Annotated in this window: 39 protein-coding genes; 31 read left to right on the plus strand and 8 right to left on the minus strand. The window is 36.4% G+C overall.

The genetic code is table 11. The features are described from left to right. The first annotated feature begins 295 nt into the window (after positions 1 to 295). Positions 296 to 856: an outer membrane beta-barrel protein gene (locus tag PVK71_RS18450; protein ID WP_274420561.1), complete on the plus strand. Its 561-nt coding sequence runs from the start codon at positions 296 to 298 to the stop codon at positions 854 to 856. 133 nt (positions 857 to 989) lie between these two features. Here PVK71_RS18450 and PVK71_RS18455 read toward each other — a convergent pair whose 3' ends face one another. Both PVK71_RS18455 and PVK71_RS18460 read right to left on the minus strand, forming a co-directional pair. Further along, positions 990 to 2,084, minus strand: coding sequence for an ATP-binding protein (locus PVK71_RS18455; RefSeq protein ID WP_274420563.1), 1,095 nt, complete (start codon positions 2,082 to 2,084; stop codon positions 990 to 992). A 227-nt stretch (positions 2,085 to 2,311) separates the two neighbouring features. Continuing rightward, a complete protein-coding gene (locus PVK71_RS18460) occupies positions 2,312 to 3,001 on the minus strand; it encodes a response regulator transcription factor (protein ID WP_274420565.1) in 690 nt (229 codons plus the stop codon). A 264-nt stretch (positions 3,002 to 3,265) separates the two neighbouring features. Here PVK71_RS18460 and PVK71_RS18465 point away from each other — a divergent pair, with 264 nt between their 5' ends. The 3 genes from PVK71_RS18465 to PVK71_RS18475 all read left to right on the plus strand — a co-directional run bounded on the left by PVK71_RS18465 (position 3,266) and on the right by PVK71_RS18475 (position 5,724). Next, entirely contained in the window at positions 3,266 to 3,817 is a 552-nt protein-coding gene (locus tag PVK71_RS18465) for a hypothetical protein (protein ID WP_274420567.1), read from the plus strand. A 59-nt stretch (positions 3,818 to 3,876) separates the two neighbouring features. Then, positions 3,877 to 4,491 carry a hypothetical protein gene (locus PVK71_RS18470; RefSeq protein WP_274420569.1) on the plus strand — a complete coding sequence of 205 codons (615 nt, stop codon included), beginning with the start codon at positions 3,877 to 3,879 and terminating at the stop codon, positions 4,489 to 4,491. Between the two features lie 207 nt (positions 4,492 to 4,698). Continuing rightward, entirely contained in the window at positions 4,699 to 5,724 is a 1,026-nt protein-coding gene (locus tag PVK71_RS18475; RefSeq protein WP_274420571.1) for a GGDEF domain-containing protein, read from the plus strand. Here PVK71_RS18475 and PVK71_RS18480 read toward each other — a convergent pair. Further along, positions 5,714 to 6,658 carry an endonuclease/exonuclease/phosphatase family protein gene (locus tag PVK71_RS18480; RefSeq protein ID WP_274420573.1) on the minus strand — a complete coding sequence of 315 codons (945 nt, stop codon included), beginning with the start codon at positions 6,656 to 6,658 and terminating at the stop codon, positions 5,714 to 5,716. The genes PVK71_RS18475 and PVK71_RS18480 overlap by 11 nt on opposite strands. A gap of 194 nt (positions 6,659 to 6,852) precedes the next feature. On the opposite strand from PVK71_RS18480, the gene PVK71_RS18485 reads away from it, so the two are divergent. The 21 genes from PVK71_RS18485 (at position 6,853) to PVK71_RS18585 (ending at position 25,591) form a co-directional block, all read left to right on the plus strand. Beyond that, positions 6,853 to 8,481, plus strand: a complete 1,629-nt coding sequence (locus PVK71_RS18485; protein ID WP_274420575.1) for a phosphoethanolamine transferase — start codon at positions 6,853 to 6,855, stop codon at positions 8,479 to 8,481. Positions 8,482 to 8,582: 101 nt separating this feature from the next. Then, on the plus strand, positions 8,583 to 9,269 hold the full coding sequence (locus PVK71_RS18490) for a response regulator transcription factor (RefSeq protein WP_274420577.1): 687 nt from the start codon (positions 8,583 to 8,585) through the stop codon (positions 9,267 to 9,269). Continuing rightward, entirely contained in the window at positions 9,257 to 10,678 is a 1,422-nt protein-coding gene (locus PVK71_RS18495) for a sensor histidine kinase (protein WP_274420580.1), read from the plus strand. The genes PVK71_RS18490 and PVK71_RS18495 overlap by 13 nt, the downstream gene beginning before the upstream one ends. 205 nt (positions 10,679 to 10,883) lie before the next feature. Next, complete coding sequence (locus tag PVK71_RS18500) at positions 10,884 to 12,026, plus strand: ABC transporter substrate-binding protein (RefSeq protein ID WP_274420582.1); 1,143 nt, start codon at positions 10,884 to 10,886, stop codon at positions 12,024 to 12,026. 233 nt (positions 12,027 to 12,259) lie between these two features. Further along, on the plus strand, positions 12,260 to 13,150 hold the full coding sequence (locus PVK71_RS18505; protein ID WP_274420584.1) for a transcriptional regulator: 891 nt from the start codon (positions 12,260 to 12,262) through the stop codon (positions 13,148 to 13,150). Beyond that, positions 13,140 to 13,568: a response regulator transcription factor gene (locus PVK71_RS18510; protein ID WP_274420586.1), complete on the plus strand. Its 429-nt coding sequence runs from the start codon at positions 13,140 to 13,142 to the stop codon at positions 13,566 to 13,568. Before PVK71_RS18505 ends, PVK71_RS18510 begins: the two co-directional genes overlap by 11 nt. Further along, positions 13,561 to 13,881, plus strand: coding sequence for an Hpt domain-containing protein (locus PVK71_RS18515; RefSeq protein WP_274420587.1), 321 nt, complete (start codon positions 13,561 to 13,563; stop codon positions 13,879 to 13,881). The genes PVK71_RS18510 and PVK71_RS18515 overlap by 8 nt, the downstream gene beginning before the upstream one ends. 402 nt (positions 13,882 to 14,283) lie before the next feature. After that, positions 14,284 to 14,493 (plus strand): Flp family type IVb pilin, encoded by a 210-nt coding sequence (locus PVK71_RS18520; RefSeq protein ID WP_274420589.1) that lies wholly within the window; start codon positions 14,284 to 14,286, stop codon positions 14,491 to 14,493. A 9-nt stretch (positions 14,494 to 14,502) separates the two neighbouring features. Then, complete coding sequence (locus tag PVK71_RS18525) at positions 14,503 to 14,940, plus strand: A24 family peptidase (RefSeq protein ID WP_274421886.1); 438 nt, start codon at positions 14,503 to 14,505, stop codon at positions 14,938 to 14,940. Positions 14,941 to 14,948: 8 nt separating this feature from the next. Next, entirely contained in the window at positions 14,949 to 15,740 is a 792-nt protein-coding gene (gene cpaB / locus PVK71_RS18530; protein WP_274420591.1) for a Flp pilus assembly protein CpaB, read from the plus strand. 10 nt (positions 15,741 to 15,750) lie between these two features. Further along, the gene (locus tag PVK71_RS18535; protein ID WP_274420593.1) at positions 15,751 to 17,079 is read left to right on the plus strand and encodes a type II and III secretion system protein family protein; all 1,329 of its coding nucleotides are present in this window, start codon (positions 15,751 to 15,753) and stop codon (positions 17,077 to 17,079) included. Further along, on the plus strand, positions 17,076 to 17,585 hold the full coding sequence (locus PVK71_RS18540; RefSeq protein WP_274420595.1) for a hypothetical protein: 510 nt from the start codon (positions 17,076 to 17,078) through the stop codon (positions 17,583 to 17,585). Before PVK71_RS18535 ends, PVK71_RS18540 begins: the two co-directional genes overlap by 4 nt. A 1-nt stretch (position 17,586) precedes the next feature. Beyond that, positions 17,587 to 18,822: an AAA family ATPase gene (locus PVK71_RS18545; RefSeq protein WP_274420597.1), complete on the plus strand. Its 1,236-nt coding sequence runs from the start codon at positions 17,587 to 17,589 to the stop codon at positions 18,820 to 18,822. Then, positions 18,809 to 20,095 (plus strand): CpaF family protein, encoded by a 1,287-nt coding sequence (locus PVK71_RS18550; RefSeq protein WP_274420599.1) that lies wholly within the window; start codon positions 18,809 to 18,811, stop codon positions 20,093 to 20,095. Before PVK71_RS18545 ends, PVK71_RS18550 begins: the two co-directional genes overlap by 14 nt. Beyond that, positions 20,092 to 21,003, plus strand: coding sequence for a type II secretion system F family protein (locus PVK71_RS18555; RefSeq protein ID WP_274420601.1), 912 nt, complete (start codon positions 20,092 to 20,094; stop codon positions 21,001 to 21,003). The genes PVK71_RS18550 and PVK71_RS18555 overlap by 4 nt, the downstream gene beginning before the upstream one ends. Beyond that, complete coding sequence (locus PVK71_RS18560) at positions 21,003 to 21,878, plus strand: type II secretion system F family protein (RefSeq protein ID WP_274420632.1); 876 nt, start codon at positions 21,003 to 21,005, stop codon at positions 21,876 to 21,878. Before PVK71_RS18555 ends, PVK71_RS18560 begins: the two co-directional genes overlap by 1 nt. Next, the gene (locus tag PVK71_RS18565; protein ID WP_274420603.1) at positions 21,868 to 22,587 is read left to right on the plus strand and encodes a hypothetical protein; all 720 of its coding nucleotides are present in this window, start codon (positions 21,868 to 21,870) and stop codon (positions 22,585 to 22,587) included. The genes PVK71_RS18560 and PVK71_RS18565 overlap by 11 nt, the downstream gene beginning before the upstream one ends. 24 nt (positions 22,588 to 22,611) lie before the next feature. Next, positions 22,612 to 23,103 carry a TadE family protein gene (locus PVK71_RS18570; protein ID WP_443111736.1) on the plus strand — a complete coding sequence of 164 codons (492 nt, stop codon included), beginning with the start codon at positions 22,612 to 22,614 and terminating at the stop codon, positions 23,101 to 23,103. Continuing rightward, positions 23,087 to 23,626, plus strand: coding sequence for a tight adherence pilus pseudopilin TadF (gene tadF / locus PVK71_RS18575; protein WP_274420636.1), 540 nt, complete (start codon positions 23,087 to 23,089; stop codon positions 23,624 to 23,626). Before PVK71_RS18570 ends, tadF begins: the two co-directional genes overlap by 17 nt. A gap of 4 nt (positions 23,627 to 23,630) precedes the next feature. Next, positions 23,631 to 24,908: a TadE/TadG family type IV pilus assembly protein gene (locus PVK71_RS18580; RefSeq protein ID WP_274420604.1), complete on the plus strand. Its 1,278-nt coding sequence runs from the start codon at positions 23,631 to 23,633 to the stop codon at positions 24,906 to 24,908. Positions 24,909 to 24,949: 41 nt separating this feature from the next. Further along, positions 24,950 to 25,591 carry an OmpA family protein gene (locus PVK71_RS18585; protein WP_274420606.1) on the plus strand — a complete coding sequence of 214 codons (642 nt, stop codon included), beginning with the start codon at positions 24,950 to 24,952 and terminating at the stop codon, positions 25,589 to 25,591. A 71-nt stretch (positions 25,592 to 25,662) separates the two neighbouring features. On the opposite strand, the gene PVK71_RS18590 is transcribed toward PVK71_RS18585, so the two are convergent. Beyond that, positions 25,663 to 27,888 (minus strand): ATP-binding response regulator, encoded by a 2,226-nt coding sequence (locus tag PVK71_RS18590; RefSeq protein ID WP_274420608.1) that lies wholly within the window; start codon positions 27,886 to 27,888, stop codon positions 25,663 to 25,665. Positions 27,889 to 28,408: 520 nt separating this feature from the next. Between PVK71_RS18590 and PVK71_RS18595 the strand changes: the two genes are divergently transcribed. The 5 genes from PVK71_RS18595 (at position 28,409) to PVK71_RS18615 (ending at position 34,748) form a co-directional block, all read left to right on the plus strand. Further along, on the plus strand, positions 28,409 to 29,263 hold the full coding sequence (locus tag PVK71_RS18595) for an MIP/aquaporin family protein (protein ID WP_274420610.1): 855 nt from the start codon (positions 28,409 to 28,411) through the stop codon (positions 29,261 to 29,263). Between the two features lie 71 nt (positions 29,264 to 29,334). Then, a complete protein-coding gene (gene glpK / locus PVK71_RS18600; protein ID WP_274420613.1) occupies positions 29,335 to 30,849 on the plus strand; it encodes a glycerol kinase GlpK in 1,515 nt (504 codons plus the stop codon). A 189-nt stretch (positions 30,850 to 31,038) separates the two neighbouring features. Then, positions 31,039 to 31,806 (plus strand): DeoR/GlpR family transcriptional regulator, encoded by a 768-nt coding sequence (locus tag PVK71_RS18605; protein WP_045104299.1) that lies wholly within the window; start codon positions 31,039 to 31,041, stop codon positions 31,804 to 31,806. A 182-nt stretch (positions 31,807 to 31,988) separates the two neighbouring features. Next, the gene (glpD, locus tag PVK71_RS18610; protein ID WP_274420616.1) at positions 31,989 to 33,536 is read left to right on the plus strand and encodes a glycerol-3-phosphate dehydrogenase; all 1,548 of its coding nucleotides are present in this window, start codon (positions 31,989 to 31,991) and stop codon (positions 33,534 to 33,536) included. Positions 33,537 to 33,659: 123 nt separating this feature from the next. Then, entirely contained in the window at positions 33,660 to 34,748 is a 1,089-nt protein-coding gene (locus PVK71_RS18615) for a choloylglycine hydrolase family protein (RefSeq protein ID WP_274420618.1), read from the plus strand. 22 nt (positions 34,749 to 34,770) lie between these two features. Here PVK71_RS18615 and PVK71_RS18620 read toward each other — a convergent pair whose 3' ends face one another. From PVK71_RS18620 to glpA, 4 genes are all read right to left on the minus strand, one after another. Beyond that, positions 34,771 to 36,471, minus strand: coding sequence for a GGDEF domain-containing protein (locus tag PVK71_RS18620; protein ID WP_274420620.1), 1,701 nt, complete (start codon positions 36,469 to 36,471; stop codon positions 34,771 to 34,773). Between the two features lie 223 nt (positions 36,472 to 36,694). Beyond that, positions 36,695 to 37,966 carry an anaerobic glycerol-3-phosphate dehydrogenase subunit GlpC gene (glpC, locus tag PVK71_RS18625; RefSeq protein WP_274420622.1) on the minus strand — a complete coding sequence of 424 codons (1,272 nt, stop codon included), beginning with the start codon at positions 37,964 to 37,966 and terminating at the stop codon, positions 36,695 to 36,697. Further along, complete coding sequence (glpB, locus tag PVK71_RS18630) at positions 37,963 to 39,333, minus strand: glycerol-3-phosphate dehydrogenase subunit GlpB (RefSeq protein WP_274420624.1); 1,371 nt, start codon at positions 39,331 to 39,333, stop codon at positions 37,963 to 37,965. The genes glpC and glpB overlap by 4 nt, the downstream gene beginning before the upstream one ends. Beyond that, positions 39,330 to 40,997 carry an anaerobic glycerol-3-phosphate dehydrogenase subunit A gene (glpA, locus tag PVK71_RS18635; protein WP_274420626.1) on the minus strand — a complete coding sequence of 556 codons (1,668 nt, stop codon included), beginning with the start codon at positions 40,995 to 40,997 and terminating at the stop codon, positions 39,330 to 39,332. The genes glpB and glpA overlap by 4 nt, the downstream gene beginning before the upstream one ends. Positions 40,998 to 41,291: 294 nt before the next feature. On the opposite strand from glpA, the gene PVK71_RS18640 reads away from it, so the two are divergent. Next, the coding region (locus tag PVK71_RS18640; RefSeq protein WP_274420628.1) for an FAD-dependent oxidoreductase at positions 41,292 to 43,298 on the plus strand (2,007 nt) is incomplete at its 3' end.

Below are 43,298 nucleotides of genomic sequence, written 5' to 3' on the forward strand. Positions count from 1 at the left end.
GTAGCTTAATGGAAGTAGATAATGAGAAAGTGTGTGTAGTGAATTTATTGTCTTCATTAATTAGGTATTCCATTGTAAAACTCACTGGCTATGTATATGAATATAAGGTGAGTAATATAACTGAATTAATATTTTTGTTTGTAAGCAAAAGTAAGAGAAACTAATAATTTAAAAGTTGATATTCAATTAGATTAGCACTTACAAATGGCTTACATCCCCTTACTGAACGAATATTTCATCATGGTATCTTTATTATATCCCCAACATGTTACTCTAATTTAATAATGGTATTACAATGAAAAAAATCTTAGTTGTTTCTTTAATGGCAGCATCACTAAATGTTGCACATGCGGCAAGTTCTGATTATTCAGGTCTTTACGTTGGTGCTGATTATGTTCAATCTGATATGCTAGATATTCTTGCAGTGACGAGTCTTTTAGGCCCTCAAACATCAAATACTGAGAGCACAGGTTACAGTGTTCAAGTTGGTTATACTTCGCGTTTAACTGAAAATCTGTATCTAAACTCTGAATTTTCTTATGCTGATCTTGGTAGTGCAAAAGTATCAGGTCAAGGTTTATTAGGTCCTTATACTGGTGAAGTATCAGCGACATCATATGGTGTGAATTTAATGCCTAAGTATCATTTTGGTGGTTTCTATGTTGGTGTTATTGGTGGGTTGAACAACCTGTCTGCTGATGTGGCAATTTCATCGACAAAGAGTTCTGTTGATGAGTGGAAACTATTAACGGGTGCTGAAATCGGTTATTCATTTCAACAAGTAGGTATTAATTTAGGTTACAAATCTATTGATGATATCTCAGCGGTTTATTTAGGTATGGATTACACATTCTAAGCTAAATTATTATTTTACCATTAACACTATGCCTTCTGAAATTTCAGAATATTACCTCTAATATTTGTGTTAATTAGTATTATTTATAAGTTTAAAGAGAGCCTCGGCTCTCTTTTTTATGTTTAGGGTAATATCAATCTAAATTCGATGACTTAGGAATGATGACGGTAAAGTTTGCTCCATTCATATCGCTGAGTGTGATATCTATCGCCCACTCTAATCGCGTGATTGCAGCATGAGTAATGGCTAATCCTAGTCCAAATCCACCAGTTTTACTGTTTCTGCTTTTATCTAATCGAGCAAACGGCATAAAGATTTCTTTTCGCTTTGATTCAGGAATTCCAGAACCATCATCTTCAACAGACAATTCAAGATGGGTATCATGATCAATTAAGCTTATTTTGACGGAAGTATGGGTATATTTAATGGCATTTTTAATTAAATTGTCGACCACTAGTCTTGCCATTGTACTATCACACCGAACAACAATATCCTCTGAAATTTGAGTTGAAACAGTAAGGTTATGATGAGGGTGAGCGGCAAGTCGTGATGGAATGAAAGTGCTTAGATTAAGGTTTGAACGATGAGTTTCATAGAAAGATGACTCCATCGAAGTCAGTTTAGATAACATAATAATACTGGTAGTCAGATTATTAATATCTTCAATATATAGATCAATGTCATCATGTAAAGCAGCCTCAGTGGGTTGGCTTTTCATGCGTAGAAGATCGTTCACCAATTGAATTCTACTGAGAGGGGTACGAACTTCATGTGGAATGGCTTGAGCAAAGATTTGGCTTTGGATAACACGGCTTTCAATCTCATTGGCCATTTTATTAAAGCTTTTTGCTAGATGGCCTACTGGTGCAGGAAGTTTTTCATTTGCTCTTTCTGCCAGCTTTCCATCCCCAAACTTCATTTGGACTTGCTGAAAATTGTAGGTTTGTTTTTGTAATTGTCGCAGTGGTAAGTAGATTGCTATACAAAGAACGAAAATAACACAACTGGTGAGGGCTAAAATAAAAAGAACCGTTGGGTTTTGGTACCAAGGAACATCATGAGAAAAGAACTCTGCATGCTCTCTAAATACAAAATGGTTATTCGTATTGGGAATAGGGAAGACGGCAATATATAAATTGTTATCGTTTAAGTAGACAGGAACCGAATCAATAGTAAATATTTTATCGCAGTTATCACAAGGCGATGAACCATCCCATTGAGACAGCAATTATATAAAAAGTTTCTTTCTGTGTAGTCTCTAATTCTTTATATAGTGAATTATCACTTCCTTTTTGTTCGATGTATTGTTCTAAAAAATAACGACCATCTCTTAAAAACATCTCAACATCGTACTTTCTAATGTAACTTTCACTAAAAATAAAAAAGAGATATAAGGTAGCAATTAATGAAACAGTAAGGCCAAAATATAGCCTCGTAAACATAGAAGGCAGGGATTTAAAGGGAAACAAGCATATATCCTTTATTGCGGATGGTTCGAATCAGGTTGTTTGGTGAGTGGTGTGAAATGAGTTTTTTTCGTAATCCTGACACTCGCATATCAATAGAGCGGTCATTGAAACCATAATCAATACCTCTGAACACTTTACAGCACTCTTCTCGAGTGACGACTTGACCGACATTGTCGATAAGTACATGTAATATTTCAAATTCAGCGCTAGTGAGTTGTAGGTCAGCTTGCTTATACCAGGCGGTTTGAGTTTGAGTATCTATAGTAATGTCTGCGCTTGGAGTTTCTGTTTGTACTGATTCAGCGGAAAGGCGAGAGCGTCTAAGTAAGGCTTCAATACGAGCGAGTAATACATGGCCTCGAATTGGTTTAGTAACGTAATCATCAGCCCCAAACTTAAATAAACTGACTTCACTCATTTCGTCATCAGAGGCGGTAAGAATTAAGATCATGCCATTATAAAATAATCTAGCTTCACGGCAAATATCAGCACCACTCATTCCCGGCAGCATAAGATCTAATAATATTAAATCAGGTTGATATTCTTTTATTGCATCGATTGCAGCTAAGCCATCTTCAACAATGTAAGAATGGTATTGCTCAGCTTCTAAATACATTTGGGTAAGGCGACCAATTTCAGGATCATCTTCAATAATAAGTATTTTACCTTTGCTCAAATGATTAACCTCGCCAATAAATTCCGGGCAATTATATATATTGAGTATAGAAAATAAAGTCCTTTTTTATTAGGGACTAATTTTTTAATAAACTATCATCCTGTATTTTGGCTCACATTTGAAATGAGTATATCAATATAAATGCCCTTACAAAACTTACAATTCAATTCTCGATTAAGATAATTAAACCTCTTAGTATGCACAGTATTAGCGGCAAAGCAGTTTGAGTTTAATTCGATTATTAAATAAAATATAAGGTTATCTATGCTTAATATAAAAAAATCGTTGTGTGTGTTGACGTTAATGTCTACTTCGATGATGGTTAATGCGAATGATGTTGTAAAAAATGATATAAGAGAAGAAGTTCAGACTTGGATTGATATTGAGGTTGCTCAAAAAAAGAGTACGATTCAAAAAATGGTTTTTTCGTGTGACTTCTATGTCGCGTCACCAAAGTTTAAAACTCCAGATGGTGGAACTACAGGTATTGGTGGTTATCTGTTTTATAAAAATGGTAATCAGTTAGATAGTTTAGTACAGCCAAGTAGCAATGAAACCATGCCTGCATTGCAGTCTTGTATTAAGCTTAACTTTACCGTAACCGATGAAGATGGCGCACAACTCTTGATGGAAGCAATTGAAAGTGTATTTGATCAAGATCAGATGTTTTCAGATTCCTTTGAAAAGCAGGTTAAGAGAACAACAAAAGGCTGGGAGTTAATAACAGGTGACTTCTTCGAAGATTTATCTGGTTATATTATCAAAACAGATAAAGCGGGTAAGATTACTCAAATACGATATTCGTTAAACCTGTAATTTTCTTGCAGCACATATGAATTTAAAAAGACATGAATAAAGTAAATTACGGAGAGCATATGATTCGATTGATAAGCGCTATTTTATTAGTGACCCCCTCTTTTTTCTCATTAGCTGACAGTAACATAGTAAATAACCTATCTTATGTTGGTATAGGTTATAAACAAGCTCGTTTGGATGCAGAAGCGATGTCACCATATTTGGATGGCAAGTATGTTAATGATGAAGCGAAATCTTATGGTGGTTTATATATAAATTTAGGCTTTAACGTCACAGAGCAGTTTTTTGTTGATGGTTATGCCGATTTTATAACTCGATTCAGTTCAGAAGTTGATACATGGCGAGTGGGTGGTGGCTACAATATCTTGGTACAAGATCGTGTTTCCTTTCCTGTTTCTTGTGGCATTGTTAATTATCGTGCAGACAGTGATTACTCTTCTTCTTTTAGTGACAATGCAGGGTATTGCAAAGCTGGAGTTAGAGGGCAAGTTGCTAGCCATTGGCTTATTGATGCTTCGTATCAGCATGAAGCGTTTGATGTGAGTAAAGATACGATTAATATTACTAATGTTTTTCAGTTCGGCAGTGTATTTGGTTTAGTCGCTGGTTTTGAATTCTCTGAGCGTAAAGAGAGTGAACGATCATTTAACCTTGGTGTTCAGTTCTCTATGTAGACTTATACTCACTTCGTCTATTCATAAATAAGATAACTCTTTTAAGTTAAGGGTTATCTTTTTTGCGTTTATAATTAAAGATGATTGTCTTAGTTGAGAATGTAAGCTTGAAAGCTGGTGACTAAGGTATTGAAAAACATCAAGCATAATGTAGACTGCGCGAGTATTACAATGAGGTGACTAAAAAGGTTGGTGTAAGTTAATAAAATGATGAACTCAAATGATGTAATGAGAAAGCAGGTTCTAAAAGGACTTTGTACTGGTTTAGCCATTGTTGCCCTTCCATTAGCGGTAGGTAATGCTTTTTATTTTGATAATAAGTCTTATCTATTGGCTTTCATTGAGTGTTTGTATTTTATTGTCGCCTTGTATTCTCTTTATGATATTCGTAATGATAAAAACATCGCTTTTCATACATATATTCATGTATTTATTATTACCTTCATTATGTTTTTTGGCGAAATAGCTAAGCCGATCGATGAAGGGGTATATATTTGGTCAACTGCCGCTCCAATTCTATTCTATTTACTGCTTGGTTGCTCTAATGCTTTTATCTATTCAATCTTGTTTTTATTTATTCAGATTGGTTCATTATTATTTGAAATTGCTTTGCATGATAAAAATCAATTCTTTGTATCTGTACTTAACTTTATTTGCACTTATTTAGTTATAACAGCGATTAGCCGTAAATTTGAAATAGAGAGAGAAGCTGCTCAAGATTATATTCAATATTTAGGTGCTTATGATCCGTTAACGGGGGCATTAAGTAGAAACTCTTTAATCAAAGAAATGAATGAACATAGTGAACGTTATAGCTCATTTGTGATGTTCAATATTGATGACTTTAGCCATTACACAAAAAAGTATGGCTATCAAGAAAGCGATAAGATGATTAAAGAGATGGTTGAGCGATTGTTTAATACAGTAGGCAAAGAATGCTTATATCACCTAGGCTCAGGTCGATTTGTGATGCTTATTTCTACGCATTATATGGCAGAAGCTAGCTATCATGAACACCAACAGATTAACGATGTGTTGACGTCTATTTCAACCCTCCCTTTCTTAATTAGAAACCAAAGTGAGTTTATGACACTCAGTGCTGGTATTACAGAAATTACTAGGTTTTCCACTATCGAATCTATCTGGTCTGATGCTGAAGACAATGCTACCTTAGCTCAACTCAATGGTGTTGGTTGCGTATTTAAAAACAATAAGTTGTTCATTAAATCTTAGTATTTTGGCTTAAATAAGTCACTACCGCACTATGATCAGAGCCTGAAAACTGAGGCAATACTTCACGCTTACAGATAAATAGCGATGGTTCCTCAGAATTTCTTATCCAAAAATGGTCAATGGCGATCCGTGCAAAAGTGGGGATAGGAATGCCTTTGATCTCTCTTGGCCAACTCTGAATAGGGGCTGTTTGGTATTCTTTGTAAGCGTGTTTAAAGCGTTGTGTGTTTGCAGATAAATTGAAATCACCAATAATTAAGGTATCAGCATAAGGGGGGTAATCTGCTAGGCGTTCTAAACTACCGATGAGTGCATTTCTTTCATGCCAAAGTTGCTTGGTTCTTGGTGATGGTGGGTGAGCGGTATATAAACTCACAGGACGATGTTCGCTGCTTTGCCATATACCGCTTATCATATAATGACCTGCTGGTGTGTTTTGTGCTCTTAAATTCAATGGCTGTTTACTGATGACCATTTGCCCGCTTGGATAGCCTAAACCAGGCGTTCCTCCAAATTGATATGGGTATTGTTCTATTAACTCCATAAGTCGATCACCATGCCACGGTGCTGTTTCTTGAAGTACCACAAGATCAATATCATTACTCTTTAAATAGTCTAAAAAAGGAGTGAGATCAGGGTTGGTGTAATACAGATTATATTGAACTATCACAAGAGGGTTGTGGCACTTTTGGTTTGAGTAATTCGCTTGTGGGGACTGATAGAACCAAGTAAAGAATAAGCTCAAAGCTAAGAAAGAATAAAAGTAATAGCGGCGCAATAATAAAACAATAAAAAGAAAGGCGTAACCAAAAGCAATGATACTTGGTATTCCTAAAATGTTTTCTAACCACCAAATAGCGGGTACATAAGAGAGTGAAATCCACAGCAGGCTAGGTAAAATCAATAGTGCAATCCAAAGTCCTTTTTTATGCATTTAATCTCCATTTACTACTTTTATGATCAAGACTGTTTAACTTGCCTTAGTTGTTTAGTATGGATGATAAATTAGAGAGTTGCGTAAATTATTCATTCAAATTAATAATGAAAAACAGTAAATCATAAGTTTATCTTCAGTGAATCTTAAGTTTGATATGTAACACTCGTCTCATTCTTAAGGAGCCTGAAGGTATGTTTGTGCTGTCCAATCTGATTTCAAAACTTAAAAACCAAAAAATAGCCATGAACATGGTGTCACTAATTACTTTGGTGTCATTGTATTTTGCCGTGGTATTTAATTACCCAATTAATGAAAAAATTTACCAACTTTCTCAAGGTAACGGTCTTTTTCTGTTTCTAACACCAGCGATTCTTACCTGTGCTTTTATTATTATTTTCTCAATAATTGCAGTGCCTTACTTGTTCAAAGGTATTGTGATTATTTTGACTCTCACCTCTTCGATGGCGTTTTATGCGGCATTGCAATACAACACCATGTTTGATTATGCGATGATCGAGAATATCTTTGAAACTAATGTCGGTGAAGCTTCATCCTATTTAAGCTCGGCATCTATAGGTTACTTTATTGTTTTTGGTGTACTTCCATCATTGTTTTTATTAAAAGTAAAAGTGATCCGCAATGCTTCATGGAGCAAAGAGTTATTTCATCGCGCAGCATTAATGAGTGTTGCGATTGTGGGTTTACTGCTGATTTCTGTGTTCTATTTTAAAGATTATGCCTCGATTGGCCGTAATAATTCGTATCTAAATAAAATGATTAACCCTGCTGATGCCTTCAATACGGTTAAGTACATTAATAATGAATATCTAACTGCACCTTTGGACTACATCACAATCGGTGAAGATGCAGAAGTTATTCCAGCGAAAAACGGTAAACCGACACTAATGGTCGTGTTAGTAGGTGAAACCGCACGTGCGCAAAACAGTGCTTATAATGGTTATGAAAGAGAGACCAATCCATACACTAAAGATCTTGGTTTGATTGCTTTTCAAAATGTCTCTTCATGCGGAACAGCAACAGCTCACTCTTTGCCATGTATGTTCTCTAATATGGTGCGTACTAATTACAATAGAGACCGTGCCAATAATCAAGATGATGTATTAGATGTGTTGACTCATGCGGGTGTTAAATCAGTATGGATTGATAATGACGGTGGTGATAAAGCGGTTGCCAAGAACATTGAAAAAGAGATGATTCCGGGTGACTCTTCTTCTGACTTATGCGACGGTTCAAGTTGTTATGATGAAGTATTATTGCAAGGTTTAGATGAGCGAATTCAAAATACGACGGGTGACCAGCTGTATGCACTGCATATGATAGGAAGTCATGGACCAACGTATTGGAAGCGTTATCCTGAGGATATGGCGGTATTTACCCCTGCATGTAATCGTAGTGATATTGAAAATTGCAGTGATGAAGAGATCACCAATGTGTATGACAATACCTTAGTTTATACCGATTACGTGATTGCGCAGATGATTGCAAAGCTAAAAACTTACTCTGATAAATATAACGTTGTGATGCTATACATTTCAGATCACGGTGAATCATTAGGTGAGAATGGGTTATATCTTCATGGTGCGCCTTATATGATTGCGCCAAAAGAACAAACTCACGTGCCTTTCTATATTTGGATGAGTGATGATTATGCAAACCAAAAAGGGATAGATAAAGCCAGTGTTATCAGTAAAGCGGCAGCGGGTGGTTATTCTCATGATAACTTGTTCCATACCTTACTGGGCTTATATGGCGTGAAGACTAGTGCTAAAGACAATAGCTTAGATATTATGGCGAACTAGTTACTTTTTAGTTCATCATATTAAGAAATGGGTTAATCATGAGAATGGTTAGCCCATTTTTGCTACTATGATTATATAAAATAATAAAGTGGTACAGAACAATGAAAATATTGCTAATAGAAGACTCTGAACATTTACGTCGTAGTTTAGTGGTGGGGCTGAGTAACCTTGGTTTTACCATTGATGAAACTGGTGACGGCTCAAAAGGGCTTTCGATGGCTATTACCAATGAGTATGACTTTATTATTTTGGATTTAATGCTTCCTAATGTTGATGGTATCACGCTATTAAAAAGCATTCGTAAAATGGGTAATGACGTAAAGGTGATTATCTTATCAGCAAAATCACAACCAGAGGACCGTGTTGAAGGTTTAATGTCAGGCGCTGATGATTATTTAGTTAAGCCGTTTTCGTTTGATGAACTGCATGCTCGTATCTTAACCGTAGCCCGTCGAGGGGTGGTTAAAAACAGCGATGATGATGTTCGATTAGGTGATTTTAAGCTCGATCTGGCAAAAAAAGAGTTAGAGTTCTCGAAACAGTTAATAGAGCTTACTAAAAATGAATATAAAATTATTGAATGCTTATTCCTATCAAAAAATCAGGTAATGACGACGGAAAATATCAGTGACTACGTTATTGGTTCATTTGATTCATTATCGAAAAATACCATTGAATCGCACCTCTCTTCTATTCGAAGAAAAGTCAAAGCGGCAGGTGGAGAATTGCCGATTAAGAACAAAAGAGGCTTTGGTTACTATTTGGAAAGACGCTCATGTACTCAATAAAAGATAGGTTAGTTAATGCGTTAACCGTGATCATTGGTATTATTTTATTAGTGGTTTTTTTATCTTTAGATTTTATTCTCGATGCATGGGTTGATCAGCAATTTGATGACGCTTTAGTTGAGAAATCAAATTACTTTAAATCTTTAGTTGAAGTGGAAAGTGATGGTATTGAGTTTGAATACCACAAAGGTTTTATGCCTCAGTTTGAGCGAAAAGAGGATGCGCAATATTTTCAAATTTGGTTAGGTGAGAGCACTTTTGCAAAGTCGAAATCTCTTAACTACTTTGATGATGTTGACCTTGATTATCAAGATGTCCCTACTCATGAGAGCCGTATTTTTGATATAAAACTTCCTGATGGCAGCATGGGTAAAGCTATTTCTTCGCGCTTTCAGCCACAGTTGTCATCTGATGTTGCTCCTACAGACGTTACTTATATTGAAACCATGTACCTAACATTGGCAATTTCTAATCAACGAGTGAGTAACATATTATTGATTGCTGATTTATCGTTGTTATTTGTGTTTATAACGGCAATTTTCGGGGTGAGATTTGTTGTAATTAAAGTTGTCGATAAAGAACTAGATTCACTTTATTTATTAAATAAAGAGATTTCAGAGCTTGATGAAAATGCGAAGAAGATAAAAAAGAACCCTAAAGAAAGTAAAGAAATAGCCCCTATTCGTAAAGAGCTAAATCGTTATATCGAATTGAACATTCAAGGTATGGCTAATGAAAAACGCCTTTCTTCCGATATTGCCCATGAGTTGAAAACGCCAATAGCAGAACTCATTAGTTTGAGTGAAATGAACATTCGTTTTCCTGATGATGTTCGCATTTCAGCTACTTACAAAGAAGATGTGCTATCGATTTCGAATAATATGAAAAATATAGTAAATCAATTAATGGCATTAAGCCAACGTGCATCAGGAAATTATGGGATTGAGAAGAAAGAAGTGGATGTTCGACTCTTGACTGAGGAGATTTGTGCAGAATTACAGTTTAAGCATCCTACAATGGGAGAGAGAGTTGCTTTCTCTTCATCATTAGCCTCTCCGATGATTCATGTTGACCGTTTTAGCTTGGAAACCGTGATTAAAAATTTATTGGATAACGCTCTTTTTTATAGTGTAGAAGAGTCCATTGTGTCTGCGAGCATTGAAAAAGAGGGTGATGGAAGCATTGTGATTAAGATTAAAAACATATCTTCTAATCCATTAACTCAAGATGATCTTAATAACATATTCAAAGCGTTATATCAGGTAGATAAATCAAGAACCCACACTGATAGGCATGGGTTGGGCTTAGCTATTGTAAAGAATATAGCTCAATTAAATGGTTATGATTTATCGGTTGATTATCAAGAGAGTAGAGAGATTACATTTACGGTTGTGATACCGCAGGCATAATGCCTGTTGAGATAGTCGTGCGATTACCTTTTATTTAATAAAAACAGCAATAAGTAACCATCAAAGTCATCAGGTAGTCAGGAAAGAAACCACTGATATTTTTGATTATTAAATATAACCACAAAGCTCTGAATAATCATAATTTATACACTATAATCGGGACGAACATAATAAAAATACTCTTTAATGGATAAAGGAAATACAGATGAAAAAGTGGTTGTTATTGCTAAATAGCCTAATACTTTCTTTTAGCGTTCATGCTGCAGATACATGGAAAGAGATAGAACAAAAGGCCAAAGGCCAAACCGTTTACTTTCATGCGTGGGGGGGAAGCCAAGAAATTAATAATTACCTTCGTTGGGCAGATAAAGAGCTACAGCGAAATTATGGTGTGACACTAAAACACGTAAAAGTGGGTGATATTGCAGAAAGTACGTCACGTTTATTAGCTGAAAAAACCGCAGGGAAAAACGACGGTGGCAGTGTCGATATGGTTTGGATTAATGGTGAAAACTTTAAATCCATGAAGAACAATCAACTGCTGTTTGGTCCATTTGTCAATCAGCTACCAAGCTGGGAGTTTGTGGATAAAACCTTACCTGTAGACAGTGACTTTTCTGAGCCGACGTTAGGCTTGGAAGCGCCGTGGGGTGTGGGTCAACTTGTATTTATTCACGACAAGCAGACATTAAGTAATCCGCCACAATCTTTTGCTGAATTGCTTAGTTACAGCAAGGCCTTTCCAAATAGAATTACTTATCCTAAGCCGCCAGAGTTCCATGGTACAAGTTTCTTAAAAGCATTATTGATTGAACTTACAAATAACAATCCTCAGTTAATGAAGCCAGTTGAGCAAGCAAACTTTGCCGAGATCACTCAGCCATTATGGATCTATTTGGATGAGTTGCATCAAACTGCGTGGCGTAAAGGGAAGCAGTTTCCATCAGGTACAGCGCAATCACTACAGCTATTAGATGACGGTCAAATTGATCTTGCGGTTACGTTTAACCCAAATGAAGTCTTTTCTGCACAAGCAAGTGGTAAGTTAGCCGACACCACAGAAGCTTATGCCATGGAAGCCGGTGCGTTATCAAATATTCACTTTCTCGCTATTCCGTGGAATGCATCAGCAAAAGAGGGCGCTCAAGTCGCAATTAACTTTTTATTGAGTCCTGAAGCTCAGTCTCGTAAAGGTGATTTAAGTGTTTGGGGTGACCCATCTGTGCTGTCGTCACAGTATTTAACGGGCTCAGCGAAGAATACGAAGCTATTTAAATCATTAGCTGAGCCGCACCCAAGCTGGCAGGTGGCATTAGAGAAAGAGTGGCTAGTTCGTTATGGCAAATAAAATATAGCTACGTAAAAAAAGGCAGAGGGAGTGATTGTTTATACTTAATTATCCCTCCCTTTTTTATAAAATAAGTTATTGATGAATCTTAAAAATGTGACGCAAAAGTCAATGAAAGATCTATAGACTCATATTGCTTGTAGGCATTTTAATTTAGAGCGCAATTCAAAGTGCCATGTGAGTTGAAAGATAAAGACTTACCGTGCGGCAAGGTAGAGGAATAGTTGAATTTTATGAACCGTTTATTTGAGCAGATTTTAAAAAAATATCGAATAAGAAGTGGAATTACTCAAGAGTTCATGGTCGATTTATTAAGTAATAACTCTCCTAAGTTACATAAACTAGATAATGTGACTTTTAGCCGCTGGGAGAGGGGGATAACGATACCTCCATTTCGAAAACAAATTGAAGTATATCAATTGCTTGAAGTTGATCCTATCGATGAACTTATTGAATTAGGTATTGAATTGCCAGTAATTGATAGCAATGAATATTTTGTAACCGATCAGTATATGGGATCTATTGATGAGTTTTCGTTATATCTACTTGATCGAAATAATATTTCAGACATAGATTTATTTCTCAGTGATATTCAAATTATCGTAACAAATGATTTGTATTTAAAACGACTTATAGAGGCATTTCAGATAACAGAAATGAAAGCGTTTATTTCGATGCTAATTGAATGCTTTAATACGCAAATTTATTTGTGCAAATATGGAACAAGATTGATAGCTCATTCTATTACACTTTATGTTACTTCTGATTTCATGGTAGATGTTATGGGTGACAATATCGATATATTAAATATGAAATCGTATTCAGGAAGTCACCCATTTGCTATCTCGTTTCATAGTTCAACTTTGCCGACTTTAGAATTTATTCTTGGAAATATATTAAATGAATTCATGAGCATACCAACTCTTGATGTGAAGTTATACTTATCCTCAATAGAAAAAAATACACATAAGCTCTTTACAAAGTTAAAGGCGAAAGTTAAGTACAATGAACCTTATAATAGAGAAAACCAAAAAACGTCAGAGCTCTCTAAGATTGATGTAAGTATTTCAAAAGAAGCAATGTATCTGATTACTACGTTTAGAAGGAAGTATCATGAAGAATAAAATAAATGTGATTTTGGTGGATGATATTAAATTTTCAAGGAAGGTCATTTCTTTCATAATAAACAAAAATTTTGGTGATAAAGTTAATATATTAGATGCGAATAATAGCAATGACGTGCAGAGCATTCTTAATAAAAACATTACAATTAATGGCATAATTTCTGACATTATGATGCCTAATGGTGATGGGTTAGAGTTAATACATATGTTATCTGGACATAATCATAAAATACCTATGATTATTGTGTCGTCAGTCAACAAAAAAAATATTGAGAAAGCGCTGAACAAGGCAGAATCCAGTGGTGTTAATATTCTTAATGCCTTTAAAAAACCAATCCTTGCTGAAGACATCGTTATATCTATTGAGAGCTTTATGCAGCAGGAGGTTAATAACCAGCAGGTTGATTATTATGTATAGCCACCTTAGAGCATTTAATGCTGAAGACTTTGCGGTGGGAACAAGTACTATTAATGGTACAGATGATGCTCAGTTCTTTAAAGTAATGCTTAAAGAGCAGCTTGAACATGAGATAAGAGGTATCGATAAAGAGGGAATAAAAGAAACGATTCATGCTATTAAAGGTATATCCAGCTATGGTGGCTTGAACCGATTGTATGAAATATGCAATAAATTAGAGCATTATCATCAAGTAATTAGAGTGAATTCTCTGAAAGTAATGCTAGAAAAAGAATATATGAAAATTGTAAACAACAAAGATTTTATGAATTAATATTCCCAGTCCCAGTCCCAGTCCCAGTCCCAGTCCCAGTCCCAGTCCTAGCTCCATCAAATCAAAACAAGCGTTGCTTCCCCTTTTTTATAAACCTCTATTTGTGATTTTTATGTTTTCTCTATGGAATAAGTTGATGATATTTTAATTATCAGTATCTCACATTTGAGATTCATTATTTTTGGAGGTAATATGTTTAATTTTCAATAGCTTGTAGTGATATAGGCATTTTATTTTTTTTTGAAAATGAAAATGCCTTATTCATGTTGGCGATGGATTATTATTCTAATTTCCAGTTTCTTGATGAGCCTAAATAAATAGGGCCATCATTAAATATAAACATCAGAGAATACAATAAAATCGATTATTCTTTGTCTAAAAAATTAATAATAAGGTATAAACATGCTAACTAAGCTTGTAGTTAAGTCTCAAATCGCATTCGAAAATTTTAAAAATGACCAACGTGGTGTTACAGCTATTGAATACGCAATTATCGGTGTATCAATCTCTGCTATCGTTTTATTAATGTTCAACGGTACTTTAAAAGATGCTTTAGTCGGTGCAATGACGACTGTTTCAGATAATATCTCAACTGCAAATATTAAAGAATAATAATTACTAATGATGAGTAATTTGTTATTTAAATGGTGGCTTTTATTAGCCACCATTTCTTGTTTTATTTGTTATAAAGATATATCAGTTCGAGTTATTTCAAATCGAATGTGCATGATGGTTTTAGCATTATGTTGTGTTATTTGTATTCTTATTAATAACTACAATGCAGTTCAATATTCGATTCTTATATTTATTATTGGCTTTATTCTGTTCTTAATGAACATTATAGCAGCGGGTGATATTAAACTTGCATCTGCTTTTGCTGTTGCAGTAAATCCAAAGTACCAATTATTAGTGATTACTATTATTTTATTGCTTGGTGGTGTTATTGCCTTTAGTCAATTGCTTTGGGGGAAATATCGAAGTAATGAAAATCTAAACGGCGTACCTTACGGAGTCCCTATTTGTGTTGGCTACCTATTTGGTATCGCAGCATCAATTTGAGGTGAATAATGAAAACTAAATTAATAATTTTACTAGCTGTCGTAACCATATTTTTTGGCCTATACGGTTTAGTAAATAGCTTATCCCTATCTCCCCCTCCTCTTAAAGAGATTATGCCTAATAAAGTGGTAAAGCTTAAGCTTTGGCGACTTAAAAAAGATGTAGTTTCAGGTGAGGAAATTGACCAACGCACATTAGCATTAGGTCTTGTTTCTGAGTCTAAAGCAAATGAACTTGGCTTTGATGAAAATGTATCAATTGACACCAAACCAGGAGTCGTCTTCAGAAATGCCCTTTCTGAAGGGAGCTACATATCAATGAATGATGTAATTACACCCGATCAAGATGGTTACATTAATTATGTTATTGCCCCAGAACGAATTCCTTTTCCTATTTCTGTAGATCCTTCTTCTGTTATTGGCGGTGTGATCAGTGCGAACTCTTTTGTTGATATTTTGGCCTTGGCATCTCCTCAACAAAGTAAATACAACTCTAAAAACTCCTTGAGACAAGGCGTATCTATAACACCAATTTTTAATCGAGTTAAGGTGCTACAAGTTAAAGAGTCAGTGTTAGAAAATTCACGAGATTCAGACCAAACTCAAACGGTGACTTTAATTCTTGAATTGACCCGAGAACAAGCTGCCAAAATGATCGTGGCAAAAAAGATTGCTGATATCGAAGTGTATAAATCTGTTGGTGATTATGATCCTAGCGAGTTACATGCGGATGCCGGAGATATTCTATCCGACTTTAATGCTATCACTGAATATCGTGCAAATGATGTGACGATTAAATAGGACAAATGATATGTGGATTAAATGCTACAAAATAATTGCGGTGATAGGTCTACTTAGCTTGTCCTTTATGAGCTTTGCTGCGGGCATATTGAATCTATCAGAAGGCGATGCAGAAACGATCACTGTACAACAAGATATTTCCTCTGTTTTTTTATCAGATCCAAAAATTGCAGATTATCAAGTTATTGATAAACGAAAAGTAGTGATCTACGGAAAAAAAATGGGCAATAGCTCAGCGCTTATCTTCGGAGAGAATGGTAATACATTAGCAAGTAAAAAAATCATTGTTAATAAAAGCTTAAGTACTATTCAGCAATATATTTCGGTTAAATATCCTGGCAGTGATGTTGATATTTTAAATGTTGGCGAGCAAGTAGTATTAAGCGGAACTGCACCAACAGAGCAAGAAAAAGATGACATTAACGATGTTGTTGGTCAACTATTAAAAAAAGAGAGTTCAGACTTTACGTTTGAGCAGCATATGGAAGACGATGATTATGAAATGCAATTTATGGAACGTCATCGTTATGATGGAATTTTAAATAATATTGAAGTAACAACAACCAAACAAGTTAACGTTAAAATTTCAATTGCGGAAGTTTCGCAATCATTTTTAGAACAAGTAGGCATCCAATATGGTACTGCAGGAGGTGGCGCAGGCGTATTTGTACAGCCATTAACTAACTTTAGTTCATCCGATATAATGTCAGTGATTACCGCAATCGGTAATGATTCAGTGGGACAAATATTAGCGGAACCTAACCTATCTGTTATTTCTGGCGAAAGTGCGAGTTTTTTAGTTGGTGGTGAATTACCTGTTGTTACCACGATTGATAATACCCCAAGTGTTAGTTACAAAGAATTTGGTGTTCGATTGGAATTAATGGCCAAGGTAAAAAAAGATGACAAGATCACGTTATCATTAGTTCCTGAAGTCAGTTCTTTAGATACTCAATATGCAAATGATAATTATAATTTACCCGCATTAAAAACTCGTCGAGCACGTACTACCGTAGAACTCGGTGATGGTCAGAGCTTTGTGTTAGGTGGTTTGTTGAACTCTGAAGATAAGGAAGATCTGCAAAAAATTCCTTTAATTGGTGATATTCCTATTCTTGGGGCTCTGTTCCGTAATTCTAAAACCCAGAGAAATAAAACAGAGTTGATCATTGTGGCCACTGTCAACTTAGTTCAACCAATTCATCCATCTCAAGTACAACTACCAATGATGAGAAAAACAACCACATTAAGCCGATTTTTTGGTTTAGAAAGTTCTTATTCTAAAGCCAGTGATAAATGGGCTACTGAGTTATTAGCAACTGGAGGATTTGAAAAATGATCAATTGGAAGGCGTTAATATTCTTACCTATCTTATTTATGTGTGGTTGTGCCGATCAAGTGAGTGAGCGTCACGGTACAGATATCGATGTATTTCCCGTAACTTTCTCTATTCAATTGGTGAAATCAAATAAGGCAGAAGCAAAACTATCGGCATTTATTGATATACATGAAAGTGAAATGAAAAATCATGGTGTAGATATTCAATGGTTTAATAATAAAGGTAAAAAATGGGCAAATGAACTTGATAAAGAGCTTATTTCGAGTGGCATAGATAAAAAAGTCATTGTGATTCATCAAGGTAAGAAAGCAACCTCTCACTTTGATATGAAGGTGTCATTCATTGCTCCTAAAGTGGTTGTTTCACATTGCGAATATGCAACACATTACAACATCGGAACCAAGACCGATGGTTGCTTTACTGACAATGCACGTTGGTCTTCAATGGTTAACCCACAAAAAATGCTGCTAGATACCACTAATTTAGTCCCAAAGGTTGGTGAGTAATATGTTTGATCTTACAAAATCAATCAGTCTGCCTGTTAAAGAAGAAAAAACAATATCATTAGTTTTATTTTATCAGACAGAAGAATACAAAGAGTTAATGGAAGAGGTCTTTCGTTTTGAGGGCGTTACTGCTCCTGTAGTCTTTAAATACAGTGATGATGAAATCCGTAATAATGCTCGTGATTTTAGTGATCATATTATTATGATCGAACTGAATGAGACTTTTGATGTAACTTATGAAATAGAGTTAATCAGTCATCTACTACCGACGAGTGCCTCTGTTATCGTCATTGGTTCTGAGAACTCAATTTCAACGATCCGAACGTTGAGAACAATGGGTTATTACTATTTATTCTGGCCTATCAATAAGTTGGAATTAATAGATTTTATTCGCGGTGTTAATGAAGATATTTCGAGAAATAGTAAGCTTAAAAAGAGCCGTCAAGCTAAGAGAGTTGCGATTTGGGGGACAAAAGGGGGAGTTGGAACTTCATTTATTGCCGCTCAATTAAGTAAAGAACTGTCTGAAAAACGCAGTAGCTCTTGTTTGGTTGTTGATCATAATTTTAGTGCTGGCAACTTAGATATTATGATCGGAATTAAACAATTTAAAAGACGTCTACTTTCACCTGGAATGTTAAGTTCGAATCTGGATGTTGATTTTGCAACCAGCATGGCGACTAAAATCAACGATAAACTCTCTTTGTTAGCGATAGAATCTGAACATTTATCAACGAGTGACATGCAAGGCTATGTTGAGGTACTTACCAATCAATTAGCTCAAGATACCAACTTCATTATTGAAGATTTATCTGGTTTTGCGAGTGAAAGACTCGACTTTCTAGCACAAGATATTGAAAAACAGCTTGATGTCCTTGTTTTAGTGATAGAACAGTCAGTATCTAGCTTGAGAGAAGCATCATTGGTATTGAATGCTGTTAATGAAAAAAAACTGGCAGTACGTGTCATTGTGATAGTGAATCAAATAAAACCTGAAAAGTACTCAACGGTTGATTTGGATGGAATTGAAAAATATATCGATAAAAAACTTGATGTTCTTTGCCCATTTGAACCCAAACTAGGTTCTATTCTTTTACGTGGTGAAAGTGTTCATTCAAAAAGTCTTCCTATAAGCCGAAGTCTTAGTCACTTAACCTCATTGTTACTTGGTGAAACACCTAAGAAATTAAGTCTATTTCAACGCTTAACGAAGAGAATCTATCATGAATCAAAATAAATTAATTTATATTGAAATTAGAAAACAGATCTTTGAAGCGTTGGAAGCAGATGCAGTAAATTCACTTTCTAAAGAGCAGTTAAGTCAACAATTAAGCAGTGCTGTAGATATGTTGCTTGCTCGTCAAGAGTGGCATGTAAGCTCTGTTGTTCGCTCTGAGTTTGTTTCAAATCTTGTTAATGAATTGCAAGGTCTTGGACCTTTACAAGTATTGATGGATGATGAAAGTATCAGTGACATCATGATCAACGGCCACGATAGTATTTTTATCGAAAGAAATGGTTTAGTTGAAGTTGCTCCGGTGAGTTTCATTGATGAAGAGCAGTTAATTCATATTGCCAAGCGTATTGCCTCGCAAGTAGGTCGTCGAGTCGATGATTCGTCTCCAACGTGTGATGCCCGTTTACAAGATGGTAGTCGTGTAAACATAGTGATCCCGCCTATTGCAATTGATGGTACATCAATGTCGATCCGTAAGTTTAAAAAAGGCAGTATTGGTTTAGATAAACTAACAGAATTTGGTGCCATGAGCCCTGAAATGGCGCAGATCTTAATGATTGCATCTCGCTGTCGTCTTAATATTTTGATTTCAGGAGGCACAGGTTCTGGTAAAACAACCATGCTAAATGCCTTGTCTCAATATATCTCAGAAAAAGAACGTATCATTACGATTGAAGATGCTGCCGAGCTTAAGATGCTTCAACCTCATGTTGTGCGCTTAGAAACTCGAAATGCAGGTATTGAAGGAACTGGTGCGGTAACGCAGAAAGATCTGGTAATTAACGCCTTACGTATGCGTCCAGATCGCATCATTGTTGGTGAGTGCCGTGGCAGTGAAGCGTTTCAGATGCTTCAAGCGATGAATACGGGCCATGATGGGTCAATGTCAACGCTCCATGCCAATACACCACGTGATGCAATTGCTCGTGTAGAAGCGATGGTTATGATGGGAAGCAGCAGTCTTCCGTTAGAGGCTATTCGTCGTACCATTGTCAGCGCTGTAGATTTGGTTATTCAAATTAGCCGCTTACATGACGGTAGCCGAAAAGTAATGAGTATAACAGAGGTGGTAGGTCTTGAAGGCAGTAGCGTTGTATTAGAAGAACTTTATAAATTCACCCCCACTGGCCAGCATGGAGATGGTGGGAAAATTATGGGTCGCTTTGAAACTGAAGGTTTAATGCAACGTTCTGTCCTTGTTCAAAAAGCGAGATTTTTTGGGTTGGAAGATCAGTTGAACTCGGCATTTAATCAACTGGAACAAATGGCATGATATATTGGCTGTCATTAATATTTGGTGGGTTAATTACATTATATTTGATTTATTCTCATTCCAAATCTAGCCATGAATACCTTAATCAAACTTCTATAGCACTTACTGACGAAGATCGCCAAGCCGTTAAGCTAGGCGTGTTATCTGATGAGAGTTTTAATAAAAAATTATTACGTTTATTTACAAGAACATATAGTCATATTGATTCTCATGCGATGGTAAAAATTGTCGTATATTGTTTATTGCTAGTTGCTGCGGGTATTTATGTTAATCAGACATTTATACAAACTAACCCACTGATTGTAATCTTCATTACTGAAGTCCTTGGTATTTCTTTTGGTATTGTATGGCTAAGTAATCGTGAAAAAAGTCGATTTGAAGAATCCTTTCCTGACGCTCTAAATATGCTTTCAAGTGCGGTGAGTTCGGGTGAAAGTATTATGCATGGGATTATTTTTGTTGGAAATTCTCTTGAAGGAAAAGTAGGTCAAGAATTTAAACGAATGGGAGAACAGCTGCAACTGGGCGAAACGGCAGATTCCGTTTTTCGTAAATCTTGTATAAAGTTCCCTTATCCATCATTTCAGTTTTTTGTTATCACGTTACGTACCAGTATGCAGCGTGGTGGTCAATTAAAAGAAGTAATGACGCGTCTTAATCGCTTGATGTTTGGTGCAAGAGCAATAGAGAAAAAGAAATATGCATTAACTTCGGAAGCAAGAGCTTCAGCAAAAATTGTTGCTGCCATTCCATTTATCTTTTTGTTTATGTTGCAATATCTTAGCCCTGAGAACTATGAATTTGTCATGTTTAACCCGGCAGGCAAACCCATTCTTTACTATGTATTGATTAGTGAATCCATTGGGATATTTATTATTTGGCTATTAATGAAAGGGGTACGCTCGTGATGGTATCTCCAGCATTATTATTTTCAGGAATTGTGTCTCTTGGTTGCTTAATTGTATTTTGGTTATTAAGTCAAAAACTGCAACAGAAAAAAGCAATGCGAAAATACCTTTCAAGCAGTGAATCACTGAATAAAAGCATAAATGTATTAGATAAAGTAGACCAGCTTTTACCAAGTGCAGTAACGACAAATAATGACGAGGTTGAACGTAAGTTTTATTCTGCTGGTTTCTATGATTTTAAATTTTCACACATTTATATGCCGATAAAATATGCCGCCGTTATTATTGGTTGTAGCAGTATTTATTGGTCATTAAATGGAGGTTCAGATCAAAAAACAATCATAGCATTCATGTGTATGTGGTTAGTGTTTTGTATTTCAGTACCTGATGGAATATTGAACTATCGTATCAAAGCCATGCAAGATAAGTTATCGAATCAATTACCCTATTTATTAGATCTTCTTGCTATGTGTGTTCATACCGGGATGACGCTTGAGTCATCATTAACGTATTTAGCAAAAGAGATGCAAGGTTTTGATAAAGATTTAGCGCACATGGTAAGTCGAACGAATGACCGAGCCCGTATTGTCGGTTTAGCGGTTGCGTTAGATGAGCTATATGTACGAGTTCCAACGAATGAAATGCGAAGTTTTGTAATGACATTAAAGCAAAGTCTTCACTACGGAAGCTCAATTTATAGTGTGTTAAATACACTTGCTGGTGATATTCGTCAGGTGCGTTTACTTGCGCTTGAAGAAAAGGTGGGTAAATTAGCGGCGAAAATGTCAGTACCCTTGATTCTATTTATCATGATCCCAGTGGTCATTCTAATCGCGGCTCCAGGAATAATGAGGATGATGACAGGTGCATATTAAAAATATATTGATACTCGGTTTGCTTTTAAGTTTGACGGGGTGTGCAACAAAACCAACGGTAGATACTAAAGCGGTACAAGAAAAAATTTTAGTAAATACTAAAAATTATCCAGATTTGATCGCTTTCTATAAAGAGCAATTAAAAAGTAAACCAGACCCAGAAGTTAGAGAAAAATTAGCGCAAACTTATTTGAACGATGGAGACCCTGAATCGGCATTATTTACTATTCAGGCAAATGATGAAGATCCTCGAACCGTTCAATCTTATTTAATTGAAGCGAATGCTCAATTAGATTCAGGAAAAGTTGTAGACGCACTAGAAATAGCAAAAAAAGTATATTGGTTTAATAAAGATAATGCAGAGATAGAGAATTTACTTGGTGTTATTTATGGTACTAAAAAAGATGTTATTCAGGCTCGATATTATTTTAATTTAGCAAGAAAGCATTTATATAGCGATATTAAAATAAAAAACAATTTAGCCATGCTCGATATTATAGAAGGGAAATATGACCAAGCTAATAATCGTTTATTACATGTTTATATGAGTGATCAAAGTAATCATCGAATTGAATCAAACTTAATGCTCGCTATGGCTAAGTCGGGTGACTTATCACTAATGAAAGAAGTGTTATCGCCTAAGTATACAGAAAGTGAAATCAAACAGAGGTATAACGCTTTACGTGGAATATCACGTCAAGAAGAGTAAGAAAAACCGCTTGAGAATAAAAAAATGATAAGACGAAATAAAAATAAAGGGATCGCCAGCATTGAGTTTACGCTGGGATTCATGGGGTTCTGGTTAATATGCATGGGATGGGTTGAGATGAGTTACATGTCTTATGTCTCTGCTATTAGTGATCTCGTTGTTTCTGAATCAGCACGAGTTGCTAAGACCTCGGAGTCTGATTATATGGACGCCTTTCACAACGCAGTAGACAAGAACGAATCCATTTGGGGAGATGTGATTGACCCTAATAAATTCACATTATCTATTGAATATCTAGATAAAGTGGCTGATTTAGAAGGAACTAAAGATCCATGCGTAGTTCCTGATGATGAAACAACAGCAGAGTGTGGTGTTGCTAAAGACAGTGCGATTGCTATTTATCATCTTGATTATCGCTTTTCGTCTATTTTTAATTACTTTGTTGATACAGACAGTCTTTTTAGTCGTGAAGTTATTGTTATTCAGGAGTACGAGCGTGATGCCTTTGGGATTTAAACAACGAGGAAATTTCTCTGTTGAATTTGCAGTAGTTGGTGTAGCTCTGAGTCTCATATTTGTATTCAGTGCTGATGTCATTATCAAGTTAGCAATAAAAGGTAAATTGGACAGATTGTCATACTCATTAGTAAACGTATTAAAAGAACGAACACAATTGTATGACGAAGATTATGTACTCGAGAAACAAGAAGCAGATTCTATATTTACTATTGCTAAAAACTCGATGGCTCGTGTGCAAAATAGCTATAAGAGTGATAATTTTGGTGCCGTAGTTGAAGAGTTAACATTTCATGGGATAAATCAACCAAATTCTCCGACACGATATAATCTTGGTTCTTATACGTGTTCGTTACCTAAAACGATTGATAAATTTCAAGACCTATCAGTGGTAACAACATGGACAAGACAAGCAACGTTGTATCGAATTACCTTGTGCTATAAGACAACTAACATGTTTGGTTCTTTGGTAGATAAGAAATTTACTGATGTGAACTCATCATCCATCATCATAGGAAGGTAGTTCGATGAAATTAAAAAAACACCAACAAGGTCATGCCGCAATCTTGTTTGCCATGATGATCCCTGTACTGTTTGGCATATTTGCTCTAGCAAGTGATGGGGCAAGAGCGCTGCAAACTAAAGCAAGAATCGAAGATGCGGCAGAGGTAGCTGTACTTGCTATATCAGCCCATAACGATACAGCACAAGATGAGAATGGGAATGGTACAGCAAGCAGATATAACAATACCTTAGCTAAAAAGTATGTGAATGCTTATATTAATGACGTAGATAGCGTGAAGGAAGTAAAAGTATATAAGCGTACCTGTGAGCACATTGCCGATTGCAAAGAAGGGGTTGAAAATGGAAAACCACGTTTCTTTGAACATGAAATTGAAGTAACAACGACTCAAAAATCTTGGTTTCCAGGACAAGGTGTAATCGTTGGTATGGGAGAAACCTTTGACACCTATGGTGATTCACGAGCGCGAAAATATCAGAGTGAGGCTGTAGATGTGATGTTTGCAGCGGATTACTCTGGCTCAATGGATAGACAATGGAGTGGAAGTTATAACAAGAAGTACGTAGACCTACGTAATATTATTAATGATATATCTGAGGAATTACAAAAGTTTAATGACTTACAGAAAAGCGATCATAATAATACCATGGGGATCGTTGGTTACTCCGAATATGCTAACTCTGAATATGCTAACGGAGGAGGTGCTCTTTGTTTTTTAATGCAGCAGCAAGGAGGGTATCGCTATCCTTCAGTATCGGACACTCTAAGGGATATATTTATACCTAAAACTCAAAGTAATTGCACTAATTACAACTGGAAAGGTAATTTTCATGAAATGCGTTTAACTGAAAAATTCGTTGATTTCAATCGAGAACTATCTACTTTTAGGCCTAAAGGAGGTACCGCATCATATTCTGGGATCATTCGTGGAGCACAATTACTTAAAGAAGGCAGTAATACTCGTCGATTATTAATTGTTTTATCTGATGGTGAAGACGGGGGGCCAAACCATGATAGCCCTAATGTTAAAAGTTTTTCTAATTCACTCGTTAATGGAGGTATGTGCGACAAGATTAGAGAGGGTTTAGAAGCAGATAAAACGCCTGATGGCCGTGATATTAAAGCTCAAATTGTTGCGATTGGTTTTGATTATAACGCAAGTGCCAATCAAGCTTTAAAAAATTGTGTTGGTGCTGATAATTTGTATAAAGCCGAAAATGCCGATGAAATTAAAGATAAAATTCTTGAGTTAATCAGTGAAGAAGTCGGGCATTTAAAATAAATAGGTAGCACATTGTGCGTAAAAAAGTAGAGAACAAAATTATGAACAAATCTTTTGCAGTAATAGTATTGGCTACCTGTTTGTCATTTAATGTGCAGGCGCAAGTTAAAGAATCCGTAAACCAATCAATAATGCTTTATTGTGGTTCATCCAATGCAGAATATCAAAAAGAGGTCATTGTTGGTGAAGGGGTAAGAGTATCGCTAAATCAAGGTGGATTTTCTCAAATACAGCAGATTGAAGGTGTAAAGCCTGAAACCGCTTTTATCCGTAGTCAGTTTAATCGGATGGCAATCGATGAGCAGTGTACAGAGTTTTTATTAAGCCATTCATCTTCAAAAGTTACCAAAGGAGATACTCTGCTAGCTCGTGTTTACTTTAATTTTGATAAATCAGCCTTAACCAAGCGTTCTGAATACGTATTGGATCAAATGTTTGGTCGTATAAAAAATGAAAGTGATGGATTAAAAGTCATAGGCCATACTGACTCTCAAGGCAGTAAAAAGTATAATTATGCATTAGGCTTAAAACGTTCGGATATGGTTCTGAAATACTTAGTAGATCATGGTGCCGATCCAAAGCAATATACAGTGGCTTCAAAAGGCGAACTTGAACCAGTAGATAGTAATAAAACGCAGGCTGGTCGAGATAAAAACCGCAGAGTTGAAATTAAGAAAATTTAGTATAATTGATACTGTCTATGTGTGAAATTAAGCTGAATGGATATAATATTCATTCAGCTTAATCGTTTCTATTATGATTGTTCATCTTCAAATATCCTCGCTACAATATCATCTAACTTACTATTTTCAATAGGTTTAACTAAATACCCATCACAATGCTGTTTGATTTCAATTTCTTCATTTAGCATGCCTTGGGCAGTAATTGCGATTACCGGAATATGTTGCATATCTTCTTTACTTTTAATTATTTGAGAGAGTTCAATCCCATTCATGACGGGCATCTTTATATCTGTAAAAATAGCATCTGGGAGTTGTGAGCATTGGGCAAGCTTATCTAATAAATCCTGCCCGTTAATGCCTTCTATAATTTTGAATTTATAAGGTTCCAGCTTTCTTTTTAATACTTCGCGATTAAATTGAATATCATCAACAATGGCAATGCGTTTTAGAGGCGGGATTTTAGCAAGTTGTCGTTCGGAAACTTGTTTTTTTGTTATAATTCTAGACTGATCTATCTCAATGTTTTTTAAGGTAACATAAATTGAAGTGCCGATATTTATTTTGCTTTTTATTGATATTTCACCGTTCATGTCTTCAATGATTTTTTTTGTTATAAATAGACCTAAGCCTGTTCCATGCTCATTATCTTTATTATACATCTGCTCAAATGGTTCAAAAACACGATTAATATCTTGTTCATGTATCCCTCTGCCATTATCTGTAAATTCAAGGATTACGTCAGTTGATGATGTCGATGTCTTTATATAACTTACATTAATAATAATTTGCCCACCAATATCTGTGAATTTGATGGCATTACTTAGTAGGTTCATTACTATTTTGGTTAAACGATTCTTATCAATTTTTATGTTACTAAATTGGTGGTTTTTAAATTCAATGCTAATGTCTTTTAATTGTGATTGATTCTTAACTATATTAATTGTGTTAGTGATGATAGTTTCAATAGAGTGTGATTCATTATTTAACACGGTTTTATCGGCTTCAATTTTACTTAAATCGAGAACGTCATTAACCATTTCTAACAAACCAAGTCCAGCATGATGCAAGGTATCTAATGTTTCCTTTTTATCTTTGTCTGTTTCTTTTTCGCTTAGGTATAAGCTTAATCCTAAAATAGCATTTAGAGGAGTTCTGAGTTCATGTGATATGTTGGCAATAAATGTTGATTTATTAATATTTGCAGACTCTGCAATTTCTTTCGCTTTTTTTAATTTATCTGTTCTGTCGTTGATTTCACCTTCTAAATTATCGACACGTGTTGACACATGTTGAGCCATTTTTGATACATTTCTTGCTAATATACCAAGCTCATCTTTTCTATCAAGTAATGGATTGTTATACTCATAATTGCCATGTCTAATTTCTTTTATCCATTTATTAAATAGAACTAAAGTGTTTTTTATATAGTTTGTAATAATCGTTGATGTTATTAATGTGATTATGGTTATAATTATAACCATGCTTATTATTTTGTACACAATAGCATTGTAATTATTATGTATTTTTTTTGTTAGTTCTTGATTGTATGTTTTAGAATCTTTCTTTTTGATTATCACACCAATATTCCATGAATAGCCAATTACTGGCCTTATTGCTGCGATATATTGTTCATTATCAAACCCCATTTCAGAATTCCATTCTTCTTTTCTTTTTATTTTTTCCAACATTACTCTTTCACTCTTGTTTAATGTTGTTATGCCTTTTGGGTCGTTAAATTTGTTTTTATATTTCTTTAAGTATTTATTTGATAGTTTATCACCAGTTAGCATATTAATATCAGTATCAATCAATAAGGTTGTGAATTTTGTATGGTTTTTATCATTTGAAATTTTTCTTATTATGCTTGATATATTAGTTTCAAAATTTAAAAACAAATCAGGGTTTATTTTGTATTGCCTCGTTAATATATCTGTTGGTTCTTTATTTATTATAGTCTCTTTGTTTGTGATATAGGCAACGGTAGAATGTTTTTCTAATTCCATGGTGGAAATTTGTATCATGTTTTTTGTGTTTAAGTTTCCTATTTCTTTTATTAAATCTAAATATCTATGCTCAATACTTTTAATATCATCCAATTCAGCACTTAAAGAATCACTAATATCAGATGCATAGTCTGAAACAATTTCTTCTATGTATTTATTTTCTACATTTTTAGCCGCTATCGTAATCTCTTTTTCGTTATCAGAAATTATCTGAAAAGAGGCTATTGATATTGCAATAGCATAAATAGTGATACTTCCAGTAAGAGTAATAAAAAATTTGTTTTTTAAAAGCATATGTAGCCTACATTTTAGTGCATTTCAGGGAGTAAAGCTGATACGTAATAGTAACTCGTACTGATTTGGCTATGATTAACATTTTTAAGAATGTCCTTATTTATTGTATTGATGCTTTATATAATGTTCTTTTCGTTTCAGAATGGTTGGAAACGAACATCGGTAGGTATTTCTGATTGTGAATATTTTCTATATGTAAGGTTGCTTTATATCCCCTTAATGCAATTAATTGCTTACTATTCAATTAATTATGTTAATTTTCAGGGTTGGTTTTATTTAAGAGAACTTAGATGTTTTATTAAAGTATGCATTGATATTAAACCTGGTTATACCTATTCGCTTGCTTGCTTTATGCTCTAGATCTTCTTTTTGTTATTCTAACACGCGTTTTTTGTGCTCGAACGCTCATTTCGGGTTTGTAGGTATTTAAATTATTAATAAAAGGAGTACATTTCTCGCAGCTTAACGTGAATGCAGTAAACCTACTTTAATAATAAATAACGAAACAAAGGAATGAATCATGGCGAATAATGAACAACATACATTACTTGGACAATGCATCGCTGAATTTATCGGTGCCGGTTTATTGATCTTTTTTGGTGTCGGCTGTGTTGCCGCTTTAGTATTAACTGGCGCAGAGTTTGGTCAGTGGGAAGTCAGTATTATATGGGGCATAGGTGTTGCGATTGCCATTTATTGTACTGCGGGCGTTTCTGGTGCTCATCTAAATCCTGCGGTAACCATTGCACTTGCTGCGTTTCATGGGTTTGATAAAGCAAAAATAATTCCTTATATCATTGCTCAGGTATTAGGGGCTTTCTGCTCAGCTGCATTGGTCTATGCTTTATACAGCAATTTATTTTCTGATTATGAAATTGCAAATGGTTTTTTACGTAGCAGTAAAGAAGCATTATCTACAGCTGGTATCTTCTCAACTTATCCACATCCTTCTTTATCGATACTAGGCGCATTTGCGGTTGAATTTGTAATTACTGCGGTTCTTATGTTTGGAATTCTTGCTTTAGGTGATGAGCATAATGGTGCTTCTCGCGGAGCAATGAATCCACTTCTAATTGGTTTACTAATTGCTGTTATTGGTGGTTCTCTTGGTCCTCTAACTGGCTTTGCAATGAACCCTGCTCGTGATTTTGGTCCAAAGCTGTTTGCTTACTTAGCTGGTTGGGATTATGCATTAACGGGAGCAAAAGAAATTCCTTATTTTATCGTTCCAATTCTAGCGCCAATTGCTGGTGCGTGTTTCGGTGGTTGGGCGTATCCAAAAATGATTGGCGCTTATCTACCAAAAGCAGGTCATGGTTGTACTATTCCGAATCAGTGTGATTCAGAAGAAGAAACCAAAACTGCTGAAGTGTAAATAAAAATAAAACTAACAATTACCTCCCTGTGAGATAATACATTAAAACTTATACACAAAAGGATTCCATCATGACTGAGCAAAAATACATTGTTGCACTTGACCAAGGAACTACTAGCTCGCGTGCCGTCATTCTTGACCACGATGCTAATATCGTCAGTGTTTCTCAGCGTGAATTTACCCAGATTTATCCTCAAGCAGGCTGGGTTGAGCATGATCCATTAGAGATCTACGCAACGCAAAGTTCGACTCTGGTTGAAACTTTAGCAAAAGCGGGCATTCGCAGTGATCAAATTGCGGGTATTGGTATTACTAACCAACGTGAAACGACGATTGTTTGGAATAAAGAAACGGGTAAACCTGTTTATAACGCCATTGTTTGGCAATGTCGTCGTACTGCTGATACGTGTGAAAAACTGAAAGAAGCAGGCCTTGAAGAATACATTCGTGAAAATACAGGTTTAGTTGTTGACCCATATTTCTCAGGTACAAAAATTAAGTGGATTCTTGATAACGTTGAAGGTGCTCGTGAAGACGCAGAAGCGGGTAAATTATTATTTGGTACAGTAGATACATGGCTTGTGTGGAAAATGACGCAAGGACGTGTTCACGTTACTGATTACACAAATGCTTCTCGTACCATGGTATTCAATATCAATACATTGCAATGGGATGAAAAACTACTAAAAGAGTTAGATATTCCACTTTCAATGATGCCAGAAGTGAAGTCATCATCTGAAGTATATGGTGAAACGAACATTGGTGGTAAAGGCGGTACGCGTATTCCAATTGCAGGGATTGCAGGGGACCAACAAGCAGCACTTTACGGTCAAATGTGTGTTGAACAAGGCCAAGCGAAGAACACCTACGGCACAGGTTGTTTCTTACTAATGAACACCGGTAAAGAGAAAGTAACGTCTCGCAATGGTCTATTAACAACACTAGCGTGCGGACCTCGCGGTGAAGCGTCTTATGCACTTGAAGGTGCGGTATTCATGGGCGGAGCATCGATTCAATGGTTACGTGATGAAATGAAACTGTTGGCAGATGCAAAAGACTCAGAATACTTTGCAACTAAAGTCGATTCATCAAACGGTGTTTATGTAGTTCCTGCCTTTACTGGACTTGGTGCTCCATATTGGGATGCGTATGCACGCGGCACGATTGTTGGTTTAACTCGCGGCTGTGGTTCAAACCATATTATTCGTGCAACATTAGAGAGTATTGCTTATCAAACACGTGATGTTATTGATGCAATGCAAGCGGATTCAGGTATCAAATTATCAGCACTCCGTGTTGATGGTGGTGCGGTTGCCAATAACTTCTTAATGCAGTTCCAATCGGATGTATTAGATGTTGCTGTTCATCGACCAAAAGTAACAGAAGTTACCGCTTTGGGAGCTGCTTACCTTGCTGGTTTAGCCGTTGGATTCTGGGGTGGTCTTGATGAATTGGCTGGTAAAGCCGTAATTGATCGTTCGTTTGAACCTCATCATGATGAAGAGAAGCGTAATCAACGTTATCGTGGTTGGAAACGAGCAGTGAAATGTGCACAATCGTGGGCAGAGATGCATGACGAAGAGTAATTAATCTAATTTGATGATTAAATAAACGAAAGGAGTACATTTTATGTGCTCCTTTTTCTTTTCCGAACTTTGTTTGATATATATCACGCATATTTACGTCAAAAATTTCATTCCTTATATTTTCTTTAGTACACTGATTTGAGTTGAAAAATATAAGTCATTGATTGATCGAAATTAGGGGAGTAATTCGTGAAGCAATTATCAAGACATCAAGAAATCGTAAACCTTGTGCAACAACATGGATATGTGAGTACTGAAGATTTAGTAGAGCAATTCAAAGTCAGTCCACAAACCATTCGTCGTGATTTAAATGAATTAGCTGATGAGAATAAAATTCGTCGTCATCATGGTGGTGCAACTATTCCATTAAGCTCGGTCAACACAGAATATACCACTCGTAAGGTAATGCAGTTGAACGAAAAGGATACCATTGCAGAGGCTCTCGCTAAGCATATCCCAGATGGTGCAACCCTATTCATTGATATTGGTACTACGCCTGAATCTGTTGCTAAAGCCTTAGTTAAGAATCATAAAGACTTACGGGTAGTGACTAATAACATCAATGTCGCTATGATTTTAATGGCTAATCCAGATTTTAAAGTCATCCTCGCTGGCGGTGAAGTACGTAATCGTGATGGTGGTATTGTTGGCGAAGCTACATTAGATTTTATTAAGCAATTCCGTTTAGATTTTGGGATCTTGGGGATCAGTGGTATTGATTACGATGGTTCATTACTCGATTTTGATTATCATGAAGTTCGAGTGAAAAAGGCGATTATTGAGAATAGTCGTAGTGTTTACCTTGCGGTTGACCATACAAAATTTGGTCGAAATGCAATGGTGAACTTAGGTAATATTAGTGAACTGCAAATGATTATTACCGATCAAGAGCCACCAGAAGAGATCGTGGCAATTCTAAAAGATAATGAAGTCCCTTATGAAGTAATTTCAAAGTAGCGCTCACTTCTAATAAATAAAAAATCCCTGTTCTTGATTAAGATCAGGGATTTTTTGTATCTGCATCACAGTAAATGTTCGAAATCGAAAATAAATAATGACTCTAAACGAAAGTCAAGGTATCGTCTATTTATCGTAATTAATGTTCGTTCGCTCATTGTTGGGCATTTGAGGTCACTACTATGAATAATGAAAACCAAACACACACAACTTGCGCTGTTTTAGATTTAATTGTAGTTGGTGGTGGTATTAATGGGGCCGGTGTTGCTGCTGATGCCGCTGGTCGAGGACTAACTGTTGGCTTATATGAAGCATCTGATTTTGCTTCTGCAACATCATCAGCAAGCTCAAAATTAATTCATGGTGGTTTGCGCTATTTAGAACATTATGAATTTCGTTTAGTATCTGAAGCACTTGCTGAACGTGAAGTGTTATTAGCTAAAGCGCCACATATTGCAAAGCCAATGCGTTTTCGTTTACCTCATCGCCCATTTTTACGACCTGCATGGATGATCCGTGCAGGTCTGTTCCTTTACGATAATCTAGGTAAACGTACAACTCTTCCTGCAAGTCATTCAGTTAACCTTGCTGCATCAGGTTTATTAAAGCCTGAAATGACTAAAGGTTTTGAATATTCAGACTGTTGGGTTGATGATGCTCGTTTGGTGATCCTAAATGCAATGGCTGCAGAGAAAAATGGCGCAGAAGTGAAAAACTATTGCCGAGTGGAAAAAGCCACTCGTGTTGATGATATTTGGCATGTCAGTATTTTTGATGAGCAAACAAACACGCGTTTTGAGCGAAAAGCCAAGGCACTGGTTAATGCGGCGGGGCCATGGGTTAAACAGTTTTTTGATGACAGCTTAGAAGATGAATCCCCTCGTAATATTCGTTTGGTTAAAGGCTCGCATATTGTGGTGCCTAGAATACATAATGAAGAGCAGGCTTATATTCTACAAAATAAAGATAACCGAATTGTATTTGTCATTCCTTACATGGAAGATTTTTCTATCATTGGTACAACCGATGTTGAATATAAAGGTGACCCAAGAAAAGTCGCGATCTCAGAAGATGAAGTTAGCTATTTAATTGATGTTGTAAACCAGCATTTTGTTGATCAAATAAAACGTGATGATGTTGTGTGGACTTACAGCGGTGTACGTCCATTGTGTGATGATGAATCTGATTCACCTCAAGCTATAACTCGTGATTACACCTTAGAATTAGAACAAGAGTTAGATCAGGCACCATTGTTATCTATTTTTGGTGGAAAGCTAACAACATATAGAAAACTGGGTGAAACAGCAATGAAGATGCTGAAGCCATATTTCTCTAAAATGGGAACCCCATGGACAAGAAATGTAGCGTTACCGGGCGGTAATTTTGATTACCCTCGATCGCAATTAGTAAGTAATATTTGCAGTCAATACCCATGGTTATCAGAGAAAACAGCCACTCGTTATGTAAATCAATTTGGAACACTGGTTTGGACGTTATTAGAAAATGTAACTTCAGAAGCAGATATGGGCCGAGTATTTTCTGAAGGTGTGTACCAAGCAGAAATCGATTACTTAATGCAGCATGAGTTTTCTCAAAAAGCCGAAGATGTATTGTGGCGCCGAACCAAGTTAGGGTTGTATTTAACTCAAGACCAGCAAGATGCCGTAGCTCAATATATGAATGAGAAATTAGGAACAAAAAAGGGAGTTAAACTTGCGCAAGTGAGTTAATGTTAAATTTAAATCTTTTGATTAAGCCTGAAGTATGCTTCAGGCTTTTTTGATTTTATAGAAATACTTGGATTTATCATCTATAAGAGTACTATCTTAAGGTCATATTAATGGGATCGTAAAATGAAAATTAAACTTCTTTCAGTGCTTATTGCGTCTTGTGTCGCGTATTCAGCGAGTGCCTGTACGGGTATTTCTCTTTCAACTGTTAATCATGATTACATTCAGGCTCGAACGATTGAGTGGGGTCAAAATGATCTGAACAGTAAATTAATTGTATCCCCTCGTGACTATTCATATACATCTACCATGCCAGATCAAAAGCAGGGATTAAAGTGGGATTCTAAGTATGGATTTGTTGGTATCTCGGTCAGCGATGATCGTTTTATTGCTGACGGTGTTAATGAGGAAGGATTAACTGCCGGCCTATTTTATTTTAAAAATTATGGGTCGTTAGAGAAATACAATTCAAATGATACTAAGACAACGATTACTGATATGGACTTTAACCGTTGGATGTTATCGCAGTTTAAAACAGTAGCTGAAGTCGAACAAGCGATTAAGCATATAAAGATAGTGCCAGTTTATATTGATGCTAAAGGAGTGCCATCCCCAACAGCACATTGGCGCGTAGCTGATAAGCAAGGCAATAACATTGTTATTGAAATCATGAATAATGGTGAAGTTAATATCCATAAAAATGTGGCTAAAGTGCTGACAAATGCGCCAGATTACCAATGGCAGGTAACTAATTTAAATAATTATATTCATTTAACTCCAGGAGTAAGTCCGGGGCAAAAGATCAACGATGTAGATGCTTTCTCGTTTGGCGTTGGTTCTAGCTTTTTAGGGTTGCCGGGTGATATTACGCCACCGTCAAGATTTGTGCGTGCTGCCTTTTATATAAATTCAACGCCTGTAATGAAGGAAGGAGCCGATGCGGTATCTCAGGCATTCCATATTTTAAATAATTTTGATATTCCGATTGGAAGCGAGTTTAATGATAAAGCACATATTCCTGATTTACCAAGTGCGACGCAATGGACTTCTGTCGTAGACCAAACAAATGGATTATTATTTTATAAAACCATGCGTGATAGTACGATAAAAAAAGTGGATTTAAATAAGATCAACTTTACTGGAAAAGTAGAAGAAAAACGGTTGTTAGATTCAGGAACATTCCATGTTCAAGAGGTGACTCCAGATATATAGATAACTCTTTAATCAAGCCTCACTATGAGGCTTGATTATTAACGATTTTTTTACGTTTTCTTTTATTGATGTACATTTCTTTATCAGCACTATCTAAGGCAAGCTGGATATCCATGTCTAATGGAGTTACTCCAAAAGAATAAGATAAAAAGATCTCTCTCTGTTGAAAATGATGTTCAATGTTAGCCCGTATTTTTTTCATTTTTACTTTAATATCTGGAATTGAATGAGAGTCAAAACACAGTACAAATTCATCCCCACCAAAACGAATAAGAAGATCTTCTTTTCTTAAGTTTTGATTGATTAATCGTGCGGCTTCCTTAAGTTGTTGGTCTCCAAATTGATGCCCGTATTGATCATTAATATTCTTAAACCCATCTAAATCAATAAATACCATGGTGTTATAGGCATTTACATCAATATGATTAAGTTTAGCTTTAGTAAAGCATCCTGTTAATGGGTCAATCGGCGATTGTACATCTTGGTTATCTTCATAAACAAATACCATGACAAAGGTTTTATAAAAATACTTTATTTTTTGGCGATAAGTATGGAAATGCGTTGTTGTTGAATCGACCTCTACCGTCTCATTCGACATTAATATATCAGACTCATTATTGAGTAACTGTTGATCAAGTTGCAGACAAGTTTGATAGTCAGGGAATCGCTGTAATACTTCAGATACAGACATTCCAACTAAATCACAACCAAGATAATCAGTGTGCTTTTTATTATTGTATATTGCTACACCGTGTTCATCTCTTAGAATAAAAAGGCAATTACAGTGCTTCATTAGATTGGTTGTAAATAGAATCGAAGGACTTTTTATACCATCGAGTAGTTCTTGATATTTTGTATTCAGTGCCTGTAAGTTGAAATTGTTGTAGTCGATGCCTAATAAGTTAAATGGGTCTTGTGGTTTTAGGGCTTCTAACGCTTGACTTAATTGGGTATCGTCTTTTGCTACATTGATATTATAAATGTAGCGATCAATGGGTGGCATTGAATCATTTAATTGATGATCAATAGTAGAAGTATGTAATTTAAGTTTTTGATCTAAATCAGAAAGCGAGATAGGGTAAGATAAGTAATACCCTTGAGATATTACTGACCCTAAAGATTGAATTAAATTTAACTGATTAACGTTTTCAATTCCCTTAATCACGACGTTATTACCTAAAAATTTATTTAATTTTTGGTACAACGAGCGTAAGAAACAAAATGATAAATAGTCATCTTCTATTGGGCTAATTAGTGAGCGGTCGATCTTAATATAGTCAAAGTTAAGACTTAATAATGGATCTGAATTTTTACATTCTGTGCCGTAGTCATCAAGCGTAAAAAACAGGTTGAGTTTTTTTAATCGTTGCATACTTGAACGTATTTTTTCAAGATTCACGTTTTGATGCTTAAAGTTTAACTCAAATGAGAAGCCTTTATGATGTTTGAATACGGATTCACAATATTCAATAAAAGATTCAGACTCTAAACTGCTGACTGATATATTGATTGAGATATGAACATTATTTTGATTATTTAGACTCAATTTATCGGAAAGAATATGAGAAATTACTGCTTTATCAAACTCTTCTTTATTATCAATCGCTGAAATAAAGTCTAGAGGTAAGTCATCAGAGCCCTTAACTCTTATTAATGCTTCATAGGAAACAATGGAGCCTTCGAAGAAATTTGGTTGATAAATGAAGTAGGTATTCTCAAGCATTATTATAATTATATTCTAGATTAAATTTGTGGCTAATCTATCACGCCTAGCTGTTTAGTTACTATGTTAATAGGTGTTTAAATTGTGATGTGGCTCACATTTATAAAATGAATGTATTTGCATTAATTATATGAAACGCTGGTGTTTTTTTTGAGGATTTATTTGATGCTGGATGTATCTAAAACAATAGCCTGCCCACTTATGAGACAGGCTGTTTATGGAACTATATTAATGCTTCACACAATAACGAGATTGGGTGAATCGTCGTGATATTTGTATTCTCTTCTATTTGCCATTTACAGGTTTCACAATCGGTAATGGCATAATCTGGCTTAGCGGCTTTTATTTGGTCAAATACGTTTTTACCAATAGCGATAGAGGTATCGTAATTCTCTGTTTTAAAACCGTAAGTGCCAGCTAAACCACAACATTCACTGTCTAGTACTTGCACTTCCAAACCGGGGATAGTACGTAATAATTCGATAGTGTAAATATTGCCGCCACTACGCTCTAAGTGACAAGGCGTATGATAAACAACCTTCTTATTTAAGGGCTTCATTTTAGGTCCGCGACCATTCATGATCTCTTTTAATAAAAAGCGTGTCACATATTCTATTTTCTTCGCTACCTTGCTGTTATCTACATCTAATACGTGTGGGTACTCTTGTTGTAACGTAAATGAACAGGTTGAAGAGGTTGACAAAATCGGCACATCTCTACGTTCAATGGCAGCTTCTAAATTAGCGACATTAAACTCGGCGTTTTTTTGTGCTTTTTTGTGAAATCCATTAGCAATTAATGGCACACCACAACATTTTTCCTTATCTAATAACTGCACGCCAATGTGCATGTTGTTCATGACCTTAATGAAGTCTTTACCCAGTTGTGGATGGTTATAATTTACAAAGCAACCATGGAAGTAATGGACTTGTTGTTGGTAGATTGATTGATCTGATACTTCTTTTTTATACCAACGGCGGAAAGTACCGTGAGAATACTTAGGCAGCGATTTATGGTCATGGACCCCAATGGTTTTGTGCATCACTTTTTTAACTAATGGCACGCTAGTCATGGCATTTACAATAGGGGCAACAGGCGTTGCTACTGAGCCAAATAGATCAGTATGACTTAGTACAAAATCTCGGATCCCCTTCATGTTATAAGCGGGTTTTCCGTGTATTCCACGAGCTACCGCAATCATGTCTCCAATTCTAACGCCTGACGGACAAGCGGTTTCACAGCGTTTACAATTGGTGCAGAGTTTTAAGGTTTCATCATAATATTCTGGGCTTTTAAAACGTAAACGCTCACCATCAGGTCCACATTGTTTTGGACCGGGGTAATCAGGATTCTCTTTAGCAACAGGGCAATACACGGTACATACGGTGCATTTTAAGCATTGATCAAAGCTAGTATTTGCTGGTGCTCTAAAAATTAGATTGTCTTTTGCAAATCTGTCTTTTAATAGGTCAGATCGAAATAGTGGGCTGCTCATAATGCGACCTCTTGTTGTTGTTTCATTTTATTGTTTGATAAAAACTCAGGTTTTATTTGCTTGATTATTGATTCGGCAGCATGAAAGCCAGAACTAATTGCCACACCACTGCCGCTACCTTCTAATACGGGGTTATAACCAGATAAGATGGCACCTGCGCAATAGAAGTTATCAATAACATGACCTGATTTTATCGCTTGTAGTTGTGACGTCGTTTTTACACCCATGCTTAAAAACGGGTGCGATTGTGGACTAAAAAAAGCAGAGCTGTACCAATCTGTGCGAGAAGCAGTTTGGTCCATATCTAAGCCAAAAATAGGTTCTTCCATTGAATCTGCACTTGCTTTTAAGCCTTGGCTAAAGAAACTGCCAGTGGCTAGTACAAATTGCTTTGCTTGTAGTGGGAAGTCACCATGATTTTTAGTGAAAATTCGGTTTAATCGGTAATGTGAATGCTCAGGATCTTCTTTATCCACGTAAGAGAACTCACCTTGGATAACATGATCTCCATTGAGTAGCGTTCCACCTTGATCAATGAAAGCGTGTTTCATGGTTTCTTCTAGTCGAATACCCAATAATGACGGTGGCATGGTTGGGACTTCACATAAAGTCAGTTGAGTTAATGCTTCAATTTCTTTTAAAAGTCCCAAGCCTTTGCCATTACCAAAGATAGCAGGGATCACGACAAGATCACCGGGGTTGGCGTGTTGCTGCAATGCATGTGCAAATTCTTGTAGGTTCGCTCGTTTTGCTAACAATCTAGAAAGATCAATGGATCGTAACTCACAGTGATTACGTTGAATGTCATTAAAAGCAGATAAAGAGACGGTTGCTGTTGAAATTTCAACATCAGATAATTGAGTGATTTGCTTTAAGTTATCTTGCGCCAACTTTGGTTGAAAATCACGAAAGCCATCCACTGTGATCAGTACGATTTTTTGCACTGTATTATTTTCTAATGCCATCGGGAATTGATGAACAAAAGGCTGTGATAACCATGTTGATTTCATTGTACCTAAAGGCGTTAATCGATAATGATTACATCCGTTTACTTGAGAAGTTAGCGGAACGCCAATACTAGATAACGTTGCTTGGTACCAATCAATCGCGCGGTTTACCGTTTCTTTTCCTAATGTGGCATAAGGATGCTCAGGATAATGAGTTGAAAACCCATCAATTGCTGACATTGGATCGATAACATGCGTGCCATCGGGTGTTTTTGCTAATACATCAACAGAGCCAGATGAGAAGTGTAGGGCACTTTGACCAGAGGCAATCACCGCTGTTTTTAATCCGGCTTCTAAGCAGCGTAGAGCACAACTTAAGCCAGCCATGCCGCCGCCAATGATAATGGTATCGAAATTCATAATGTTGCCTCTTGTTCTTCTATTTGAGTATTGGATGTTGACTTATTATTCGTTGGGATGTCACTTGCGCCAAATAATCCCTCATAAATCCAATAACTGAATTCTGCTTCACGTAATGCATCACCCCAGAAAACGGGTTTAATGCCTTTCCAGCGCTCTTCTAGAAAGTGTGTTAATAATTGGCTTGATTGATTACCAGAGACTTGCCCACATTCTTCAAAAAGCCCTGCAGCGCGATACGTACATAACTCACCTTGGCACGGTCCCATGCCTAAACGGGTACGACGACGAAGATCCACCAGATTGTGAACATCTAATTGATTGATGGCGTAGTTAATTTCACCTTGAGTCACCATTTCACATTCACAGATCACAGCTTGATCTTTAGCATTATCAGTTAAGAAGCTTTGCGCTCGTTCACCGTGACGATAAACCGCACTTTGATAGACCGGTTTTGCAAGGCTTGCGGTTTTTTTCGCTGCAATAGAAGCACTGTTTGAGCCAGGGAGTGGACGAAGATGAGTGGTACATTCTTGAGTGTTTCTTAGTTTTTTCGCCACAAGATCGGTGGTCATTTCAGCCATTAAACGAGAGGTCATTAACTTACCACCCGTAATGGTCGTAAAGCCGTTCAGTCCGTCTTTTTCTCCATGGTCAAGTAAGACAATCCCACGACTTATATTACGGCCAGATCCATCATCATCAACAGCGACTAGCGGACGAACACCAGCATAAGCACGAAGTACTCGAGTATTCGCCATAATAGGGGCAAGTTTCGCGCCTTCGCTTAGTAGGATATCCACTTCTTTAGCACTGACATGAAGGTCATCTATTTTGTCATAATCAATATGCTCAGAGGTTGTTCCTATTAATGAAATAGTGTCACCCGGTACCAAAATATCGGCGTCAGAAGGTTTACGGCAACGGTTTATCACTAAATTATTAATACGATAATCTAAGATCAATAATGAGCCTTTAGCTGGGAACATCTTGATACTCAAATCAGCGTATTCACAAATGTTTTGTCCCCAAATACCAGCGGCGTTAATGACTTCTGAAGCGAATATTTCAATCTTTTGGTTGGTTCTAACATCAATGCAATTAACCCCAAGTACAGTGTCTTGATGGCGGATAAGCGAGGTGACATGAGTATGTGTGAGCAAACGAGCGCCATTTTCTTTCGCATCAAGTACATTTGCCGCACATAAACGAAAAGGGTCAAGTGTTCCATCTGGTACTTGAACCGCACCAATTAGGTTAGGGTTGACGTTTGGTTCAAGTAATAAGGCTTCTTTAGGGGTGAGTTGTTTCGCGTCAATACCAGCAACTTGGCATGACTCAATAAACTGCTTTTGAAAATCTAAATCATCATCTGGAAGAGAGATAAATAGGCCTTGAGTATCTTCAACACAGTGCTTTGCGATAGTTTTTAGGATCTTATTTTCATGGATACATTCTTTGGCGGATTCATTATCAGTAACGGCATAGCGAGCCCCTGAGTGAAGTAAACCATGGTTTCTCCCTGTGGTTCCAGAGGCTAAATCGTCTTTTTCAATCAAAATGCAATCGATACCGCGCAGAGCACAGTCACGCATTATCCCTGTACCTGTTGCTCCACCTCCAATGATGATCACTGACGTTTCTAATCGAGACGTTTTGTCCATAATTTACTCTCTTTTTACCACTTTTTATGTATGAATCTATGATGATATTTATCTTCTACACTTTCTTTGATTTAGCGCAATTATGTTCGTTCGCGCTTTCGTTTTGTTTTCGTGATGGTACATGAGTCACATGTTTTTCATTAAACGAAGGCTTTTTATGGGGTTTTACCCGATGGTAGAGAGAATAATTTGCGCGTTTTCGAATGAGTCAGCCCCAGATTTGCGATGCACTTCAAATTGCATAGAGATCAAATGATATAATCAAGATAATTAGTAATAAATCTAGGGTACTGAATGATGAAAATAACTATAGATAACCAAACATTCACTATCGATGAAGAGTTAACACTTTTAGCTGCTGCAAAGGAATGCAATGTCGAGATCCCGTCACTGTGCGGAAACAATATCAATGGCGAAAAAATACCGTGTGATTTGTGTGTCGTAGATATTGAGGGACAAGGTATTCAACGCGCTTGTGAAACCAAAGCGATTGAAGGTATGAAAGTGATTACTTCGTCTGAAGCATTAGTGAAGCGTCGACAAAGTGCATTGAATAAAATTCTTTCTGACCACTACGCAGATTGTGAGGCTCCGTGTCAAACGGCATGTCCTGCTGGCGTAGATATACAATCATATCTATACCATATTTCGCAAAATGATCACCAAAAAGCGATTGAAGTTATTAAACGAACATTACCAATGCCATTATCGATTGGTCGCGTTTGTCCTGCTTTTTGTGAAACCGAGTGTCGCCGTGGGTTAGTTGATGAACCATTGGCTATTCGTCAGTTAAAACGCCATGCTGCAGATGCCGACTTGAATGCGCAGGAATCTTACGTACCACCGAAAAAAGCAGACAAGGGAAAATCCATTGCTGTGATCGGTAGTGGCCCTGGAGGCTTGACCTGTGGCTATTACCTCACTAATGAAGGTTACAATGTAACGGTATTTGAGTCGATGCCTAAAGCAGGCGGTTGGCTACGTTATGGTATTCCTGAATATCGTTTACCAAAATCGATTTTAGATAAAGAAATCGAATTGATGTGTCGTAACGGTATGGAAATTCAAACGTCTGTGAAATTAGGTGAGGATTTCTCATTAACACAGTTAAGTGATGAGTATGACGCAGTCTGTTTGGCTGTCGGTGCTTCAAAAGCGGTTGAAATGCATTATCAAGGCAGTGAGCTTGGTGGTTGCTATTTAGGTGTTGATTACCTAAAAGATTACGTAACAGAATCTAAATTAACGACAGGTAAAAAAGTAGCGGTTATTGGTGGTGGCAACACAGCGATTGACTGTGCTCGTACAGCAGTGCGTGATGGTGCTGATACTACGCTTATTTATCGTCGTACTCGTGAAGAGATGCCTGCAGAAGATTATGAAGTGGTTGAAGCTGAACATGAAGGTGTTAAATTCCATTTCTTAACCAACCCGGTTGAAAATATTGCCGACGATAATGGACGAGTGGCCCAAGTTCGTTTGGAGAAAATGGCATTGGGTGAGCCGGATGCGTCTGGTCGTCGCAGCCCTCAAGCAACCGGTGAATTCTTTATTGAAGAGTTTGATACTGTCATTTCTGCGGTATCGCAAAAGCCGGATTTAAGCTTTTTAGAGAACGACTCTATTGATTTGCCACTGACTCGTTGGAATACAGCTGATGCAAACAGTTTGACAATGCACAGTGGAGTGAAAAATATTTTTAGCATCGGTGATTTCCGTCGTGGTCCTGCAACGGCGATTGAAGCGGTTGCTGATGGACGTATTGCTGCAGAAGCGATTGATCGTTTCTTTAAAGGTGATATGGAAAAAATTCCAACCAAACAGTTTAATTCTCAAAAAGAGAAGAAGACTAAGCAGGTTGATCCTCAGTACTTTGAACATATCCAAAAAGCGATGCGCGTGATCATGCCTGAACTTACGGCTGAGCAGCGTGAGCAAAGTTTTGAAGAAGTCGAAACGGGCTTTGATAATGCGGACGCAATTAATGAGGCAGAACGTTGTTTAGAGTGTGCATGTCAGGCAAACAGCAACTGTGGTTTACGTGATTATGCAACGGAATACAAAGCGGATGAAACGGATTTAACCAACGAAAGTAAACAGAAGTTTGCTATTGATACCAGCTCTGAATTCATCGTGTTTGATGCCAATCGTTGTATTAGCTGTGGGCAGTGTGTCGAAGCGTGTAATGAAAAAGGCGTGCATGGTGTATTAAGCTTCATGAAAAATGAAGATGGTACCAATGCTTCTCGTCCTGAATGTCGTGCTGGTTTTGAACATGGCTATCAAATGGGTAATTCAAAC

The organism is Aliivibrio sp. S4MY1 (assembly GCF_028765545.1).
GTDB lineage: Bacteria > Pseudomonadota > Gammaproteobacteria > Enterobacterales > Vibrionaceae > Aliivibrio.

Bases quoted from the DNA above. Each gene is read 5' to 3' on its own strand.
- PVK71_RS18555 (WP_274420601.1), top strand. From the start codon at position 20,092: ATGATATATTGGCTGTCATTAATATTTGGTGGGTTAATTACATTATAT.
- glpC (WP_274420622.1), bottom strand. From the start codon at position 37,966: ATGAGCAGCCCACTATTTCGATCTGACCTATTAAAAGACAGATTTGCA.
- tadF (WP_274420636.1), top strand. From the start codon at position 23,087: ATGCCTTTGGGATTTAAACAACGAGGAAATTTCTCTGTTGAATTTGCA.
- PVK71_RS18560 (WP_274420632.1), top strand. From the start codon at position 21,003: ATGGTATCTCCAGCATTATTATTTTCAGGAATTGTGTCTCTTGGTTGC.
- PVK71_RS18470 (WP_274420569.1), top strand. From the start codon at position 3,877: ATGATTCGATTGATAAGCGCTATTTTATTAGTGACCCCCTCTTTTTTC.
- PVK71_RS18550 (WP_274420599.1), top strand. From the start codon at position 18,809: ATGAATCAAAATAAATTAATTTATATTGAAATTAGAAAACAGATCTTT.
- glpB (WP_274420624.1), bottom strand. From the start codon at position 39,333: ATGAATTTCGATACCATTATCATTGGCGGCGGCATGGCTGGCTTAAGT.
- PVK71_RS18570 (WP_443111736.1), top strand. From the start codon at position 22,612: ATGATAAGACGAAATAAAAATAAAGGGATCGCCAGCATTGAGTTTACG.
- glpK (WP_274420613.1), top strand. From the start codon at position 29,335: ATGACTGAGCAAAAATACATTGTTGCACTTGACCAAGGAACTACTAGC.
- PVK71_RS18620 (WP_274420620.1), bottom strand. From the start codon at position 36,471: ATGCTTGAGAATACCTACTTCATTTATCAACCAAATTTCTTCGAAGGC.
- cpaB (WP_274420591.1), top strand. From the start codon at position 14,949: ATGAAAACTAAATTAATAATTTTACTAGCTGTCGTAACCATATTTTTT.
- PVK71_RS18465 (WP_274420567.1), top strand. From the start codon at position 3,266: ATGCTTAATATAAAAAAATCGTTGTGTGTGTTGACGTTAATGTCTACT.
- glpD (WP_274420616.1), top strand. From the start codon at position 31,989: ATGAATAATGAAAACCAAACACACACAACTTGCGCTGTTTTAGATTTA.
- PVK71_RS18525 (WP_274421886.1), top strand. From the start codon at position 14,503: ATGATGAGTAATTTGTTATTTAAATGGTGGCTTTTATTAGCCACCATT.
- PVK71_RS18485 (WP_274420575.1), top strand. From the start codon at position 6,853: ATGTTTGTGCTGTCCAATCTGATTTCAAAACTTAAAAACCAAAAAATA.
- PVK71_RS18540 (WP_274420595.1), top strand. From the start codon at position 17,076: ATGATCAATTGGAAGGCGTTAATATTCTTACCTATCTTATTTATGTGT.
- PVK71_RS18480 (WP_274420573.1), bottom strand. From the start codon at position 6,658: ATGCATAAAAAAGGACTTTGGATTGCACTATTGATTTTACCTAGCCTG.
- PVK71_RS18510 (WP_274420586.1), top strand. From the start codon at position 13,140: ATGAAGAATAAAATAAATGTGATTTTGGTGGATGATATTAAATTTTCA.
- PVK71_RS18585 (WP_274420606.1), top strand. From the start codon at position 24,950: ATGAACAAATCTTTTGCAGTAATAGTATTGGCTACCTGTTTGTCATTT.
- PVK71_RS18590 (WP_274420608.1), bottom strand. From the start codon at position 27,888: ATGCTTTTAAAAAACAAATTTTTTATTACTCTTACTGGAAGTATCACT.
- PVK71_RS18515 (WP_274420587.1), top strand. From the start codon at position 13,561: ATGTATAGCCACCTTAGAGCATTTAATGCTGAAGACTTTGCGGTGGGA.
- PVK71_RS18495 (WP_274420580.1), top strand. From the start codon at position 9,257: ATGTACTCAATAAAAGATAGGTTAGTTAATGCGTTAACCGTGATCATT.
- PVK71_RS18490 (WP_274420577.1), top strand. From the start codon at position 8,583: ATGAAAATATTGCTAATAGAAGACTCTGAACATTTACGTCGTAGTTTA.
- PVK71_RS18500 (WP_274420582.1), top strand. From the start codon at position 10,884: ATGAAAAAGTGGTTGTTATTGCTAAATAGCCTAATACTTTCTTTTAGC.
- PVK71_RS18545 (WP_274420597.1), top strand. From the start codon at position 17,587: ATGTTTGATCTTACAAAATCAATCAGTCTGCCTGTTAAAGAAGAAAAA.
- PVK71_RS18595 (WP_274420610.1), top strand. From the start codon at position 28,409: ATGGCGAATAATGAACAACATACATTACTTGGACAATGCATCGCTGAA.
- PVK71_RS18450 (WP_274420561.1), top strand. From the start codon at position 296: ATGAAAAAAATCTTAGTTGTTTCTTTAATGGCAGCATCACTAAATGTT.
- PVK71_RS18615 (WP_274420618.1), top strand. From the start codon at position 33,660: ATGAAAATTAAACTTCTTTCAGTGCTTATTGCGTCTTGTGTCGCGTAT.
- glpA (WP_274420626.1), bottom strand. From the start codon at position 40,997: ATGGACAAAACGTCTCGATTAGAAACGTCAGTGATCATCATTGGAGGT.
- PVK71_RS18520 (WP_274420589.1), top strand. From the start codon at position 14,284: ATGCTAACTAAGCTTGTAGTTAAGTCTCAAATCGCATTCGAAAATTTT.
- PVK71_RS18475 (WP_274420571.1), top strand. From the start codon at position 4,699: ATGATGAACTCAAATGATGTAATGAGAAAGCAGGTTCTAAAAGGACTT.
- PVK71_RS18505 (WP_274420584.1), top strand. From the start codon at position 12,260: ATGAACCGTTTATTTGAGCAGATTTTAAAAAAATATCGAATAAGAAGT.
- PVK71_RS18535 (WP_274420593.1), top strand. From the start codon at position 15,751: ATGTGGATTAAATGCTACAAAATAATTGCGGTGATAGGTCTACTTAGC.
- PVK71_RS18580 (WP_274420604.1), top strand. From the start codon at position 23,631: ATGAAATTAAAAAAACACCAACAAGGTCATGCCGCAATCTTGTTTGCC.